The following is a 57,671-nucleotide window of genomic DNA, read 5'->3' as shown; positions in this document are numbered from 1 at the left end:
GCATGGCGCTTGTCATAGAAACCGAAACGTCATCGGCTATGCATACCCTTTGTCACCATTATAAGGGGATGGCGCTTGTTCTGTTGGGTGAATTTGACCGAGCGATTTCTCATTTTGATCTCGCCTTGAAATTTCACAAACAATCAGACCCCGAGGATCTGCACCGTTACTATCCGGCAAACTCAGCCGTCGTTGACACCGTGATGCGGTGTTGGGCCATCGCGCTGAAGGAATTGAAGCTCGAAGCAATTCAAGATGAGCTTGAGGCCGCGATTGCACTCACTAACGCGCAAACAAGCGAGTTTACCAGATGTTATGCACTTAGCATCATCGCAACGATCTATTGTACTGTAAACGACCCCGAGCGATCCCGTGAATTTGCCTCCGAAGCACATCGAACGAGCGAAAAGATCGAGTTCCAGTATTGGGAAGCGTGGTCAAGCATCATTCTTGGTTGGGCAGAAGCAAAATGCGGAAGCGCAGATGGCGGCATCGAAAGGATACGGTCGGGTCTAGAGAGATACAAAGCTACCGGGTCGGGTCAGATCGTAGCATTTTCTCACACATTGCTTGCCTCAGCATGCCTTTGCAAAGGCGAAGTAGAAGAGGCTGCCAGTCAGATCGCTAAAGCAAAGAAACTCTTAGAGGATTCCCCGATAAGATTTCACGATCTTCTGACGGACAAAATCGTTAGAGAAGTCGAAATTCAATTCGGTTCGCCAGGATCGAATAGCTGACCCAAATTACGGCTTATGATAGTACCAAGATTCATTTTTGCAAAATCACTGAGTTTTTGAAGCACTTTGTGGTATGTATATAACTTACTGTTTTGTCTGGAGGCGATTATGCGAAAGTACTTGTTGGGGACAGTATTGGCGACATCCATGGGTTTTGTTCTGACTGGCTGTACACAAGGGCCAATTAACTCGGAAACAGGAGAAATCTTTAATGTACAAAGCATCCCAGATCTAAAATTTGTAGCTGGAGGATCTAACGGTAACCGTAACGATCCTCCAAAAAAGATAGCAGATCTGGATGAGCAAGAGTTCGTAAATGTATTGCATGTACTTGCGCCGGATCAGTGCGAAAGAAATGGTTCATTGAACGCTTGTATTCAAAGACTAAAGAATGACACCAAGAAGTTTGGAAGTTTGTCGGGAATTACAGGTCAATCTTTGGTTCGAGTTGCAGAAGCGGGCAGGAAAGCAAACGGGAAAACGGAGGTCTTTGTTAAAGGCCAAATCCTAGAAAAATGCGCTCATGACCCGGCTTTGCAGGGCTACCATTACGAGAATGGCAACTTACGACTTTGCGTTCTAATGGTAACCGAAATCCCCAAAGCTAAGAACAAAAACAATAAGTTCCGTTATCAGTATTTCCACGTTGAAGCATCAAGCGCTCGCGTCGAAAAAAGAAACAACAACGATCCCAACAACATTTTTCCGGCCGCGGCTAATGCAACGGGTTTGAAAATCAAAGCTTCGCCGGACAATCAAAACTTGAATTATAAGTTGTATGCAAATGGGCGAAACATTCGCGTTGTAAACTACTGGGAGGCGAATGCTAAAAGCAAAAATAGCAACCCAGCATGGAAGATGTACACCAGCGCTACTGCGGGAATGCCACCGCGCATCGCTGCGTACTTTAAGGTGGACCCTGACGCGTGTGTTGACATGCTGTTTCCCACAACCCCACCACCGACACTACAACCCGGAGCCGCTGCTGGCGTTCATTACTGTTTAGGACGCTGCAAAAATCCACCAATCGTGAACACAAAATAAGTCGGCAACATTCTGCGGCGGACGAGCATCCCTTTGCAGGCTCCCGCCGCAAATAGTGCTTGCTTCGTCAGGATCAATTCTTGAGCGGGCGAGGCTATTTCTGTTGTTCTGCTGGCTCGGTCTCGGACTGACCAGTAGGATGATGGGATCATCATCATCCGGACAGCGGCGCGCATCGTTCAGCCAGAGAAGCGGGTCGCAGACTACAAGCAGTTCGGGTGCAGGTCTGAAAAGATTTGCCTCAATAAGTGTGGACTGGCGCCGGAAGGTATCGAGACGGCGTAGATCGCGATCCATGTCGAGGACAAAGCAAACGTCTGCCTGATCAAGCGCCAACCCAGCCCACGCGAAGCCAACCGGGGCTCGTTACCAAATTATCTGCCACTTATCGAGAATCCGCACTCCTAGCTCAACCAATCACTGTCCGACTTGAAACGGGTCAATATCAGCCGCCTCATGCCCTGGAGCTGCACCGCAGAAGTGTGATCGGCGCACCGCTTTCTCTTGAAACCCAGTTTCCATAAGCTCTACACAACGTGACGCAGTTTTTTGTAACTTCTTAAAATCAAGTATGAAACTTGATCGAAAATCCTCGTGGCGGTGGTTCGTTTCCGCCCCGGTACCTTTTTTGGCTGAACTTTTAAGTGCTTTCTAGATGGTCATTTCGACCTTGGGCTGCACGGCTTCGTGATGCTCAATTGATCTTAGGCCCATTAACCCTGTCCTGTACTGTCTTTGCCTTTAAGGAAATCGGCTAAGCGCGCGTTGTGCTGTTTTACAGCTACGGCTGCGGCCTTGGAGAAATCCGACCAGGGCCATTTCTGGGAGTCAACGGATTTGGACAGTTGCGCAAATAGCGGGTTATCCGCTTCGTCCTGGTTCTCGGCGATTTGGACCGAGACGCGATAGTCCGATGTGTCGTGGCCCTCGTTATACATGCGCAACGAGGCGAGATTGGCGTCCTCGTCAATCAATACGATTGCGCCTCCGATAAGCGGTTTGACTTCGGGGCTGTCGACAACCCAGCCGCCGCTGTTGTAGGCGGCGAAATTTGGCACAAAAAAATGTTCCAACGGCATGACCGATTCAAAAGGTTTGTGCGTGTGGCCAAATACAAGAGAAACTTGTGAAGGAACGCTCGGGCCGAACTCTGATTTTATTTGCTCTTGAACAGGGATCTGCATGAACCGTTTGACGCCTGCTCCGTCGTCGCTGAGTAGGGTATCGGTCTGCCCACGTTCAAAATTGTCGGTGACCAGCGCGCTGACCATTTCGCCGACGCCATTGGCAAGTGTCTTCCCGGTCGCGCCGCCCTTTTTCAGAACTAGATTTCGGGCAGCACTGCCCAGCAGTGATCCAATCGCTTTGGGGCTGTTTTCAGTATTATAGACGTTTTCTTCGTCGACCCCGATGTGCCCAGATCGGCCCAGAACCGACCAGACGAAATCGATCCAGGCAAAGTTCTGCGCCTCCCATGCCTCCATCGTCTCGGGCGGAGTAGTCTTTGGGTACAGAAGATCTGCGAACTCACTGACCATCAGATAGGCGTCTTCGATGAAGTGCCCATGGCTGACCACGATCAGCCTGTTCCCGGACGTGATGGCGAAGTTTGGATAAACGGTTTTGATCCGGGTTTCTGAAAGCCAGGGAAGGCTGTGTGTGATTGCATTCACGAAATAGCTTGGCACCCCTTGCGGGTCGCGCATCGGAGTGATGTGCGGTGGGCGGGGCAGGGGATTGCTCCAATCGGCGGAACTCAAAGACTCTGCATATTGGCGTTCTCGACAGGTTTCCCACAGGTGATGGTCGTGATTGCCGGGAATGAACACAATCTCGGGGTCGAAAAGCCGGGCGGCCGGGTCTTCCGGCATGGTCAGTTCAAGAAAGTGCCGAAACGCCATTGCAGCGACATTTTCGGTGCTGAAGGCCAGATCAAGAATGTCGCCATTCAGAATAAGCGTTGGCAGTCGGTCGCGTGAGTTTTCGTTGATCAGGTGCCTCAGGCAGTTCGCCAGGTGGATCAGAACATCGCTTGGGTGCATCGGGTCTACTAGCCCGTTGGTTGCGTCCAGACGGGTTAAAATACTGTTATCCGCCCCGAAATGCATATCCGAAAGACAGACATATCTGATGTCGCCCATAATCCACCCAATATATATGTTTTAATAACGTTTTGTTGCCTCGTGCTCGTCTTGAACACGAGGGCTGACTATTTCTGAGAGGTATCACAAAACTTGACCTAGTGACACCTTTGCGTGTTTGTTTGAACAATAGCTTGCTTTTAACTAGACTGTTTTTTCATTTTTGCGCGCAGGTGACCTTATGGCAAAGACCTCCGCTGGTACTCATAAAGACTCTGGACTCAGCGGTGAGAGGCGGCGGCTTGTTCTTGCTTTTGTCGATGTTGTGGGCTCTACCGAGCTAAGCACCAAGATGGATTCCGAAGATTTCGCCGATCTTATGTTGGCGTTTCAAAAGTTCGGAAGTGCGGCATTCGAAAAATTCGGTGGAAAAATCGCGCATTATCTGGGTGATGGGCTTCTTGTTTATTTCGGGTACCCACAAGCGCAGGAAAATGACGCAGAACGGGCCGTGCGCGCGGCTTTTGAGATGCTGGAGGGGTTGGGCCAAGTCGGTCAGTCCCGGCTTAAGGCGCCGCTGCAAGCGCGTGTCGGTATCCATGCCGGGCCAGTGGTCGTCGGTCAAAGTAGCGAAGGTCTGGGTGACATTCTATTGGGTGAGACCGTGAATGTTGCTGCGCGTATTCAATCAGCAGCATCGCCGGGCACGATCTTCACCAGTGAATCCGCACTGCAATTGCTGAAAGGAAAGTTCGCTTCACGACCCCAGCCACCGGTTCAGCTGAAGGGGATTGCAGACAAAGTAGTTCTTCATCAATTGCGCCGATCCGCGGCGGCAAAGCGATCTGCGGTGCGGCAAATGAATGCTCTGGTGGGTCGAAGTGAGGAGCTGTCCGCGCTAACCTCAGAATTTGGGGCGGTTCTAAATGGCTCTAGGTCCAGTGTGAGCATCGTTGCTGAGCCCGGATTGGGAAAAAGTTCGTTGATCGACAGGTTTCAGGCCGGTCTTAATGAAACGCCGCATACCTGGCTTGAGGCCAGGTGTGATGTATTGCAGACCGGCGCGGCCCTGCATCCGTTCATCGAATTGGCTTTGAAAAGTCTGGGGATTGCAGATCCACAGGAAACTGAGGACGCCGCGTCCCGGTTGCAAGACGGTTTGGCAGCTTGGGACGATAGGCCGGACAATGCGTTTCCCGTCATTGCCAACCTTCTAGGTATCCATGTGCCGGAATCCTCAGAGCTGGCGAACGAGAGCCCGGAAAGTCTGCGCAAGCTTACGTTGGAAACCTTGGTGCGCTGGATCGAGTTTCTCTCCAATCAGCGCCCTGTTGTTTTGGTTTGCGAAGATCTGCATTGGAGCGATGCGACGACGATAGACTTGCTGAACTTGATGTTGGAGAGGGAAACGCCTGCGAAGGTCCTGTGCGTCGTCACTTCGCGACATGCCAAAGACGGGGTGGCAAAGAAACTGCTTGGCCGCGTTATCGAACTGGCGACGCTGGAAGACACTGAGGCGCATGAGCTCATTCGCGTGATCGATGACGCTCAGCGCCTCAGCGCCGAAGACATACAGCAACTGATTGATCGGGCGCAGGGTGTGCCGTTGTTTCTGGAAGAACTGACGCGACAAGCGCTGCGTGATGAGGCCGGGCGTCATTCCCTCATACCAACATCACTTGATGGTCTGGTCATGCAACAGCTTGACCGTCTGTCGGGCAACGCGAAAGGTACCGCTCAGGTGGCTTCTGTTCTGGGGCAGGTGTTTGATCGGACGCTTCTGGCAGCGGTCTCTGAACTCGACGCCGATGGATTGGATGCGGCGCTTGACCAGCTACTGGAGGCTGATCTTATCCGGCGGCATGAAGGTCAACCAGACAGCTATTTCTTCCGCCACGCCCTGACCCGCGATGGAGCTTATGGCACTTTGCTGCGTCAGCGTCGCAAGGCGCTTCATGCAGTAACGGCAGATCAGTTGACGACCCAGTTCAGCCGGCAAGGAGGCATGGCTCCGTCTGTGGTGGCCTACCATTTGCTTGAGTCCGAGCAGTTCAACCCAGCTGCGGAGTGGTTCAAAAAAGCAGGTCGAAGCGCAGCAAAACAGGCTGCGGTCGAGGACGCCGCAACGCTGTACAGGCGCGCGCTAGAAGCGTTGGAAGGCGCACCGGAATCGCCCGAGCGCCACGTTTCTGAGCTGTCGCTACAGATATTGCTGGGTAACGCTTTGATGGGAGTGCGCGGGTTTGGATCAGATGAAATCGTTCCGGTATGGGAACGTGCGCTGAGCATAGCAGAAACGCTAAAGGACTATGATGAGCGGTCCTCGGCACTGAATGGGTTGGCCGCCTATTGGATTGGGAAGGGCGACTGCGGCAAAGCCTGTGACTTTGCGCTTCAGATATTGTCGTGGTCAGAACCTGCCAATCATCGCATTGGGTTGCTTCGGGCCCATTCTTCACTCGCAAATGCGAAGTTTCAGATCGGTGATGTACAAGACGCGCTGGACCATGCGGAAACGGCGGTCTCGCTATATCAACCCGAAGATTTTGCAAATGTGACCTACGGTGTCGGTACCGATCAGGGTGTTGTGGCCTATGGGGCTGCTGCGGCCTCGCATTGGTGGTTAGGGGCGGCGCAAACCGGTCTCAGACGGGCATGTCAGGGGGTTGCCCTTGCCGAAGGGCTTGAATCCGCCCTCAGCCTTGCCGCCGCACGCTCTTATCTGGCGCTCATTCATCATTACCGAGGGGATGAGGCGTTGGCTTATGAGGTCGCGGACGAAACAGTTATGTTCTGCGCCAATCTTGGGATACCGTTTTGGCAAGGGTTATGCCTGCTACTGCGCGCGGGTCAAAAGGTTGATCCGCCTGCACAACGCCTGCAAGACATCGAAGCGGGGCTTGGCATCCTGTCCGGCAGCGGCAGTCAGTCTGCTGTGGGTCTGGGCTTTGCCATTATGGCCAGCGCGCATACGGATCAAGGCAACCCCGAGATTGCGCTGGGCGTGTTGCAAACAGGCAGCCAGATGTCGGCGATGTTGGGTCAGCATTTCTGGGACGCTGAACTGAAACGTCTGTTGGGTGTGGTGCAGGCAACGATGGGTGACCGCACCGCAGCGGTCGAAAGCCTGTCCGAAGCTGTGGACCTGGCACGCGGCAACAATGCCCGCTCGTTGGAATTACGGGCTTTGCTAACGCTGGATGACGTACTTGGAACCGAGGATCGGACCACCCGAAATCGGTTGGCGACTGTTCTCAAGACACTCGAGCCCGGAACAGACACTCCGGATGCGCAAAGGGCATCCCGCGTTCTTACTGCCGTTAATACCTGAAGTTTATTTGTGGAGCTTTTTCAAATGTCAGAACAGATCGTTTATTGCTCGGGGCCGATGTTCAGCGTCGGGGATCTTTGGGAGCAGCAGAACATTGCCGCCGTGCTTGAGGCTGGGGGGTTCACAACCTATCTACCGCAGCGAGACGGGCTTGAAGTCGGCAAGCTGATGGCTTTGCTTCTTGATCCCCAGATTTCATCGCAAGAAGGGCAAATCGCGCTCTCGATCGTGCGCAAAGTCACTTATTCGCTGGATATCTATCAGTTGATCGGTCGGTGTACATGTTTGGTTTTCAACATGGATGGGCGTGTGCCTGACGGGGGCAGTCTGGTTGAATCCTCTATTGCCTATGCGGCCGGCAAACCGATCGTGATCTACAAAACCACACCGATCACAATGCTGGCCGGGACCGACAATCCCATGATCGAGGGGCTGTCCACCAGTTGGACCTATGTTCATGACACGATCGATATCGTTCCGGCCTTGCAAGCCCGTATTGCGGCGCAATCCGATGCGGACTATGTATATACCCCGCCTCCGGTAGTTGGCCTTGTGCTTGAGGTCGGGGCAAGCGTCGCGGACAAAAACTCAAAACTGCGACAAATCCTGGCGGCCATCTCTGCTGCGCCAACAGGACCTGACGCGCTGAAAGAGGCCAAGGCGCTGCTGGAATGGGCCAAGACGGACAAAGCCTTTCAGGCGGCGTTTGGGTCCGGCCAAACAAGCTTTCTGGGGTCTGACGGTCAGCACAAACTCGTCAACCTGTAGCGGTATGTCCCGCTAGCCAAAGACAGAAACCAAAAGAGAGCGCAAGGCTAGGTGACTTGTGCTCTTTGATCATCCATCCCCATTGAAACCAGAAATGGTGCGGTGCGTTGCGCGCTTTGGAAGGCGGCCTTGTCACCCAGCCCGTCCCAATTGCTGAGGATTAGGGATTGCGCCACAGCCCCGCCCAACGTGGTGCCGGGGCCGGTGACGATGAACAGATCCGGCGCGAACTCTCGAGCGGCCTGCGCAATCGCATGGGTAAAGTCGTAGGTTTCCGTGACCTGATGACCCAATGTGTAGTCCCACAGCGCGTGCGTGTCACAAGCTCCGGGCCACCAGATATGGCCACGCCCGTCGATCATTGGAAGACCGGGTTGTTGGAAAAGATCTACACCCAGTCGCGCGCGACCCTGTGCGGCGACGGGGGCTTGAAGGTGCGAATGAAAGCCCGCGTGATTGGCCAGGCCCAAAGGGAAACGCTCCTGCACCACCGGTACGGCTTGTTCGAACGCGGCTAGCCCGGCCTCATCCCCGGCCAGCACCAACATTCCTCCCAGATCAATCGACAGAGTCAGCGTTGCGCTCGTGCCGTCGATCTGGTCGATCAGAGCCATCAACTCGGCCTTGCGGGCTGGATCCGGGTGCCAATCCGCGTTCAGAAATGGATAAACCAGTTGCCCGCCAATCATGTTGTCCTGCATCAGCGTGCCCATTGTGTTGACGACCTCGAACCCACCTTCGGCAGTCAACGCACCCGCGCAGGCCAGGGCCGAATACCAACCCATCGAGTTACCCGTCACCGCAACCACGTCGATCTTGTTGCGGTCAATGGCACGGAAATCGCCCAGCGTCGCAGCATAGATCAGGGCCGAGGCGTTATCGCCGCGCGTATGTTTCGCAACTGAATACCGCGCTGCACCGTCCAGCTCAGTCAGAGTTTCCTGTCCCTGTGCGCTGCGCATCTGGTCGAACCGCGCCAACAAAGCCTTGTCCGAGAATTGCCGCCCCAACACCCCCAGTTCGGGTTTGTTATACGTGCCCCGACCGGGGCATATGACAACGGCGGTCTGTTTTTCTTGGCTCATACCTCGGTCTCCATCAGGTGCCGCGCTGCAGCCTCGATGCTGTCCTTTGACGGCATTGTGGCGGCATAGGCCGGGCCGGTTGCGATGAAGCTGTCTTCGGCCGTGATGCGGGCCAATGGCACATTAGCGGTTTCATGAAAATGCGCCATCAGGCCCTCGGCCACACCGCCGTGGTGTCGGGTTTCGTCAACGATCAGGATACGTTTGGCCCCGGCTACCGCTTGGGTCAGCGCATCCTTTGGTAAGGGTGACAGCCAACGCAGGTCAACGATCCGGGTTTTGATGCCATCCGCCTGCAACGCCTTTTGCGCTTGGTGGCTGAGATAGACGCCATTGCCAAAGGTCACGATGGCCAGATCACCCCCGTCTCCGTTCACGCCGACTTCTCCAAACCCGATGCGTTCGGACGGGTCGGGATAGGTTTGCATCCAGCCACCATCGCCCGTTTCATGCAGATCGCGCACCGGATAAAGCGCGATGGGCTCAAGGAACACGACTAGCCGTTGTTCTTCGCGCGCCAGCCGGACACATTCCCGCAGCATCCGCGCGGCATCTGCACCATTTGACGGGCAGGCCAGGGTCAGGCCCGGAATGTCGCGCAAAACGGCGACTGAGTTGTCATTATGGAAATGCCCACCAAAGCCCTTCTGGTATCCCAGCCCGGCGATGCGCACGACAATCGGGTTGGTGTATTGCCCGTTCGAGAAGAAGGAAAGGGTGGCCGCCTCGCCACGCAGTTGGTCTTCGGCATTGTGCAGATAGGCTAGGAATTGGATTTCCGGCATCGGAACAAAGCCATTTTGTGCCATGCCGATGGCCAGACCCAGGATCGATTGTTCGTCCAGCAAAGTGTCGATCATCCGATCAGGGCCAAAGCGCGCCTGCAATTTTTGCGTCACACCATAGACGCCGCCTTTGCGTCCGACGTCTTCGCCCATCATCACGATCTCATCGTGTTCGAGCATCAGGTCGGTTAGGGTCCAATTGATCAGGCGCGACATGATCTGAGGCTCGGATTGCGCCTTTAGATCGCTGCCGAAGATTTCGGCTCTGTGCTCTGGGCTTGGGCCATTGGTCGGTGCACAGGGGCGCGCAGGTGGGATCAGGCTGGCCATCACGTCACTTGCTGTTTTCAAGCGCGGGCGGGTTACGGCTTTGTCTGCGACACGGGCGACACGTGCGCAGGTGTCGGTGTAAATGTCCAAGGCGTCCTCGGTCGGCATAGCCCCGGATTGTTCCAGCAGTCGGGCAGAATGCAGCAGGGGATCGTTGGCCTCTTCTGCCTCGACTTCCGACTTCGGCAGATAGGTTGTCGGCATGTCCGCCCCGGCATGACCGTAAAGGCGCACCGTGCGTACATGCAGGAAGGCGGGTTTGCGGCGGCGGCGCACGTAGTCGGCCGCCTCTTGCGCGACTCGGAATGTGTCGAACAGATCAAGCCCGTTGCAGCTGAAGTATTTCAGCCCCGGCCGATTTTGGAAGGTCGCTGCGATCCAACCCTGCGGTGTTTTGGTCGAAATACCAATACCATTGTCTTCACAGCAAAACAGCAATGGCAGAGGCACAGATTGGTAAGACGTCCATTGCGCGGTGTTGAACGCCCCTTGCGAGGTTGAATGGTTGGCCGAGGCATCGCCAAAGGAACAATAGACAATCGCATCATCCGGCATGTCAGCATGTTCCGGGCGGTGGCGGCGAGCCGCGCCAATGGCATATGCCGCGCCCACCGCTTTGGGTAGGTGGCTGGCAATGGTTGAGGTCTGCGGCGGAATGCACAGTGCCTTGGACCCCAATACTTTATGCCGCCCACCGCTGATCGGGTCTTCAGAAGACGAAGCAAAAGACAGTAGAATATCCCAGGTTGGGCTTTGCCCTGGCACCTGATCAGAGCGGGCGATCTGAAAGGCAGCATCGCGATAGTGCAGAAAGGCGGGATCGGTCGGGCGCAGCGCGGCGGCAACAGCCGCCATACCTTCGTGCCCGGAAGAGCCGATGGTGTAAAAGCCCTGACCGGCTTTTTGCATCGCGCGGCTTTGCCGATCCAGCGCTCGGCTGAGGCATTGTGCGCGATACAGCCCAACGGCCTCGGTCTGGGTCAAGGGACCAGCAGGGGCGTCACCTGCGGGGAAATCCCGCGCCGCCACGCGACGCAGGAAGTTTTCGTGCACAATGGCTGCGCGATCCATATCGAATGTCCTTAGGCGAAGGCTTGCAGGCCCGTTTGCGCGCGCCCCAAAATCAGCGCGTGTACGTCGTGTGTGCCTTCATAGGTGTTCACCGTTTCCAGATTCACCATGTGCCGGATAACGTGAAAATCCTGACTGATACCGTTGCCGCCATGCATGTCACGGGCGTGGCGCGCGATCTCAAGTGCTTTACCGCAATTGTTGCGCTTGATCAGGCTGATCATTTCGGGCGCGGCGCGGGCTTCGTCCATCAGGCGACCCACGCGAAGGGCGGCCTGCAGGCCAAGGGCAATCTCGGTCTGCATGTTGGCAAGTTTCAATTGAAACAACTGGGTTTGCGCCAAAGGTCGCCCGAATTGCTTGCGATCCATCCCGTATTGATGGGCGGCGTGCCAGCAGGCTTCGGCCGCACCCATGGTGCCCCAGGCAATCCCATACCGCGCGCGGTTCAGACAGCCGAACGGACCTTTGAGGCCTTCGACATTGGGCAACAGTGCGTCTTCTGCGACCTCAACATTGTTCATCACGATCTCACCAGTGATCGAGGCGCGCAGCGACAGCTTGCCTTCGATCTTGGGCGCGGACAGCCCGGCCATACCCTTGTCCAGAACAAAGCCTTTGATCTTGCCGTCATGTGCCTCGGACTTGGCCCAGACCACAAACACATCCGCGATCGGTGCGTTCGAGATCCACATTTTCGAACCATTCAGCACATACCCGCCTTCGGTTTTTTTGGCGACGGTCTTCATCCCGCCAGGGTCCGAACCTGCGTCTGGTTCGGTCAGGCCAAAACACCCAATGAACTCGCCGCTGGCCAGTTTCGGCAGGTATTTCTGGCGTTGTTCGTCGGTGCCGTAGGCATAGATCGGATACATCACCAAGCTGGACTGGACCGACATCATCGAGCGGTAACCGCTGTCGACACGCTCAACTTCACGCGCCACAAGGCCATAAGTCACATAGCTGGACCCGATGCCGCCGAATTCTTCGGGGATGGTGGTCCCCAGTAGGCCCATCTCACCCATTTCCCGGAATATGCCAGGGTCGGTTTCTTCTTTGGCAAAGGCTTCGGTCACGCGTGGCAGCAGTTTGTCCTGCGCATAGGCGCGCGCAGCGTCGCGTACCATACGTTCGACTTCGGCAAGTTGATCTTCCAGCAGGAACGGGTCTTCCCATGTGAAGGGGCCAAGCTGCGGACGGGATTGTGGTTTCATCAGAGTTTCCTTTCTACAGCCGATTTAAGGCGTTCAAGGCCAGCTGCTATTGTATCTTGGGCGTAAGCGAAGCTCAGGCGGAAATGTCCGGGCAAGCCAAAAGCACGACCGGGGACAAGGGCGACACCGGCTTCTTCCAGCACCCAGCCGCAAAAGTCCGCATCATTCTTGAAGGGTCCGCCGTGATCTGCAAGCAATTCCGCGCATGAGGGGAAGGCATAAAAGGCCCCATCAGGCGCGTCACAACGCAGCCCAGGAACCGCGTTCAGCCCGGCAACCACAAGATCACGGCGTTGGGCGAACAGGTCGCGGCGTTCTTCCAGCAACTTCGGATCACAAGTGATAGCCGCCAAAGAGGCCCATTGTGAAATCGAACACGCGCCCGAGGTCACCTGACCCTGCACCGTCACCATCGCCTTGATCAGATCGGCGGGTCCAATACCCCAACCGATGCGCCAACCGGTCATGGACCAGGCCTTGGCTACGCCATTGACGACCAACATACGTTCGGTAAGTTCTGGTGCGGCTTCGGCTACCGAGGTGAACGGAACAAAGCTGAGGTGTTGATAAATCTCATCCGCCAGAACCCAGACATGCGGGTGCTGCGTCAAGACGGTGGCCAGGGCGGCGATCTCATCCTGCGTGTAGATGGCCCCGGACGGGTTCGACGGTGTGTTGAGCATCAGCCAGCGGGTACGCGGTGTGATCGCGGCCTCAAGCTGTTCAGGCAGCAGCTTGAAGCCCTGTTCCATCGGGCAAGGCAGGACAACCGGCGTTCCTCCCGCCATGCGAACAATATCGGAATAGCTGCTCCAATAGGGCGCGGGCATGATCACCTCGTCGCCGGGGTTCAGGCTGGATAGCATTGCGTTTGCGATCACCTGTTTTGCCCCGGTCGACACGATGACTTGCGCCATCTCGACCCCTGCCTGACGAGCGATCTCGGTGCGCAGATCGGGAATACCCGCTGTCGGCGGGTATTTTGTCTTACCGTCTTGCGCCGCGGCGTGGGCCGCCTCGACCACATGTGGCGGCGTGGGCAAGTCCGGCTCACCCGTTGACAGCGCCACAATATCGCGGCCATCCGCACGCAGACGGGCAGCAGCCTCGGAAATCTGCACGATCTCAGAGAGTTCGATCCCGTTTAGCCGCTCTGCACGTTGGAACAACATGTCATTTCCTTTGAAATTCAGCATGAAACTAATGCCTAAATTACTTGAGAAAAACACCTCAATAGGTATCTTTTCTGTGACTAAAGCTCATGGATGTCATGCCCAGGATCAACGCTCTTCCGTCTCTTGCCCTGATGCGCAGTTTTGAAGCCGCAGCGCGTCACGAAAGCTATACCATGGCGGCAGAGGAACTGGGCGTTACGCAGGGCGCGGTCAGTCGTCAGGTGCGCGAGTTGGAGGCGGCAATAGGTGTTACGCTGTTTCGCCGCGTTGGGCGGGCCGTTCGGCTGTCAAAAGCAGGGCGCGCTTTGCGCGAGGAACTGGCCGGCGATCTTGAACGACTGAGCGGTACAATCAACCGTGCCATTGCCGCTGGGGACGGCGCCACCCTTTTAACCATGGCAGTGTTGCCCACCTTCGCGACGCGATGGCTGGTGCCCCGCCTGGCCGATTTCAAAGCGTCACATCCAGAGATCGTACTGGACCTTCACTCCTATACGACGCCGTTTAGTTTGGAAGAGCGGCGCGTGGACGTTGCCATCCACTTTGGCCATGATGACTGGCCGGGTGCCGCGCTGCGCAAGCTGTTCCCGGAGCATCTGGTGGTCACGGCTGCGCCTGCACTGGTGGGCAGCGCTGGGCTTGACGAAAAACAAGATGTGTTCGATCTGCCGCTATTGCATCTCACCTCACGGTCCGAGCAATGGTCAGACTATCATGACAGCCTGGGATTGGGTGCGCGCGCTGTGTTTCCGGGGATGCGCTTTGATCAGTTTTCGATGCTGATCGAGGGGGCCGTTGCCGGGTTGGGGGCTGCGATCCTGCCGTCTTATCTGATCGAGGCCGAGTTGGCTTCGGGAGCCCTAGTCGAGATTGGTCAGGTCGCGAATGTGTCAGGCAGCGCGTATTACGTGGCTTTCCCGACCGGGCAAAAAAACGAAGCTGTTCAGGTCTTTTCGGATTGGTTGATAAAGCAGTCAAAGCACCGGCGATCAGCTGGCTAGCTGAATGGATCAAAATGGCCGCGCCGGGGTCTTCCTACCCGATGCGGCCAGTTCTTGTTTGCTTGAGAGGCTACTCTTTTACGAACAGCGCGGGCCTTAGATGTCGAACTTTACACCCTGCGCAAGCGGCAGTTCCGCTGAGTAGTTCACGGTATTCGTTTGACGGCGCATATACGCTTTCCACGCGTCCGAACCGCTTTCACGTCCGCCCCCGGTTTCCTTTTCACCGCCAAATGCCCCGCCGATTTCGGCCCCTGATGGCCCGATATTGACGTTGGCGATGCCGCAATCGGATCCGGCCGCGGTCAGGAACTGCTCGGCCTCGCGCATATTCAGGGTGAACACGCAAGAAGACAGCCCCTGCGGCACATCGTTTTGCAGTTCGATGGCCTCGTTGAAATCCTCATAGCCCAAGACATAAAGGATAGGCGCAAATGTTTCGGTCTTCACAGTATCGGACTGCCCGGGCATCTCGACGATCGCAGGTTCCATATAGACACCGCCGGGGACACCTTCGGTCACACAGTTGCCGCCGAACACCTTACCACCTTCGGCCTCTGCCGCCTTCAGCGCAGCTGTCATGGCTGCGCCCGAGGCTTCATCCACCAAAGGCCCAACCAGCGTGCCTTCGGCCATCGGGTCGCCGATGGGCAAACCAGAATACGCTTTCTTTAGGCGGGCCACCAATTCGTCCTTGATCGAGTTGTGAACGATCAGGCGGCGTAAGGTTGTGCAGCGCTGACCTGCGGTGCCAACTGCCGAAAACACAATGGCGCGCACGGCCATTTCCAGATCTGCCGAGGGGCCAACGATCATCGCGTTGTTACCACCCAGTTCCAGAATGCACTTGCCAAAGCGCGCCGCGACGATGGGCGCCACCGCACGACCCATACGCGTCGAACCGGTTGCCGAGATTACGGGTACATCTTCGCTTGAAACCAGAGCCTCGCCCAAAGCCGCGCCACCGATCACGGTCTGCAACAAACCGTCAGGGGCATCGCCAAAACGGGCCAGAGCACGTTCAAAGATCTTCTGGCACGCCATTGCAGTCAGCGGTGTCTTCTCGGACGGTTTCCAGATCACCGGATCGCCACAGACAATCGCCAGCGCCGCGTTCCACGACCAGACCGCAACCGGAAAGTTGAAGGCCGAGATCACACCTACCGGCCCGGCAGGGTGCCAGGTTTCCATCATCCTGTGCCCCGGACGCTCGGATGCGATGGTCAGTCCGTAAAGCTGCCGCGACAGGCCAACGGCAAAATCGCAGATGTCGATCATCTCTTGCACTTCGCCCAAACCTTCGGAGGTGATCTTACCAGCTTCCCAGCTCACAAGCGCGCCAAGATCGTCTTTGGCAGCGCGCAGTTCTTCACCCAGCAGCCGGATCAACTCGCCCCGCTGCGGTGCGGGCACCACGCGCCAGGCTTTGAACGCAGCTTGCGACCGGGCGATGATCGATTTCATCTCAGCGGCGGGCGTTTCATGCACGTCGGCCAATACACGACCATCTATCGGAGACGTCACCTGCAAGGTGCCGCCGGTCAATTCAGCCACAGTCAGGTCCAGTTTCGAAAGTGTGGTTTCTGCAGTCATTACAACGTCTTTCATGTCTCAGGCCGCTTTGTTTTGAGGGGTTGCATCACCAGCGCGATAGAGCGCGCCAAATTCAGTCTTCAGGAAGTCGGGCAGCTTCACCTGCTCTTGCCGGACAAAGCCTTTCGAAGGCAGCGCACCCGTGCGCATCAGGTCGACAACGCCCAGAACGCCTGCGGCTGTCGTGACCTGAATAGCGCTCCAGGTCTGGCCGCTGATGTCACGGGCAAAGCTTTTGTTGATCAGTGATTTTTCACGCAGCGCGCCGTCGATCATGCCCTTGGCTGTGCAGTAGACCAGAACAACGTCCTGATCTGTACGGGGCAGGGCGGATTCAAAAATCTCTTTCAGCAAATCGCGGCGACGTTCCAGGCCCAGATCATGCAGCAGCAGTTTCAGAATGTCACAATGGCCCGGGTAACGGATCGACCGATACGAGACTGACCGCGCCTTGCCTTCAAGCGTTTCGGGCAATGTACCCAGCCCGCCCGAAGTGTTGAAACATTCGTATTCCACGCCGTCATGCCCCAGAACCTCGTAGTCTTCCAGCGGCGCGGTTTTGACCCGTTGGCCGTTCACGATGGCATCGCAGGGGTTGCAATACTCGTTGATCAGCCCGTCAGTTGACCAGGTCAGATTGTATTTTAACGCGTTGGTTGGATAGAGCGGCAGCGCACCGACCCGCATATGCAGGCTGTCGATTTCGTCAAATTCGGCGGCCAGAGAAGCGCCCGCGATACCAACAAAGCCCGGCGCCAACCCGCATTGCGGCATGAATGCTGTCTGGCTGCCCTCGGCCAAGGCGCGCACAGCGTTCGTGGCGGCCACATCCTCGGTCAGATCAAAGTAATGCGCGCCTGCCTTTTGAGCCGCCTCAGCAATCTTTGGTGTCAAAAAGAAGGGAGCCGCCGAGATTACGGCATCAAAGCCCTTAAGACTTGCGGCCAGACTATGTGTGTCGCTGGCGTCGACTTGCTTGGTGGGCACACCAAGCTTTGCAACTTCTGCCAGTGATTTGAGGTCGTGATCCGCAACAGACACGGTGTAATTTGGCGATGCTTTCAGTAGGGTCGCGATCATCTGCCCGATTTTGCCTGCGCCTACGATACACACATTCCAGGACATTACTGTCTTAGCCTCCCAATTTATGCCTCACTTAACGATGGTTCGAAGGCTGTTCGGGTGGCAGGGTGAAATGTGACGAAACGTACAGGTATTCTGTCGTTATGACGGATAATTCGGAGTTATGACGGATCAGAGACGGGCATCTGGGGTGCTGCCTGAAACGGAGATCGAAGGCTAAAACACGCGAATATCTGACATGGTGCGGATGGCGGCCATGTCCTGCGCGTAAAGCTCTGTAAACGCGTCAAATATGTCCGTGTTCCACCCAGGCAAATCCAACTCTTCTTCAACCAGCTCGGGGCGCGCTTGATCCTCGAGGACTTGCGCCAATTCTTCGCGTTGGCCTTGTATATCCAAGGGTGTGCGCCGCCCAAGGATCTCCTGCACTTGTCCTTGTCCTGCGTCGGTCAAGAGCGACGTCAAAAAGGAGTACTCATCGGGAAGGGGTGTCTCGCTGGGCAGCCCTGTCATAGCCCGGACAATATCACCCCAGATCAGAGGTAGATTTTCGTTTTCCCATACGGTCAGTTTAAACTGAGGCGCAAGTTCGCGCAGGTCTTCAATCATGCTGAGCCAACTGAGACAACTGAGGTCAGTGCTGGCCAGAATATCCCGCCGATGGTCTTCGTGAATGGACATCAGTGTTTTGGGAATGAAAATTCCAGGGTTCACCAGCCCGACAAACAGCTCTAGCTGCGCACCTTCCAAGAGGGTTTCAGTAAATGCCGTCCGCCTTCCCGCAAAAGGATAAATCTGACCATGTTGCAGCGCAGTTCGTCGAGGCCCAAAGAACTTGTCGCTCGACAGAACTACACGCTCCAGGTTGACGTCTTGTGGAAAAAGAGGGGCCAGACTGTCCCGCGTTTCGTCGATCGATGTGCCCTGGGTCAGCGCGTCCGACATGATCTTGACGAATTGTCGGGACATCCGCGGGCCCATCGGAGCAGTCTTCATCTCTGCCAGCATCTGTCTGTTTGCAACAAGCGACGACAAAATGTGGCCTTCATCGGTAAAGGCTGCACCGGCATGAATGATTACCTGCATGTCGACTTCCGTACCCTCACATACAATACCCAACCTCGCACATGTCCTTCGCTGTACCAGACGTATGTGGGGTTTCTGCCTGAGTGGTTTTTGCACTTTCTCAGGAAAACCGACAATACCTTAGTTCAAGCTGAAAATGAGGCTTGCAGTCCCCCGCCAGAGGAAGTAATCGACTGCCAGTGCCCCTATAGCTCAGCTGGTAGAGCAACTGATTTGTAATCAGTAGGTCCGCGGTTCGAGTCCGTGTGGGGGCACCATTTCACACTCTTCGGTGCGCATTGCCTCTAAAGCCTTAAATGGAAAGGTAGTTTTCGGTGTTCGATACCCCTCATTTTTCTTGTACTTGATTGGCTCGGAAAAAACCAAGCGTAGCATAGCGCGTTGCCAGGAAAAGTTGGAATTTTTCCATATATTATAAGGGCTTCGCAGAACCTTCATGGAGTGTTCGAACACTTGGTCGAAGTGGGGGCGGCTCACAGTCAAATTGACCTCTTTTTGGGTCAAGATTTCCTTCTCATAAACCAGCTCTTCGATCTTCTTTTCGTATACGGCAGTTGTTACCGGGCTATTTGAGTTTGCTATCAAGCCGATGAGGCCGTCGATCTTCTTGTCCAGGTTCTTGATTTGTCTGCGGAAGGAGATCTTGTCAGCTTGAACGGATTTGCTTTTCTCTTCCCAGGCATCTCGAAACATTGCCTCGGCAGTGGTCATCAGAGCTTCAGACGGTTCGAGAGTTCGGAGAACATCAGAGAATTCATCTTCCAGAACTTTCTTTGGAATGGATTTCCCTTTACTTGGGCAACCTCGCTTTTGGCACAGGTAGTATGGGTACCTCTTTTGCCGACCTGTGGACCAGTTTGCAGTGAGTTTTGTACCGCAATCTTCGCAAGCGACGTATCCGCGCAGCGGGAAGTCTTCTCTCGTATCACGGCGGTTGAAGGTCATTGATTTGTTGGAAAGGCGCTCCTGGATCCTTTCAAACGTGCTGAGATCGATCAGCCCTTGGTGTTTCCCCTTCCGGAAGGGCACGTTCCAAACACGACCTGCTCGGCTCTTCATGTATTCTATGTACCCTGCATACAGAAGGCGAGTTAGAAGGTCCTTTACCATTTGAATGCGAACATAGTCCGGCGAAATACGCGACATGAAATCAGGTTTGCTCTCGAAGAACTGCGCAAGCTCTGATTGGCTCGCAAACCGCCCTGAGGCGTAGCCTTCCAATCCCTCCCTCAGAATGGAAGCCACAGGTTCATCTGGGACAAGAAGGGGTCCATTCTCCACGTACTTGTCATACCGATAACCGAGGGGAGCATTGAACGTCCAGTATCCATTGAGCATGCGTGAGCGCATCCGATTGTATGTTACTTCACCATTCTTTTGACTGAGGTGTTGAGAGACCGACGCCAGCATGTTCTCCACCAACTGGTCGTCTGGGCTTTCTCCAAATTCGATAGTGGGGCTTTCGAGTATCGCTCCAACATTTGTTAGTTCGTCACGTAGGTTCCAGTGTGTTCGTATGTCGCGTGCGAGCCGCGAAATGTCGTCAATCAAAACGACGGTCGAACCTTTCTGTTTTTTTACGAAGCGCAGCATGGCGTCCATTCCTGGGCGCTTGTCTACTCGCCCGGTCATATCGTCGGTAAAAACCGACACCACATCATACCCTCTGCGTGCCGCAAATTCTCGACATCGCGTTGTCTGACTGTCGATTCCGTGGCCCTCGGCCACTTGTTTTGCGTGAGAAACGCGAGCGTAGATCACGGCGGCTGGCCTTGCGGAGTCTTTCGGCATGCCCTTTCTCCTTATTTGTTTTGGTTGGCAGGGAGGTCTGCCATTTCATGGGGGTGAACTTTGTAGCCAAGGTCGATCAGCGTCATGATCATTGACCAGAGAGTTGTTAGTATTTCCGATCTGAGCTCTTCAGAAAGGTCCGGCATTTCGAGCAGTTCTTGATAGTGAAGAACATCTATCTTCAGGGATTTCACCGGGGCTGCCGGTTGATGATTGTGCACGAAGAAACCGCTTGAGCCTTCAGTTTTGGATAGTTGCATACCCACCTCCTTTAGATCTTCTTATGAAACAAAATTCAGATCGCCCCTGTAACTTGGGGCGTACAAGAAGGGAGAGGTTGCGGTTCCCCTGAGCCATCCTATTGGCTGGCTCGCAAGTCATATTGGTCTTTTTTTGAAGATCCGAAGTGCAGAGTTCAAATTTCCTTCGAAATTTCGTTGGTGCGAAGATTTTTCGAACATCCCCAGGCGATAGCCTCTCAACCTTCGCGTCGGTATTTTGCTCTTGGATGTGGGTTTTACCCATGGAACCTCCTTTTCCCGCCTTGAGGGCGAAGCACAAAAGCAGACAAAGTCTCAGGAAACGAAAGGCCTCGAACCGTTGTTCAAGCGCCATGTTTCGGACCAAGCCAGCGACCAAATTTTTGTGTTCGGAAAAGGGTGGGTCTTGTGGGTATTGTTCCTGTTCTATTGAGAACCTGGTTAGTGTATCGAAAAGAGATGGAGCATGGAAGAGGGCTTTCTCTTGTCGGCCTTAGAACATCAATATCATTGATGTTCGGCCATGAGTTGGTTGGTGCGTCTGGAAGAAATTTGTGTTTTACGAAAAATTGGTTCAGAAGGCCAAGCGAGGAAAAAGTTGTTGCTTTGCCGCGTGCGGCTAATTGGGAAATCCAGGATTTCAGAAGCTCATCAGAAAGGTGTGTTCGTCAAGTACGCTAATGAGAGCTGATCAGTCAAAATACTAAGACAATTTTCCTTTTTTGTTCATGCATGAACGGTGAAGGAGGCAGGAAAATTACGCTACATTGTCGATTTTGCTTTGCATCCAGCTGGCGCTTCAGCTTTGCTTACTTTGAATTAGGCGAATGAGCAACAATGAGAGCTGTCCACGAAAAGCGTTTCCCGACAATCGAAAAGGCGCTGGAGTACATTGAGAGCGCAAACTGGGACTATGTCGGTCGCCAGGGGATTCTTAGAAAATACGACCGGTACGAGGGCAGCACCTTCTACTCAAGAGCAGGTGATCTGTCCGGACGCGAATATGAAACCCGGTATGTCCTTAAACTCTTTCCGGATGGATATGTGTCGCTGCATGTAATGAAAGACACCAGCGGCAGCCCACCGACGATGACGGCCAATCTGCCAGATCTTCTCTGGAGTTCGGGTGATAGCAGAGCTTTCAGTATGAAGATGGTAGACAAGGTCAATGAGGTTCTGGATGAGGATGGGGCGGATTTATGGGTCGCGTTCAGGCATCATCCGAATGAATTTCCTCTTCATAAGAAGAGCGAGGTGGAGCCGATAGCAGTGCTGCGCAGTTCCCTGGAGGCAATCGACTACGACCCCAATAGAAAAGGATTAAGCCCCCGAGCTCAAACAATATTGCATCGCGCTGTGAACGGTCATTGGTAGAACTATAAAGTCAACTAACCGCCTGAATAGACTCTCGAATTCTTCACCGCTACGCTCCCACCAAAATGAATCGAGCGGAGCAGTTTTGATGGGGAATCTACCAAGAAAACTTGAGGACCGTGCGGTCCTGTGGCGGGAAGAACTGGGCGGCGAGTTCCCGACCGAAATGCAAGGCGTGACTAAGGCCCGGATCGCATCAGTCCTTGGGCAGCTGGCTCTGGGTGCCAATGCTGACCTGATTGATTGCGTTTTTGCTATGTTGGATACGCGACCAAGTTGGTTCTCAAAGCCTCCAGAGGGCGCCACCTTTGCTGATGGCGCAACCACGGCTCATCTGGCATGTCACATTGGCATCCTTCAGCGTGGAAAAACAAAGCTTGACCGAGAAGGCAGGGATTACTGGATAAAACCACTGCGCGACCTTGGAGGTTTCGAAGCGGTTACTCTTTACAAAGGTGAATACATTCCCGGGCACAACGTGGCAAAGTCGCCGAACTCCAGCTATCGGCTCGACCAGGCTTTCATCGACATCCTGAAAGCCCCGGAAGCTGATTGGCCAGCAATGCTTGAGGAATGGGCCAACGCCGATGCGGCCAGGGAGCGGATGGCGTTCCAAGCCACGATGGAAAAGGAGTCACTGAAACGCACTGACAGCGGACACAAAGACCTCATCAAAGCCAGCGTTGATCATTATGTTCCCAGGTTCCTACCTGGCTTCCATGTGTTGTATATCGACGATGCTGACGGCGATCGGATCTCTGACGAAGAGAAAGCAAAGATGGCTGAGGCTGGAGTCCAACTGACACTCGAAGACGCCATGCCGGACGTATTTCTCTGGAACCCAGACACTGATATGCTGTGGGTGATCGAAGCGGTCACAAGCGACGGCGAGGTTGACATGCACAAAGTCAATCAGATGAAGAAACTGTCCGATCGTTGCGGAAAAGCCGGTGTCGGGTTCACCACGACATATCAAACCTGGAAGGCAGCTGCTGTACGGCAAGGTCGCAATAAAAACCTTGCCGTGGATTCATATGTCTGGATCCAGGAAGACGGATCCAAGCAGCTTTACGTGGCCGGCTGAAGGATCGCTTCAACAGCTTCGTCAGGGCCGGAATTCGACATTCCGATCTGGCGGAGCTGCTCCAACGATGGGTAATGCAGATTGCGCAGGTCAGTTGCGTTGACTTGAGTATGCCCAGAGAAGATCCGGAAATACTGATCAACGGCTTCTGAACTGAGGAACGCCAGCAAACCTTTGGCCACATCCTTCGGTAAACCACCACCGTTCATGTGGAAGTAGTTGGTTTTGTTGTCGAACCCAGCTTTGCCGCCGTCGTAGAGCGCGCCGACCAGTCGGCGTTTTTCTTCCTTCGCCGAGAACCGCTTCACGATCACGTAGGTGCCAGCGGGAACCATCAGTTTTGCGGTCTCTTCACTGTCAGCCAGGTAGTTGCACTTTTTGAAGTCTTTGAGCGGCCAGTTTATCGCACCATCTTTGAAGTGCTGTGCATGGATCATCGGCACAGTCTTGCCCTCGGGCTCTTTCATGAGATGCTCGCGGGTCCGGAAGTCGACAACACGACCAGTGGAGGCTTTGATTCCGAGATCCGCCAGAGTGCAGGGGAGGGCCTGGATTTTCGCTGCCAGACTGTTCCCATCAATTGGCAGGCGAATGAAACGGTGTTTATCTTCTGGGCGCACAATCTCTTCGAACGGTACGGCCCGGGCATCTTGCTTGTCAGTCGAAAGTGCAATGTCGCCCTGATCGCCGCCTCTGGTGAGGTGGAAAATCATGTTCTCCTGGAGGACGTCGTCGTCTTTGAAGGTAGATCGACGAGATTCGTAAACATGTAACTTTTCGAGAGCGCAATCGTCCAGGATTTGCTTCCGGAAGGGCTCATAGTATGTGCCATTGCAGAATGAACGTGGGGTAATCGCAACGATCTGGCCGCCAGCCTCGATCTGCTGGTTAGCGAGAGCGACGAAGGCAGAATATAGGTTCACAGTCTCGATGCCACACTGCCGAAGTGCCAGCCGCCACTTAGAGTTTGAACGAATTTTTCCGTAGGGAGGATTGAGGAGGGCCACGTTGTGACTAACTTGATCACCTGCATGCGGCTCCGCCGAACGCAGGATGTAGTCGTCCCGGATAATTTCGGAAGAGAATTCGACGCCTGCCTCCCGACAGACATCGGCACAGGTGTCCAAGGTAGACGATAGGATGGAGGCCAAATCTTCGTCGACTTCATAGCAGGTCACAGAAATGGACTTGGGCGCATCGGCTCGGTTACAGGCTTCGACAACAAAAGCCGCGGTCAGAGCACCCATTCCAGCACCTGCATCGAGCAAGCGAACATGCTCGGGGAGATTATCAAACATCTGAGCCATGAACTTTGCGGTCGGACCCGGCGTCATAAACTGGCCGAGCTTAGCCCGTCGCTTCGGGTCAAGCGTCGGCGAAACTTCCAGGCGGGCGGCGTCCACTGTCTCGATGAGCATTTGTTCTCCTTTTGTTTTTCGAGATGATTGCATAAATTCGAGGCGTTCGCCAACCTCATTTTGTGGCTTCAAAGATCAAGAATCCAATTAGTTGTTGTGCGTTTGCGGGGTCACCCTCGACGAAGAAAACACAGTGGCGAACTGTGAGTTCTCATTTGGGGATCGAATTTTTTCTTCCAGGCTCTTTGGTTTTGCCAAAGTGGCCAATGTAGCTAGCCGTCAATGACGAAGATGCGCTGGACCTCATGGCAGAGGAAATTGTCGACGCATTGAATGAGCTCAAACCAGAGTATGGAGATTTGGCGATGCGCATCGATACATCGGAGCACCTGATCTTCGATCAGCCAAGAGAGCAGCTAAGGCGACTGGCTGAACGGTGGAAGTCCTTCCAGGGGCTTCGTCGTCACGCTCGAGATCTCCAGGCCGCCATCCGTCAAGTCAAGCTGGCGTATCGGCGTACATAAATCGCGCATTAGTCTATTCAGGAAAACTTTAGGTCCATAGCTCTGCTGGGGACCCAATGGATCTGTCGCGGTTTGGTTCCGGCCCAAGTGCTCGCTCAGGCCGGTTTTCGTTCGAAGGCGACGGGGCTTTTCTGTCTCAATGTCGAATGTCGACTAATTGGATTTTAGAAGCCGTTGATTTGCTCGAAGATTGCCATGCTACGGGGTCGATCAGCTGACCCCGTACACTTCTTTCAGGTGCTTCTGAGGCCTTTCAAGACGTCTTCCCATTCCAAGAGAACCTCGAACAGTGTGTTCGAACTTTCTCCTGCGAGGGGCACCACTTTAACATCCAGTTGCGTCCGATTTTGACTGATAGTAGCTTGTAGTTGCAGGGTTTCTACCGTCGGATTGTCCGATGTTGTCCTGCCACGTGCGCTGTAATCTACCCCCAAATGGGGTACCAAATTGGGGTACATGCCACCTGGTGACTGGAAGGTACCCAAGACGACGCTGTCTTCCCTGAGCTTGCACATCTGAAACAACACGGTTCAGAGATCAGCCCCGTAGCAGGACAAGTGTGATCAGAACTGGGGCATAAACGGGGGCATTTCTCGGGTAACGGTGACCCAAGTGCCTGTCGTTGTTCCATGTTCTGATGAGCTGGCTGGGGTGGTAGGATTTTTTGTCAACATATTGAAAATTAACAAAATAAAGGAAATGGGGTCAATGGGCAGTGTTCAAAAATCGGTTTGTGTTCAGTATTGTGCTTCACTTTTTCGCTTTTGACTATTTGGACGTTAGCGAGCTCGCCGGTGATACGACTTGCGCGGGATTGGGCGAAAAGCTGACTTTCGCTGCGTCTGCAAACAGTAGGAGCCATCGAGGCGAAGCAGAAATTCAGTCTGTGCCATGGCAGCCAAATTAGTTGGACTAACAGAAGGACATGCATGGTCGAGATTTCGTGACATCCGTTAGACTGTAAGCAGGCGGGTCCTGTGCATCGTCGACTCGCCGCTATTATGGCTGCCGACGTCGTTGGGTGTTCGTCGTTGATGGGCAGCGACGAAGCAAGGGTATTGTCCGCTCTCTAAACTCTGCGTTCAGAGATTTTGATCCCGAAATTGCAAGACATTAAGGGCGACTCGTCAAGTTGATGCGGGATGGTGCTCTTGTCGAATTTTCTTCGGTTGTCGCTGCCGTAACCAGTGGCGTCGAGATACAGCGGGCAATGGCTGAGTTTCCACTATCCCGCGATGACATCCTGTCGCTGGACGCCCAGCCCCTCAATCCCCAGTTCCATTTTATCGCCTGGCTTCAGATAAGTCTGAGGTTCTTGCCCCATACCCACGCCAGGCGGTGTTCCTGTCGAAATCACGTCCCCGGGTTGCAGCGACATAAACTGCGATAGATGCGCAATGACGGTTGCCACACCAAAATGCATCGTTTTGGTTGAACCATCCTGATACCGGTGCCCGTTCACCTCAAGATACATCGGCAGGTTTTGCGGGTCTGGCACCTCGTCTCTTGTCACCAGCCAGGGGCCGATTGGGCCAAACGTATCGGCGGACTTTCCCTTGACCCATTGACCCGAGCGATGGAGCTGAAAATCTCGTTCTGACAAGTCGTTGACCACGCAATACCCGGCTATGTGATCCACGGCTTCGGCCTCGGATACGTATTTGGCCTCTTTGCCGATGACCACGCCCAGCTCCACTTCCCAGTCGGTTTTGACCGAGCCGCGCGGGATTTCGACCGTATCGTTGGGGCCGATGATGGCCGAGGTGGCCTTGAAGAAAATCACTGGTTCAGCAGGGAGTTCCATGCCGCTTTCTGCCGCGTGATCGGCATAGTTCAGACCTATGCAGATGAATTTGCCGACATTGCCAACGCAAGGACCAATGCGTGGATCTCCATCTACCACCGGTAGGCTGTCCGCATCTGTTGCCCGCAATTTCTCAAGAACTGTGTCGCCAAGTGTGTCGCCCGAGATGTCATCGATAACGCCGGAAAGGTCACGCACTGAGCCGTCCGACCCCAAAATACCGGGTTTTTCAGCGCCCTTGGCACCATAACGTAGCAGTTTCATTGTGAGGTTCCTTCCTGCTCAGATCGTCCAGCCGCCATCAATGGCAAAAGGCTGACCCGACGTGTATTTGCTTGCATCACTGGCTAAATACAGAGCCAGTTCTGCGATCTCTTCCGCGGTGCCAATTCGGCCCATCGGCTGACGGGCAATGAAATCAGTCATTGCCTTTTCGTAGTCTCCCGTGTCGCGCAGCCTGTCATGCAGGCTTGGGCTGTCAACGGTGCCGGGGCAAATCGCATTGCATCGGATGCCTTGAGTTACGAAATCGGCGGCCACGGATTTGGTCAAGCCAATTACCGCTGCCTTTGATGCACAATAGGCAAATCGGTTAGGTACGCCCTTTATGGATGATGCGACTGAAGACATATTGATGATTGACCCACCGCCGACTTCAAGCATTCCCGGAAGGGTCAGGCGGATCAGTCTGAACATGGCTTTGACGTTGAGGTCAAAGCTGAAGTCCCAATCCTGTTCTTCACACTCAAGGATAGAGCCTCCCGCAACATAGCCTGCGCAGTTAAACAGAATGTCCAGATTCGGCAGGTCGGCCGCAGCGGCTGTCACAGCTTCATTGTCTGTTACGTCCAGGTTGAGCTGTTCGATACCCGCGATGCCGCCCAATTCGGTTAGAGAAGCATCGTTGATGTCGCTGGCGATCACGCGTGCGCCTTCGGCCGCAAACAATTCGGCGGTTGCGCGGCCAATGCCTTGCCCGGCAGCTGTGATTAGGGCGGTTTTGCCTGCAAGCCGGTTCGATGGTTCGAATGTCGTCATTGGTTGCCTCGCAGTTTCTCGGGTAGAAGATCCGTTGGGATGTCCTGATAACAGACCGGCCGCAGAAAGCGCCGGATCGACAATGTGCCAACGGATGTTGCGCCAAAGTTGGTTGAGGCAGGGTAGGGGCCGCCGTGAACCATGCTGTCGCACACTTCAACGCCGGTCGGGAAGCTGTTGGCCAGTAGGCGGCCCGCCTTTCGTTCCAGCAGCGGAAGCAGCGCCTGAGCGTCGGGTCTGTCGCCTGCGTCCAGATGCAGTGTGCAGGTCAGTTGCCCCTCGATGGTGCGCGCGATCTGTTGCATTTGAGAGGTGTCATTCACGTGCACGATAATGCCCAATGGTCCGAAAACCTCTTCCTGCAGCTTGTGGTCGGCCAGCCAGTCATCGCCGGAAACAGCGAACAAGTAAGGCGCGGCATCGCGTGTCTCGCAACTGGTGCCCATGATCTTGGAAACACCTGTTCCGGCGGCGATGCGCGAAACGCCGTCGCGATAGGCTGCCGCAATTCCATCGGTCAGCATTGTCTGGTCAGCCACCGAAGACAACCCGGTCTCAGCTGCGGACTGAAACGCCTCAGCATCAGGCCCATCAATGATAACGGCAATGCCGGGATTGGTGCAGAACTGACCGGCGCCCATCGTCAGCGAAGCGGCCCAACCTGTGCCGATCTCGGCCCCTCGCGCGGCCGCTGCTTGCGGCAAGATAAACATTGGATTGACCGAGCCCAGCTCGCCAAAGAACGGAATGGGTTCATCCCGCTGCGCGCACAAATCAAACAATGCGCGTCCACCTCCAAGGCTGCCAGTGAAACCTACGGCCCGGATCAGAGGATGTTGCACCAGGCGCGTGCCCACGTCCCGTTTGCCGCCTTGAACCAGTGAAAACACTCCGGGATGAACCCCGGTCGCCTTGATGGCGGCGTCGATGGCCTGCGCCACGATCTCGCCCGTGCCGGGATGGGCCGAATGACCTTTAACGACAATCGGACATCCTGCGGCCAGTGCCGCGGCGGTATCGCCCCCAGCAACCGAGAAGGCCAATGGGAAGTTCGACGCGCCGAATACCGCAACAGGCCCCAGCGGGCGCTGGATCATGCGCAAGTCGGGGCGGGGCAAGGGTGCGCGATCCGGCATCGCCGGGTCATGGCGCATGTCCAGATAATCACCCGCTTCGATGTGATCGGCGAAGAGGCGCAGCTGGCCGACGGTACGGCCACGTTCCCCCTGCAGACGCGCCTCGGGCAAGCCGGTTTCCTGAGTGCCAATCTCGGTAATGGCATCTCCACGCGCGTCAATCTCCTCCGCGATTTTGCGCAGAAATGCGGCGCGCTCGGCGCGCGAGGACCAGCCGAAAGTGGCAAACGCTGCCTCGGCCGCTTCTACTGCGTTATCGACCAATGTCGCTGTCCCCACAGAAAAGTCATGGCTTGGTCCATGCGCAGGTTCGGATGCAAAAGTCGCATCTGCGTCGACCCATTCGCCGGCGATCAGGTGTTTTCCAGATAACATATTCGTTCTCACTTACAGCAGGCCGCGATGGGCGAGGTTTCGCATCAGGTGTGACGCCCCAAACGTCCATTCCGGGCATTCCGTCGACAGGCGCACGGTGTTGGTCAGTGCCCCAAGTTGTGCATTGGCGATGGTGACGACGTCGCCAAGTTTGTGTGTGAATCCACCGCCTGGGGTATCCCGGTCCTGGGTTGGGGCGAAGAGTGTGCCAAGAAACAGCATCAGCCCGTCAGGATATTGGTGGTGGCGTCCGATTGTCTGCTTCACAAGATCGGCAGGATCGCGGCTGATCTGGGACATCGATGAGCTGCCGTTCAGGACAAACCCATCCGGCCCGGTGACGGTCAGCGTCAGCTCAGCTTGACGTACATCGTCCAGTGTGAACCCAATATCGAACAACCGGATCATCTGTCCGATCGCGCAGGAGGCGTTGTTGTCCTTGGCTTTGCTCAACAACAGAGCTGAACGTCCTTCGACATCGCGCAGGTTCACATCATTGCCCAGCGTTGCGCCTTTGATCTCGCCTTTTGAGGTAACGGCCAGTACAACTTCGGGTTCGGGATTGTTCCAGGTTGAAACGGGGTGCAGTCCAATATCTGCACCGAAGCCGACTGACGAAAGTACCTGCGCCTTTGAAAACACCTCGGCATCTGGGCCGATCCCGACTTCCAGATACTGGCTCCAGAGGCCTTCAGCTATCAGTGCTTCTTTTACATCTGCGGCGGCGTCCGATCCCGGTACGATGTTGGAAAGGCTGTCCCCGATCCGGTCTCCGATGCGCGCGCGGATGGCATCGGCTTTGGCAGGATCGCCTGCGGCCTGTTCTTCGATCACACGTTCGACCATGGAGCCCGCAAATGTGACACCGCAGGCTTTAACCGCCTGCAGGTCGCACGGCGCGAGCCATTGGTGGTCGGCGTCAAAAGGGCCGATTTCTTCACCTTGTGCATTGCGCACATAGTCTGTCGCGTCTTCGCGTTCCAGAATGTCCCGGACGGTTGGTGCCGTTTTTGACGTTATATCGACAACCTGCCCATTGCGCAGGGTTACCACGCTGGGCCCAACCCCTGCACGCTCAACACGGCCGAGCCACAGCCCGTTTGGTTCCAATGTAGGTATGGTCATTTTAATCCCTGAGGTTATAGGCGCGGGTGGCATTGCCACCCATGATCGCCTGGCGTTCGTCGTTGCTCAGCTGGTTCAGGAGCGTATCGGTGGTTTCACACCAGCGCTCGTAGCTGCTGGCCAAGGTGCAAACCGGCCAATCGCTGCCCCAGATTAGACGCGACGGGCCGAAAGTGTTCAGCAGGTGATCCACGTAGGGGCGCAGGTCTTCGATCGTCCAATCTGCGGCAGCCTCGGTCACGAGGCCGGACAGCTTGCACCATGCGTTTGTATCCCGGGCCAAGGCCGACATGTTGTCGGACCAATCATGCAAGATTGCGTCTTTGATCAACGGTTTCGACCCATGGTCGATGACCACACGCAAGTCGGGGTAGCGCTGAAGAAGTTGTCTGAGCGGGCCCAGATGTTGGGGCAAGGTCAATGCATCGAATGTCAGGTCATACCGTTGGACAGCCTCGAAAGCTGGAGGCAGTGTGTCGCCGAGCATCCACAAAGGATCAGCAATGTCCTGTATCATCGGGCGAAGGCCAACCAGTGCTGGGTGGGCGGCCAAAGCAGCAATTTGCACGCCAACATCAACGGCTTCAAAATCAACCCAGCCGACAACACCTTTGATAAACGCATTTTGGTCAGCCAGCGAGAGCATGAATTTGGTCTCTGCCACTGTGGGTGCCGCCTGGACAAGGACCGTGCTATTGATCCCGGCAGCTTTGAGCAGGGGCATTAGGTCGTCTGGCGTGAAATCTCGGTAGATCGTGTCCAGAGCAGGCGTCAGCCAGCCATAGTCGCCGCGCGCCAAAGCCCAGAAATGCTGATGCGCGTCGATTCTCATCCGATCACACCCTTTTTTAGGATGATGTTGCCATAAAGCCTGCGCTCGCCTGTCTGAACGATGGCAAAAGCGTTGGCTGCACGGTCGTAGAATGCAAACCGTTCCAAGCCCTGAACTTTGGCCGGGTTGTCGGCAGTCTTGTCGATGATACTTTGAAAGTCCGCGACTGCGTCGGGAACCGCCTCCGGGTCGCCGACAACCTGCATGGTCAACGCCGGATCAGGAACGAAGGTGTCCAGCGGCATCACGGACAAAACAGCTTGCAACACTTCACTGGCCGAAGATCCATCCGCCCGGATGCAGTTCGGGCCGCTACTGGAACCCGGGAAGTTCGCGTCTGCTATGACGATTTCATCCCCGTGACCCATGGCCCTGAGGGTGTACAGGAGCTCCGGCGACAGGATCGGGTCGATGTTACGCAGCATCGGCGGCCTCGCTTGGCAGAGGCGCGTCCGGTCGGATCAGACCTTCGGATCGTAGATCCGACCAAAGACCAGGAGGAATGTCGCGCTCCATCAAGGCCACATTGGACTGGACTTCGGATGCGTTGACGGCTCCAGGCACCACTGTTTTGACGCACGGATGACCCAGAACAAATTGCAACGCCGCAGCGATCAACGGTGTGTTGTGGGCCGCGCAAACTGCTTCGATCTTACGGACCCGGTTTAGAATGTCTTCGGGCGCGTCTGCATAATTGTATTTAGCGCCGGGCACAGCTCCAGTGGCGAGAACGCCTGAATTGTAAGGTCCCCCGAGGATGATCCCGACATCGCGCTGCTCACATAATGGCAGGAAACTGTCGAGCGCTTCCTGCTCCAGCAGGGTATAGCGCCCGGCCAGCAGGAACCCGTCAAAATCCCCCAGTCCAAGCAGCCTTTCGCAGACCTGCCATTCGTTTACGCCCGCGCCGATTGCAGCGATCTCGCCTGCGTCGCGCAGTTCGGTTAGCGCTTTATAACCCCCGCCATCAAAAAGCTCGCGCACCTTGGCGTCCGACATTTCCTGGCTGCCCTGGCTGAAGACACAGACATCATGCACCAAAAGAATGTCAGAGTTGGCTACACCGATCCTGTCGCGGCTGGCCTCGTAAGACCGCATGACTCCGTCATAGGTATAGTCGAACACGATCCGTTTCTGTGGCACATCGACGAAGGCTTCGGGTGTCACCTCATGCGGTTCGCAATCCAGTAACAAGCGACCAATCTTGGTTGAGAGTTGAATGTTCTCGCGACCGAACCGGTCGATCGCCTGCCCAAACCGATGTTCTGACCGGCCAAGCCCATATTGCGGCGCGGTGTCAAAAAATCGGATGCCTGCATCATAGGCGGCCTGCAACGCCGCCTGCGCGTCCTCATCCGAGACTTTGCGATACAGGTTCCCCAACGGCGCCCCGCCAAAACCCATGCGGGTCAGGGGAACAGGCCGTGTGGTACGGTTGTTCAGTAATTCTGTCTGGGAAACGATCATCCTGCCTCGCTATTCGACTGTGGAGTAAGGTTGAACAAATCGGGATTTTGCTTTTCCAGTTGTTCGATGCGCGGCATCAACTGCCCAAGATGGGTACGCATAGCGTCCTGCGCAGCCTGTTCGTCGCGATTGCTTATTGCTTCGAAAATCGCCCGGTGTTCTGCCAATGTCTCAGCTATTCGGCCGGGTGTCGGCAGCAGCAACATACGGGCGCGGCTGACCTGCAACGATACGGTTTGCGCAACGTCCGCAAGACGGCGGAATCCGGTGAACTCCATCAGTAAGCCGTGGAACTCTTCGTCTGCCTGATAAAAGCCAGGGATGTCCTCATCCTCGATCAGCAGTTCCTGCAGACGCATGTTGCGGCTCAACCGTTTGCGCTGATCGTCGGTCAGATCGCGTGCGACCTTCGCGACGGTTGCAAGCTCAAGCGCCTCGCGCAGGAAAGCGCCTTCGCGAATTTCATCCATCGAGAAATAGGACACGCGGGTGCCGGATTGCGGCACCACATCCACCAGCCCTTCGGAGGCCAGACGCGCGATCGCGTCGGCAACAGGTGCTCGAGATACGCCCAATCTCTCGCACACTGGCGCCTTCCGGAGATTCGCCCCGGGAGGGAAATCAAGCGAGAGAATCGCCTGTTTCAAAGAGTGGTGAACCCGTTGAGTCAGTGGCCCTTCGATAGTCGTGATCTCGGGCAGCAGCGCAGCATCAATATCTTGGTGTTTGTTCATGCTGAGCAATTTAGCATTCTAACATGTTAGTTGACAAGTAGTGATTTTGGATTTAGCAACATTGGCCAAGCAAGCGGGGAAGAGATGCAAGCACACGGCGGCATAGATGTTTTGGAAGAGGCGACGCGCGACGTCGTGAAGCTTAATCCGCAGGACAATATCGTCATTGCTTTGCGCGACCTGCAGGCGGGTGAACAACCAGCGCATGTTCCAGTGCCCTTGACCGCGTCTGTCACCCGCGGTCACAAGATTGCGGTGTCATCAATCCAGGCTGGCGAAAACGTTGTTCGCTATGGCCAGATTATCGGGCAGGCTAAATGTGATATCGCACCGGGTGAACATATCCACGTGCACAACCTTGGCATGGGGGCGCATCAGCAAGACTACGCACATGCCAGCGCGAACGCGCCACTGCCTGCTCTGACTGAAGAGCGGACATTCGACGGATACCATCGCACCGACGGTAAGGTGGGAACCCGAAACTACATCGGTATTCTGACCACCGTGAATTGTTCGGGGTCCGTGGCGCGCTTCATCGCTGAGGCGGCGGAAAAATCCGGGCTGCTGGACAGCTTCCCAAATGTGGATGGCGTGGTGCCTATTGTGCATGGGACCGGCTGCGGAATGTCCGGCAAGGATGAGGGTTATGCCACCCTGTTCCGAACCCTGTCCGGGTACGCCCAGCATCCGAATTTCGGGGGTATCCTGCTGATTGGTCTGGGGTGTGAGGTCATGCAGGTCGCAGACCTGGTTGGCGGTCGTCCAATCCGCGCTAACGGTGCCCTGCGCTACATGACTATTCAGAATGAGGGCGGAACGCGGCGCACAATCGAGCGGGGGCTCGAAGAACTGCGAGGCATCGCCGAACTGGCCAATCAAGCCGAACGCGCCCCCGCTCCGATCAGTGCCATTACGGTCGGCATGCAATGTGGCGGCTCGGACGGATATTCGGGGATCACTGCGAATCCCGCGCTGGGGTATGCCTCGGATCTGCTGGTGCGCCACGGGGGCACGACGATCCTGTCGGAAACCTCGGAAATCTACGGGGCAGAGCATCTGCTGACGCGGCGGGCCGAAACGGTCGAAGTTGGTGAAAAGCTGATCGAACGTATCCACTGGTGGGAGGACTACACCGCCCGCAACTGCGGTGAGATGGACAACAACCCGAGCCCCGGCAACAAGCGCGGTGGCCTGACAACCATTCTTGAAAAATCGCTGGGAGCCGTTGCCAAAGGAGGCACAGCTCCTCTGCGCGACGTCTACAAATTCGGTGAGATGGTAGACAAGCACGGGTTTGTCTTCATGGACAGCCCCGGTTTTGATCCGTGTTCGGTGACCGGACAAGTGGCCTCGGGCGCGAACCTGATCGTGTTCACCACTGGGCGCGGGTCGGTGTCCGGATATCAGCCGACGCCTTGTATCAAACTGGCCACCAATTCCGAGATGTATGCCCGAATGGCCGACGATATGGACCTGAACTGCGGTGACATCGTGACCAACGGGATCAGCATCGAGGCAAAAGGCGAAGAGCTGTTTGAAATGCTCATCCGCGTCGCCTCGGGAGAAAAGACCAAAAGCGAGGAACTTGGCTTTGGGGGCGTTGAATTCGTCCCCTGGCAAATCGGCGCGGTGATGTAAACCGCGTTGGGCCCAAGGGAGAGGGGCACATGGGAGGGAAAATGAATAAATTGGTCGAAATGACGGGGATTGATAAGTTCTTCCCCGGCGTGCACGCGCTGAAATCCGTGCAGTTCGATCTTGAACCGGGCGAAGTTCACGCGCTGATGGGGGAGAACGGGGCCGGGAAAAGTACGCTGATGAAGATCCTGTCGGGTATCTATCAGCGCGATGGTGGGACGCTGAAGATCGAAGGGCGCGAAGTTAGTCCGACAACCCCGCGTGAAGCACAGGATCTGGGCGTCGGGATCATCCATCAGGAACTGAGCCTGATGAATGACCTGACTGTCGCTCAGAACATTTTCATCGGGCGAGAACCGCGCAAGAGTTTTGGTCGTTTGGATGAGGCTGCGCTGAATGCGCAGACAGCCGAAATCTTTGCTTCGATGAATCTCAGCCTCGATCCCAGGGCGCCGGTGGGCAACCTGACCATCGCAAAACAGCAGATGGTCGAGATCGCCAAGGCACTGTCCTTTCGGTCCAAAGTGCTCATCATGGACGAGCCTACGGCGGCCCTGAATGACGCCGAAATTGCCGAGCTGTTCGTCATCATTCGCCGCCTCAAGGCCGAGGGCGTTGGTATCGTTTACATCAGCCACAAGATGGACGAGCTCAAGCAGATCTCGGATCGCGTGACGGTCATGCGTGATGGGGAATATGTCGGAACAGTTGGTGCTGCCGAAACCCCCATCAGCCAGATCATTGCCATGATGGTCGGCCGTGAGGTCAAAGAAGAACCGCTGGACGTGCCCGATCTGGGTGATGCTGAGATGTCTCTGCAGGTCACCGGGCTGAGCCGGAGCAACGAAATTCAGGACGTCAGTTTCTCGGTCCAAAAGGGTGAAATTCTGGGCTTTGCCGGTCTGATGGGCGCAGGTCGTACCGAGGTTGCACGGGCTATCTTCGGGGCCGACCCCAAGGATAGCGGAGAAATCCGGGTACATGGTCAGGTGGTGTCGATCAAATCACCCACCGACGCCGTCAAAGCGGGGATCGGATACCTTTCCGAAGACCGAAAGCACTTCGGCCTCGCCACTGGTATGAACGTGCGCGACAACATCGCGCTTGCCTCGATGGACCTGTTCACCGGCGCAGGCGGAGTTCTGCATGATGGAGACATCAGCGACACCGCAAAAAGCTACATCCAGCAATTGGGCATTCGAACACCATCGGATGTGCAGGAGGTTCGCCTGCTGTCAGGCGGCAACCAGCAGAAAGTTGTCATCGCCAAATGGCTGCTGCGTGACTGCGATATTCTGATCTTTGACGAACCCACCCGCGGCATCGACGTCGGCGCAAAATCCGAGATTTACAAGCTGCTGGAAGAACTGGCGGGACAGGGCAAGACGATCATCGTGATCTCATCCGAACTGCCCGAAATCATGCGCCTCAGCCATCGCATCGCCGTGATGTGTGAAGGGCGACTGACCGGCATTCTGCCCGGCGGAAAAGACACCACACAAGAAGACATCATGCATCTGGCCACGCAACGTGCGGCGGCGATGCAGGTAACAGGGACAGTCCAATGACCACAGCAACCGACATCGAAAAGAAAAAGCCACTCTCGGGCCTTGCGGACAGTGGCGCGTATCAAAAGCTGTTGGCCTTTGCCAGTTTGATCGTTCTGCTGATCGGCTTTTCCATTGCATCACCCAACTTCATGCAGACCTCGAACATGATCGCCATTCTGCAGGCAACGTCGGTCAACGGCGTTCTGGCCGTCGCAGCAACGCTGGTCATTATCACGGGTGGGATTGATCTGTCCGTTGGTACGCTGATGACCTTCTGCGCCGTGATCGCGGGCGTGGTGTTAACGTATCTCGGCATGCCCTTGCTGTTGGGCGTTGCCGCAGCCATTGCGGCGGGCGCATTTTGCGGACTTTGCTCAGGCACTTTCGTCGCGAAAATGAAAATTCCGCCTTTCATCGCCACGCTTGGGATGATGCTGATCCTTAAAGGCCTGTCGCTGGTGATCTCGGGGACGCGGCCAATATATTTCAACGACACGCCGGGCTTCGACCTGATTTCGCGCGGGTCACTGATCGGAGAGGTTTTCCCTTCGCTGCCCATCCCCAACGGTGTGCTGATCCTGTTCCTTGTGGCCATCGCGGCATCGTACATTCTGGGGCGCACGGTTCTGGGCCGTTATACATTTGCGCTTGGCTCAAATGAGGAAGCGGTGCGTCTGTCCGGCGTGAACACCGACATGTGGAAGATGCGCATTTATGCGCTGGCCGGAGCGATCTGCGGCATCGCCGGAATCTTGATCGCCTCGCGCCTGAACTCGGCGCAACCGGCATTGGGGCTGGGTTACGAGCTGGAAGCGATCGCCGCCGTGGTGATCGGCGGCACGTCCCTGTCCGGCGGGCGCGGCACCATTCTGGGCACGCTGATTGGCGCCCTGATCATGGCGGTGCTGACCAACGGATTGCGTGTGCTGTCCGTCGCGCAGGAATGGCAGACCGTTGTGACCGGCGCAATCATCATCCTGGCCGTCTATGCCGATATGGCACGGCGCAAGAAATCGGGATGACCAAGCAGCTAATTCAAAGACCAAAACGACCAACTGGAGGAGAAAACATGTTATCACGTCGTTTCATTCTGGGTGCGCTGAGTGCAGCCACCCTGGCAGGACCCGCCTCGATGGCGGCGGCCGAAGAGATCTACATCCCGCTGGTATCCAAAGGCTTCCAGCATCAGTTCTGGCAGGCCGTGAAGTCGGGTGCGGAGCAGGCGGCTGACGAATTTGATGTCACCATCACGTTCGAAGGCCCGGACAATGAGACCATGGTGGACCGTCAGATCGACATGCTGGCTGCCGCTCTGGCCAACAACCCCAAAGCCATTGGTTTTGCCGCTCTGGATAGCCAAGCTGCAATCCCGCTTTTGAAGCAGGCCAACGAAAAGGGCATTCCGATCATTGCTTTCGACAGCGGCGTTGACAGTGACATTCCGCTTTCAACCGCGACAACGGACAACCTGGCAGCAGCCGGACTCGCAGCCGACAAGATGGCAGAGAAAATTGGTGGCAAGGGCAAAGTCGCAGTTGTCGCGCATGACCAGACCAGCCGCACCGGCATCGATCGTCGCGACGGCTTCGTGAACCGAATGGCCGAGAAATACCCGGATATCGAAGTTGTCACGGTTCAGTACGGCCAGGGCGACCACCTGAAATCGACCGAAGTCACCAAGGCGATCCTGACGGCGAACCCTGATCTGAATGGCATCTTCGGCACCAACGAAGGTTCGGCCATCGGTGTTGTGAACGGCGTTCAGGAACTGGGCACCGAGGGTTTGATCATCATCGGCTATGACAGCGGTAAAGCCCAGAAAGACGCAATCAAGAGCGGTCTGATGGCCGGCGCGATCACGCAAAACCCGGTCGGCATCGGCTACGAGACGGTGAAGGCAGCGGTGGCGGCTCTGAACGGGGAAGAGGTTTCAGGTCTGATCGACACAGGCTTCTACTACTACGATGCCTCGAACATTGACGACCCGAAGATCTCGGCCGTTCTGTACGACTAAGTACCACCACTCACGCTGTCCGGCCTGTCTTTTGGGCGGGCCGGATGGTTTCATCTGCAGATTTTCAGGTGAATTGATACCAAGGCGTGCGGGGCAGGGGCATTCGGGTCGCTACGCTGGCTTGCAATTGAGCCGCCGTCGTTTTTAGCGCATCAATGACAAATTCGCGGCGGTTGTCGATCAGGGCGGAAGCGAAATGCGGAATCGTCAGTGAAGCGATCACGGATTGTCCCATACCATGACGGATAGGTGTCGAAATCTCGCTTATGGCGTTGCTCTCGGGGCTGCCGAGCGAAATGTAGTTCTGATCGGCGCAGACTGCCGCTTGATCAGAAAACTCTTGCAGAGAGTCTGGGTTTTCCTCCGATGAAATTTTGCGAAGATAGGCTAAGCGATCTTCGCGTGAGGAAATTTCCGAAAGAAAACACGCCCCGGCCGATGTCTGAAACACGGGCGTTGTGTAACCGACTTGCACCGTGACACCGTAGTTCTGGGACGATGAGACACTGTTGATCACAATCAGCTCGTCTTTTCCATTGGGCACCCAAAGGTGGTTTGACAGTTCGATCTCTTCGGCCAAACGGTTCATATAGGGCTCAGCCAATTCCGCGAGTTTGCTGTTGTCTGTGCGGTCTCCACCCAGCAAAGCAAGCTTTCCAGTTAGTTTGAACAGGTCACCTTCCTGGCGGTCGATGTACCCGCGTTCCTCCAGCACGATCATCATGCGAAAGATTTCGTTCTTCGATCGGCCAATACCCTGCGCAAGCTGAGAAAGGGTAGGGGCAGTGTCCGACAAAGAAAGAAACTCAAGAATATCCAATCCCTTCTCCAAAGCGGGAGCCGAGTACTTTTGGAGTTTCGTTTTTTGCTCGGACATTCGCGGCACCTTTTTTCGAAGCTTTCTCAAAAAAGACAGCAGGGGCGCAAGCCCCTGCGTGTCCGACCGGCCACCCCGACAGGGAGGAGAAAGGAAACCGGCCTGATTGGTCCTTACAGGCCGTTTTTCTTCAGGATTTCTCCTGCGTTATCGGCAGTGATTGCCTCGGTGCCCATGACGACCGACTTTGGCACCTCTTCGCCTTTCAGGTGTTTCAGTGCCTGACGAAGACCTTCGGCACCGGGAGTTGGATACAGGAATGTGGCCGACAGTTCGCCATTGGCGACCCAGGTCACGCCTTCACCTGGCAAAGCGTCAACACCGATGAAGATGATGTCATCCGCGCGGCCAGCGTCCTTGGCGGCCAGATATGCACCATAAGCCATCGGATCGTTGTGGCCGTAAACCATTGTGATGTCTTCGTAGTTGCGGAGGGCGGTCGACATGATGTCGTACGCCTGATCCTGTTTCCAATCGCCCGACTGCTGATCAAGCAGGAAGGTCACGCCTTCTTCGCCTTCAAACGCCTCATGGAAACCATTTGCGCGGTCATGGGCAGCTTGTGTTCCCAGGCCTCCCCAGATCTCAATGATGGTGCCTTTTGCTGCACCCGCACCGCCCAGCTGGTCCAGCGCAAACTTACCGGCTTCGCGGCCGATCAGTTCGTTGTCGCCGCCGACCCATTGAACGAACTTTTCGGTGTCCACGTTGCGGTCCAGAACAAAGACAGGGATGCCAGCGTCTGTTGCCTGCTCGACCACACCGGTCAGACCAGCGGATTCCTTGGGCGAGATCAGGATCGCGTCAACTTCCTGACGGATAAAGTTCTCAACATCGGCCACCTGCTTTTCGGTGCGGTCGTTGGCGTCCGCAATGATCAGCTCGACATTGTCGTGCTGGTCCGCTTCGGCACGCAGATCCTTGTTGAATTGGACACGCCAGGGCTCAACTGTGGTTACCTGCGAAAAACCGATCACATAGTTGTCAGCCGCAAGTACCATCGAGGCCGAAAACGAGGTTACGAGCGCGGTGGCGGCCATCAGGCCCTTGCCAAATACTCTTCTTTTCATAGTCTACTCCTTAGTCATGATGCGGGTTTCTCCAAATTCCCGCGTTCTGATTGCTCTAACCTTGGTCCGCCAAGATCTGAGGTTAGAGCCTCCTCCCTCTGCCGAGGCGCTCTTTCGCCATGACAAAGATCTCTTCAAATCGCCCTTCCTGAAGCAGGACGGCGACCACGATGATGATGGCTGTGCTTGCAGTTTGCAGCTAGCTAGTCTGCACAAGTTTCCCTGTTAACAGGGAAAATACAGGGAAAACTAGCGACTTCACCGATTTTTGGGGCTTAGCACCTAGATTACTTCTGATAAAACAAAGGGTTGGGTACGATTTCCCTAAGACTGGTAACAGGGAAAATATAAGTAGCTATTAGCGAAATTTTTCCAAGGAACAGGGACGCGAACAACTAATTCGAATGAAGCAAATGGCGTCTGATTTGAAGAAGGGAGAATGTTTCACGCTGTTGTCGGCAGCTGCGCCCCGATTAGCCCCTCACATCAGTTATCCTGGTCAAATTTATCGTCGACGCCAAGTTGGCGCACTGCATCAAGCAGATCCAATATAGCCTCCTCTGCCACAGCGAGCTTGACTGCCACCATCAGATCATCGCGGCCTGCCATCGCCAGAAAAGTCCCCAGTACTTCATCAGAGTGCCGCGCCAATGAGATTAAATGGGTTCCGCTCGGGCATAGTTTCCCGAGAACCAGTTCTTTACAGTCTTCTCATTGGCTCCCGTCCAAACCGCCACGGTCTTCACACCAGCCCGGCTGTCGCCAAGCGACCGCTTCAGTGCCGAGGCGACTTCATCGGCAAAGCAGCCACTCGTCTGTTGCCTCCCAACTTCATTATATTTATTTTCCTTTGGAAAGAACTTGCCCTTTTTCGGAAACGACATTCCACACTCCTTCGCTTTAAATGAATGCGAAGAATTCAGCCGTTGATTCTGACGGTAGCGATAGATTTGACCGAATAGTAAGGAGATGGTTTGTGAAAGGTCGATGGGCGCCGCATTCTAACAATAGTAACGAGCTGCCCGAATCCGACGTGCCGGCTGTCGCCTATATACGGATGTCGACCGACCACCAGAAATATTCTACCGAAAACCAGCTGGACATCATACGGAACTACGCCACAGCACGGGGCCTGCAGATCTTGCGCGTTTTTGAGGACTCCGGTCGATCCGGGTTGCGGTTGGACGGTCGCGAGGCTTTGCAGAACCTGATGGCAGAGGTCCGAACCGGTCACGCGGATTTCAAGGCCATTCTGGTCTATGACGTTAGTCGCTGGGGTCGGTTTCAGGATGCTGATGAAGGGGCGTATCACGAGCATGTTTGCTCCCGCGCGGGGATCCGTGTTCACTATTGCGGCGAGCAGTTTGAAAACGACGGCAGTATCGGTTCAAACCTGCTGAAAACTGTCAAGCGGGTGATGGCGGGCGAGTACAGCCGTGAGCTTTCTGTGAAAGTGTTCGCCGGGCAGTGCAGGCTGGTCGAGCTTGGCTATCGCCAGGGCGGTGCGGCCGGATACGGCCTGCGTCGGTTGCTCATCGACGAACAGGGCAATCCGAAGGGTGAATTATCCCGCGGCGAACAGAAGAGCCTTCAGACCGACCGTGTTACTCTTGTGCTGGGCCCTCGTCACGAACAGGACCTCGTGCGACGCATGTACCGGATGTTTGTCGAGGATGGCCAATCGGAGCGTGAGATTGCGGAAACCCTGAATGCCGAAGGGCATCGGACAGATCTTGAGCGACCATGGTCCCGGGCATCGGTGCACCAGATCCTGACCAACGAAAAATACATCGGCAACAACGTTTACAATAAGGTGTCCTTCAAGTTGAAGCAGCGCCGCGTTGTGAATCCCCGGGAGATGTGGATTCGCGCTGAGGGTGTCTATCCGGCTATTGTGGATGAAGTGCTGTTCCTGCGTGCACGCGAAATCGTTGACGCGCGCAGTCAGCATTTCACGGACGAAGAATTGCTCGAAGCTCTGCGCAGTGTTCTGCAAAAGAAAGGCGTTTTGTCCGGACTGATCATCGATGAACAGGACAACCTGCCGTCGTCCAGCACATTCCGTAGCCGGTTTGGCAGTCTGCTGCGCGCCTACCAGATGATAGGTTACGAGCCGGAGCGCGATTATCGCTACATCGAGGTCAACAGGGCCTTGCGGCAGGCTCATCCGGGGATTGTAGCGCAGATCGTTGAAGGTGTCGCAATGGGTGGCGGAATGGCCGTGCAGGATCCGAACACAGGCTTGATCCGCATCAACGATGAATTCACTGCATCGGTGGTGCTTTCCCGCTGCTTTGAAACTCAGGGCGGGTCCCTGCGATGGCGAATTCGTCTTGATACTGGCCTCGTTCCCGACATTACGATTGCCGTGAGGATGGATGAATTGAACGAATTACCGCGGGATTACTACCTGTTGCCGAGCATCGACATGACCATGGCCAGACTTCGGTTGGCCGAACAAAACGGACTATCGCTCGATGCCTATCGCTTTGACACGTTGGATTATTTCTACGCGCTCGCTGGCCGGGTCCAGATCACGGAGGCCGCCTGATGACCGACAACGCTCACGTTATTGCCCAAAAGCACGTCACGCTTATCCCCATTGACCGAATTCGCATTCTCAATCCCCGTGTACGCAACCGACGCACCTTTGAAGAAATGGTGGAAAACATAGCAAAGATTGGTCTGAAACGACCGATTACCGTGGCGCTACGCGCCGGAGCAGAACCTGCGGAATATGATCTCGTCTGTGGACAGGGTCGGCTCGAGGCGTTCATGGAGCTTAAACAGGATGTTATCCCTGCTATCATTATCGAAGCCGATGAGAGCGACTGTCTTGTCATGAGTCTCGTGGAGAACTGTGCGCGCCGCCAGCACAACCCGATCGACCTGATGCGCGAGATCGGCAATCTTCGGAAGCGCGGATACAACGACCGCCAGATCGCAAACAAGATAGGTGTCACCTCGGATTACGTCGGCATGATCGCGGGGCTTCTGGAACGTGGAGAAGAACGACTGGTCTCAGCTGTGGAAACTGGACTTCTGCCGCTGAATCTCGCCATCGACATTTCGAAGACAGATGCCGAGGGCGGTCAACGGGCTCTAATGGACGCCTACACCCAGAAGAAACTGCGCGGAAAGAAGCTGGCCGCTGTGCGCCGTCTCATCCAGCAACGTGATGTACGGGGCCCGCACCTTCATAGAAACCGCTATGGCCGAAGCGACGGCGCCAAACGGCGTCTGACAAGCGACGCGCTCGTTCGTGCTTATCAACAGGAAGCGGAGCGCCAGAAGATACTTATTAAAAAGGCCGAGCTGACGCAGGGCCGCCTGATGTTCGTCGTGGAGGCGTTTCGTGCGTTGCGCGATGATGATCACTTCGTGACGCTTCTGCGCGCGGAAGGGTTGGACACCCTGCCCACATATCTCAGTCAATCGCTGGACGCAGGAGCGGCCGAATGAGCCGAGGCAAGCGCAAAACCCCGGGCGCGGTTGCTCTCGGTTTTGAGAGTGATTGCGTTACTTTACCGGTAGAGGCTGTCTTGCCCGTTAAGGCGTTAAGCGCATCGGTCAAATCCAGCCGCAAGTACCGCCAGATCACCGCGTCGATCAAAGAGGTTGGCTTGGTCGAACCGCCGGTGGTCACGCGATCTATGGGTGAGCATGATACCTACATGCTGCTCGATGGACACATCCGGATCGAGGTGCTGAAAGAACTCGGCATAAAGCGGGTCGAATGCCTAATTTCCACGGACGACGAGGCTTTCACCTACAATAAGCGGATCAGCCGACTTGCACCGATCCAGGAGCATAAGATGATCCGCAAGGCTATCGAGCGCGGGGTCTCCGAGGAAAAGATCGCCCTTGCGCTGGATCTCAATCCTCGCAGCATTGTGCGCAAGGCAAGGTTGCTGGACGGTATCTGCGAAGAGGCAGTGGGCCTTCTGAAGGACAAACACTGCGCGACGGCTGTGTTCGAGACACTGCGCAAGATGAAGGCAGTGCGCCAGATCGAGGCGGCCGAGCTGATGATCAACGTGAACAACTACACTCCGGCATACATCTCGGCAATCCTTGTGGGAACGCCTCAGGCTCAGTTGGTGGACACGAAAAAGCCTAAGAAGAAGGGAATTACTCCCGAGGCTATGGAGCGCATGGAAGAGGAACTGGCCCGACTGCAGGAAGGTATCACCTCGATTCAGGACTCTTATGGGAAGGATCATCTGCAGCTGACTGTCGTAAAAGGGTATTTGGGAAAGCTGCTCCAGAACGCCCGTATCGTCCGGTACCTCATGCAGCACCGACCGGAATTTCTCGCGGAATTCCAAGCTATCACCGAGATGGCTTCCACCCCGCCACCCGAGGCGCAATAGGCGAAGTAATCAGAACTGAAGGGGACCCGGACCCGATAAGCGCGGGGACCGCAGGAGACGCCGGACGGCGGGTCGGATCGAGCGCGGGGGTGGGGATGGCGGCGAACCCGTTCGGAGCCCACCAGGTCGGCCGAGTTTTCGCCGACTGCGCAACCGATCATGTGGTTGCGAAATCTGCAGGCGTGCTGAGAGGTAGCAGGGCTCAGCACGCCTGTTCGAGAACCAGGGCGGCGGCCTGTCCTATATAAAAAGCGCCATTATGTTAAATTTTAAGTTTGGCGAAACCCAAATCTTCAAAAGTGGTAGCGTCATCCGGCTTTATTGTGAATAGTGACCCGTCTGCAAGGAAGCCGGCGAGTATATCCAATCAGTTCTACGATAGCATCCCGTCCGCCAAGACGTGGGCGACGAGTATATCTGAGCCGAATGCACGAGAGCCGGTAGATGACATCGGTTATTCCTGTTTCCTACGTCGCCGTATCACTTAACGCTTGATCAAGACTCGTTGTGACTCGGTTCACATCCTCCATCGACAGGCAAAGTGGCGGCACCATGCGGAGGCATTGCTGGAATGGTCCGGATTTCGACAGGATAATTCCCTGCGCACGGCAGGCCTCAAATACCTCTGTCGTCATGGCCTTGTCAGGCGATTTGCTATCGCGGTCTCTTACAAATTCCAAGGCCAGCATCAAACCGTGACCCCGCACATCGCCGATGGTCTTATACTTGTCTTTTAGATCACTCAAACGTTCCAACAGCTTTGCGCCAACTGTCTTGGCGTTTTCCTGCAGGCCCTCGTCGCGCATGACAGCTAGAACAGCGCGCGCGGCCGCGGCTGATGTTGGGTTTGCACCATAGGTGTGGAACATGAACTTCTCAGCCATTGGCTCGGCTACATGTTTCTTGGCGACTACCGCGCCAATGGGGAAGCCATTCCCCAGACCTTTAGCCATAACAATGATGTCGGGTACGACGTCGTCCGCCTCAAAACCCCAGAAGTGATCACCAGTACGACCAAAACCGGACTGAACCTCGTCTGCGATGTAGAGCCCGCCAGCCGCGCGAACCCGCTCCGCCGCGCCCGACATATAGCCCGGCGGCATCTGATGTATACCTCCATATCCTTGAACGCTTTCGACAAGGATCCCGGCCACCTGACCCGAGGTGGCGGCGTTGATCGTGTGGGTGATCTCATCCAGATAAGGTGCAGTGCCTGGGCCAAAGATGCCGCGATACTGGTTCGGATCGGCAACAAAGGCGACGTTGCCGGGCATGCCGGGGTGCCGCCATCCAGAGATGCCCGTGACCGACTGCGCGGCGGCGGTTGGCCCATGATAAGCTGTGCGCAAAGCAAGCAGATCAAGATTACCGGTGAAGGTTCGCGCCATTGTCATGGCAAGATCAATGGCCTCGGAGCCCGAATTGGTCAGATGCACTACCCAGTCGTGACCCTTGGGCATCGTCGCGGCTAGTTCCTCGGCCAAATGCGCAGGTGTCGGGTGATAGAACATGGTCGTACAATGTGTGAGCTCCTGCGCCTGTTCCATCGCTGCGGCGACAACCCGGGGATGCGAATGTCCGACTGAGATGCAGACGTTCATGCCCAGAAGGTCGGTGTATTTCCGTCCTTCTGTGTCCCATAGGTATTGACCACGTCCCTTTTGGAAAACGATGGGTTCGCGGAAAGGTGTGAAACGGGTCAACGATGCGGCGTAGTACTGGTCGCGCCGCGCGGCGGTGCTGTCAAAGTTCCAATCAGTGTGAAGGGGATGTTCGGTCATTTGGCGACTCCGGCTTTCATACGGGTGTTGTCAGGGTCATACGGTGGGCGAGGCAGAATGGTGGCCTGCCTGCGTTGGCCAAGGATAGAAACGGTCAAGTTCTCGCGCGCATTTGAGTCACGCAAATACGCCAGAGCGAGCACCTTACCGGTGCGGTGGCCGTGGGCGCCGGATGTGACAATCCCGACCGGGGTCGCTTCCTGCCAAAGAGTGTGGGCATAGAACGGATCGACTTCGCCCGCCTCAATCTCCAGCAGAACCATGTCCCATTCCTCAGGCAGGGCGTCGCGCAGATCTTTGCGGACGAAGGGCGCAAGACCTACCTCCAGCGGGCTGCGTTCCGTCGTCAGGTCGCTGCCCCAGCTGCGATAGCCCTTTTCCAGTCGCATTGCGTTTGCGGCATAGGCGCCATAGAACCCGAGCCCATAAGGTTTGGCGCGTTCCTCCATGGTCGCAAACAAACGGACCGCTTGATCGCGCGGGACGTGCAATTCCCACCCGCATTCACCGATATAGGACACGCGAAGAGCGCGCAGCGGGGTGCCTTGGATCTCGGTCTGAGCCACAGACAGCCAAGGCAAATCCGCAAGCTCTGGCAAAGCGTCCGGCGATCTTGGCCCCATGAGGCCAATAACGGCAATTTCTTCGGTGCAATTCTGAATGGTGACGTCAAAGCCGGACGCCACCTGCCTGAGCAGGTCGAAATCAATCTCTTCTGCAGCGGCGGCGGAAGTGAGATAGGCATGGGTTTCGCTTAGCCGCGAGACTGTGAATTCCGAAAGTACCCCACCCGACGGGGTCAGCGCATGAGTCAGTCCAATGCGACCAGTTTTGGGGGTACGATTGCCACCGAGTTTCTCCAGAAATTCCGTTACGTTTTGGCCAGTTACGTCGAACTTCGAAAAGACCGATAAATCAGCCAAGGCGATCCGCGTTGAGGCTGCATCGACCTCGCGCGCAACGGGTTCGAACCAATTGGCACGACGGAACGTCTCGCCGGCTTCAGCGCCGGGCGTATCAGCAAACCAGTTCGGACGCTCCCAGCCATGTGCTGCGCCCATCACAGCGCCGCGATCTACCATCAGGTTATGCAAAGGCGACAGGCGCAGGCCGCGCCCCGCAGGGCGCTCCTCGTGCGGGTAATGCACCCCAAATTGCAGGCCGAAGCATTCGATGGCTTTGGCAACGCGGTAATCGCGATCTGCCCAGGACCCGAAGCGACGGCTGTCTACCGCCAGCGCATCCATGGGTGGGGCACCATGTGTCATCCAATGGGCCAGGAACCAGCCTGCGCCACCGCCCTCCATCACGCCCATGGACGAGCCGGTCAGCAACCAGGCATTCTGCAGCCCATGAGCAGGGCCAATCAGAGGATTGGCATCCGGCGTAAAAGTGATCGGTCCGTTGATCACGGATTTGACGCCGCCCGTTTCCAACGCCGGGATACGCGCCATAGCGGCCTCGATGATATGCTCTACCCGGTCAATATCAGGCGGCATCAGGTCCGCGCCAAACTCGGGCGGGACGCCGTCCACGGACCAGACCTGCGCCTCTTTCTCGTAGGGGCCAAGGATCAGCCCATCGCGTTCTTGCCGGACATACCAGCTTTCCTCTGGGTCGCGGATGATTGGCAATTCGGGAAGGCCTGCTGCCATGCGCTCCGCCACGGCGCCCACGGTGTCGGTGACCAGGTATTGATGCAAAACGGGAACCGACGGAATGTTAAGCCCCATCATCGCCCCGATCTCCCAGCCCCATGTGCCAGCCGCATTAACGACATGCACCGCCTCAACCGTGCCTTTGGGCGTGTCGATCAACCATACGCCTTCGTGCCGGATCGACAGGACAGGGCAGTTGCGCCATATCTGCGCGCCACCTCTGCGGGCGACCTCGGCCATGGCCTGGGTCGCCAGCGACGGGTCCACGTGGCCATCATCTGGCTCGTAGATCCCGCCGATCAAACCATCGAGCCGCGCAAGCGGGTGAAGCTCGGCGATGCGCTCCGGCGTCAGAACCTCAAGAGGGTAGCCAGTGAAATCCGACAGGCCCGCGACGTGACGGAACTCGTCCATCCGATCTGGGTTCCGAGTGATCCGCATTGCGCCGGAGGTATGAAACCCACAATCTCGGCCCGTTTCTTGTGGCAGAATTTCGCGATAGAGCCGCACGGACGTGGCGCGCAGTTCCTGAATTGTCGGATTGTGGGCGAAATGGGTGCAAAGCCCCGCCGCGTGCCAAGTCGAGCCATGGGTCAGGTCGTTTTTCTCTAAGAGCAGCACATCTGACCAACCCTCCTTGACCAGATGATACATCAGCGAGACGCCCATCGCGCCGCCGCCGATAATGACAACCTGGGCCTTGGTCACAGCGCTCATTTTCCACGCATCCTTTCGTTTTTTGGGTCAAAGGGCGGACGCTGCAACGGCGTGGCAGCGTAGTCTTTGCCTGCGACCTTCACCGCAAAGCATCGTGCGCAGCTCTGAGCTTTCGTCTCACCCGGGTCTGTGGACACCAATGCAAAGCACAGGTTCAGCCCGGTGCGCGGTCCACGCGCGCCGGAGGTTGTGAACCCGACATGCTGACCACCTTCAAAGACGGGCTCGTCATGCAGCATCAACGCGTCGCCTTCGACCTGCATCAGGATCAGACGTTTGCGGACGCCCTGTTCTTTCTGCTCGAGCAAAGCGTCTTTGCCCACGAAGTCCTTGCTCCAGTCAATGGTAAAGCCGAGTCCTGCTTCCAAGGGTGTGACCGTCGGACCAATGTCATGGCCCCAGTGTTTGAAGCCCTTTTCGATCCGGCACCCATCGAGCGCATAATGACCCAGAGGCGCTGCGCCTGCGGCGATGAGCGCGTCGAAAACCGGTGAAGTCACGCCGTTGGGAAGCGTTAATTCCCAGCCATATTCGCCGACAAAGCTGACGCGTGTGGCGCGCGCGCGCTGGCCTTCGATCATCAATTCGCGCACCTGTCCAATCGGCGCGTTTGCCCATGGGAAACCGGCGTCCAGCTGCTGAAGCACCGCGACACTGCCCGCGCCCATGACACCAAGTGTGCAAAAATCCTCGGTCACATCCGTTAATATCACCTCATCGGGTAAACTGCGGCGCAGGAAGGCGAGGTCGCGCGCGCGGGTCGCGGCACCAGAGGTGATGTGAAAATGGGTGTCTCTGAGACGCGAGACCGTCACGTCCATCTCGATCCCGCCACGGTCGTTCAAGATTTGGGTGTAAACAGCCCGGCCAGCCTCGACGTCCATATCCGCCGTACAAAGCTGGTTCAAAGCCTCAAGAGCACCGGTCCCGTTGATGTCGATCTCGGTAAAGGGGCTGAGGTCGATCAGGGCCGTGCCATTGGCCATAACCGCGGCTTCGTCCTGGGCAATTGGCCACCACCCCTGCGTTCCAACCGAGTAGGGTTGCGCCTCACCATACCAAAACCCACGCTCCCAACCAGCGGTTTGCCCAAACTGAGCTCCAAGTGCGGCCCATCGGTTGTGTAGCGCCGACTGGCGCATCCCGCGCCCCGCCTTTGGTTGTTTGTAGGGCCAGTGCAGTGCGAAAAGGTCCGCAACCGCCTCCTCCATCCTTAACTCCATGTGGTCGGGCGCAGCCGTAAGTGGATCAACCCGAGCGACATCGACCTCCCACATGTTCATCGGTGGGTGGCCATCGACCATCCAATCGGCCAAGGCACGGCCAATCCCAGCGGACGACATGACCCCCACTGAGTTCATTCCAGCGGCGACGAACAGCCCATCGACAACTGTTTTCCCGACAAGCGGTTTCGTATCGGCGGTAAAGCTCTCAGGGCCGTTCATGAAATGCTGAATGCCCACGTGCTCCAGCGCCGGACACAGATCCAACGCGGCCTCCATGAAAGGGGCAAACTGATCCCAGTCTTCAGCCATTTCAAGGAAAGGCCGGTTGCCTTCCGGACCGTAAGGGTTCCAGCATTTGGCGTGCGGTTCGAAACCGCCAATCACGAGTTTTCCCGCATCGCCCTTGATGTAGATGCCACGATCCAGATCGCGGATTACGGGGAATGGGTCTGGTAGATCGGGGATGGGTTCTGTCACGACATACATGTGCTCAACCGCTTGAAGCGGCAGGGCAACCCCGGCTGTTGCAGCCAGCTCTCGCGACCAGGCTCCAGTGGCGATTACCACCTTTTCGGCATTCAGGGTGGTGCCGTCTGCAAGCGCCACGCCCTTTGCTGTCCCGTTTTTTGTCATCAGACTTTTCACCTCTGCGCCTTCGCGGATGGTCACGCCGAAGGCCTTTGCGGCACGGGCATAGGCCATACAGAGGTCCACGGGGTTCACATTGGCGTCTTCGGGCACGTGCAAAGCTCCGACATGCTCTGAAAGATCGAGCAGGGGCATGGGTATGTCGCCTGCAGCAATTACCGCTGGCGTCAGCCCTTGCGTCGCGCCGAGGTCAGCAATCCGGTGAAGTTCGTCCATGCGCGCCGCTTCGCGCGCCAGCCAATATCCCCCGGTGCGTCGATATCCGGTGGACATGCCGGTTTCAGCTTCCAGCGCGGGAAAGACCTCCAGCGCCGCCGAGGCGAGCGTGGTCATATTGGGCGTTGCGCGCAGGGGCCCTACAATCCCGGCCGCATGCCAAGAGGTGCCCGACGTAAGCTGGTTGCGTTCCAGCAGAGTCACGTCCTGAGCGCCGCGTTTTGCAAGATGATAAGCCACGCTGAGACCGATCGCTCCGCCGCCGATGATCAGAATGCGGCTCATACAAGCCTCCGTTGACGCAAGCTTACAGTCGTCATTAGGCTAAACGGGTGATGATACATGCTTTGCGGTGCCACCCGCGCTCGGTTTCGACGGCGTTTGAACGGATCATGCGCGAGCGTGGCGATCTGTCGGTCCTGCACGAACCGTTCATGTATCACCATTACCTGACCACAACAGATAGGCTTTTTCCGGGCTTTTCGCCGGAGCCGGGACATCCTGTTACCTATGATGATATCCGGGCGATGATCCGCGAGGCGGCAGAGAGCGCCCCGGTTTTTTTTAAGGATATGGCTTATTACGTAGCGGACCGGTTGCCGCGCGACGCAGGGTTTGCGGGCGAAATGACCCATGCTTTTCTGGTACGTGACCCTATCGAAGCAGCGCTGTCTTATGCCAAACGCGACCCGAAATTTACGCGATTGGAGTTGGGGCATGAGGCGCAATACCGACTTTACAACGCATTGACCGAGTTGGGACAAAACCCGTTGGTGATCACTGCAGATCAGTTGCGGACGAAACCGCAGACAACGTTGCGCCGCTACTGGGCGTATGCCGGGCTTGCGTTCCTGGACCACGCGTTCACCTGGAACGACGTTGTGCCTGATGGATGGGGCTCGGTTCAAAGCTGGCACACCGAAGTGCTCCAAAGCGGTGCGATCAAAGCGCCTGAAGCCATCGACTTCCAAGGGGAACTTGACCGGCTGGGTGAGCCTTATACCGACGCTGCTGCGCATCACGTGCCGTTCTATGAGCGGATGCGCGATATTGCAGAAAGTCAGGCACATCAGAAATAGTCCTGGTCTAGTTTCTCGGCCTTACGGGCTGCGATGTAGTCTTTCAGGGCCGCGTCTATATCGGGTTCAAGACCGGGGTCTTCATACCCCGCTAATCGTTCTTTCCAGATAACGTTGGCCCGCGCGGCGGCATCCTGTTCACCAGCTGCGTGCCATTGTTCGAACGAATTGTCATCAGGTGTCCACGGCCGAAAAAGCGCGGTCATGAAATTGGCTTGCGTATGTTTCGACCCAAGGAAGTGCTGCCCTGGTCCAGTGCTTGCTATCGCCTCCATCGCCTGAGCATTCTCGCTCATGTCGATCCCATCAAAAAAGCGCCCGATCTTGCCGCAAAGATCATGATCAATCACGGTTTTCTCAAACGAAGTTACCAATCCCCCTTCGAGCCAGCCAGTTGCATGGTTGATCAGATTGGCACCGGCAAACATCGACATCATCAGGCCCCAGGCAGCCTCTTGCTGGCTTTGTGCGTCGGGAAGTTTGGACGAGCTGAGAGTGCCCACCGTGTGCAGGGGCACCCCCAACCTGCGTGCAAGTTGTCCGGCGGCCAAAACCATCAACCCTGCCTCTGGCGTTCCAAAGGTCGGCGCGCCGGACTTCATCGACATGGTCGATGCAAAGCTGCCCATCAGACAGGGCGCCCCAGGGTTCACTAATTGGGTCAGCGTCATCGTCGCCATGGTTTCGGCCAGCACTTGCGCGAGTGTCCCGGCGACCGTCGCGGGCGACATCGCCCCTGTCAGCACCCAGGGTGTGCAGGCAACGGGCTGGCCTGCGCGCGCATAGGTTTTCAGGGCGCCGGACATATGGCTGTCCATCACCAAAGGCGCGTTTGTGTTAGAAACGCAATAGAGCACCGGGTTCTCGGCCACGAATTCGTCGCCAAAAACGATCCGCGCCATGTCGATGGCGTGGCCCGCACGCTCGGCCCCGATAAAGGCGCCCATGAACGCGCGGTCAGAGTTCCTGATGTGGGCGTAGAGCATATCCAGATGACGCTTGTTCGCGGGCAGATCGACGGGTTCACAAACTACGCCGCCCGAATGATGCAGCCATGGCAGAGTGTGGTGCAACTTAACCAAATCGGTGAAGTCTTTGTAATTCGCATAGCGCCGACCGCGATCCAGATCATGTACGAAAGGCGGCCCCCAGGACGGGCACAGAACCGTTGCATCCCCGCCAAGCTGCACATTGTTCTTGGGGTTGCGGGCGTGCTGCGTGAACCGGCCCGGCGCGGTGGCGGTAATCGTCCTGCGGCAGAAACCCGAAGGAAACCGAATTCGGGTGCCATCCACATCACAACCTGCATTCGCGAAAATCTGGAGGATTTCGGGGTCGTCCTGAAACTCCATCCCGGTTTCGGCAAGGATGGTATCCGCATTTGACTCGATCTGTTCCAGCCCGGCGTCGCTGAGTACATTGAAAGTCGAAAGCTTGCGAAGAATGAAAGGCGCACGAACCGCATCTTGCGTGCGTTTGGCAGCAGCTTTGCGGCGACGAGATGTACGAGGGTGTGACATATACCCAGGGTGCCGCAGCGATTGACGGAACCCAAGAAAAACCAAATAGTATCAGAAATTCTTATACTAAGGATGAGTCATGCTCGATCGCCACAAGATTTCGCCGAGCCTCATGCGCTCGTTAGAGGTTTTCGTTGCCGTGGCAGAAACAGGTCAAATGCGAGCCGGTGCGAAACTGCTCGGTCTCTCACAGCCCGCAGCATCCCAACACATTACCGCGTTGGAGCGAGCGTTTGGCACGGCTCTGCTCGATCGCAGTACGCGACCTGCTCAGCTAACATATGCTGGTGCGCGACTGCATGGCAAAGCGCAGAAGATACTGGATGCACTGTCCGATATGGAAACCGAATTGCGGCATGTTGGCGAACAATCACTGACGCTGCTGAGGGTGGGTATCCAAGCCTCCATTGCGACAACCCTGACGCCATCATTGATCGATCTTGCACAACGGGTGTTCAACGTCGAAGACATCACTCTGCATGCCGGGCAAAGCGGTAATCATGAGCATCTGCTGCGCACCAAACAGGCGGATTTGGCGATTACGTCGAACCCATTTTTAGACATGGACGGATTGGAGCGTCATCATCTTCTGACTGAGAGATACCTTTTGGTCCTCCCTGAAAAATACGACGGCCCGACCGAAAGCCTGGAAGCTATCCAGACAAGGCTTCCGTTGGTCCGTTTTGGGGATACGACAAATGCGGGACGGCAGATTGCCCAGCATCTGCGTCGACTGCGGTTTGAGCCCGACACAGTCATACAAGCAGATCGCTCCAGTATGGTGACCTCCTGTGTTTCGACAGGACAGGGATTTAGCCTTTTGACACCGACACTATTGATCGATGGTCTCGTGGAAAACATGAGCCTGCAACTGCAAGAACTGCCAGTTTCAGGGTTGTCACGAACATTGACGGTTGTTGCTAGGAAAGAGGAGTTGCGGGGCCTGCCAGCGGCCGTTGCGGAACTGAGCAAACAGATACTGGCTCAGAAAATTGCGCGTCATATGGGGAAAATCGGGATCCGTAGTGTGGAGCTGGAGCAATCCAAAGATCTGACCTCTGGCTAAAGAGTGTCCGCTCATATTCTTTGGTTATCTTTACTATCGAAAACAAAAAGCAGACGTCTCCGCATTGCTGTTCGTAGTTTGGTTTGTGGAGTTGTTGCGCAGCGCTTAAGCCGGCACTTCTGATCTGCAAAGGTGAAGCTGAATCGCCTCCGCATTGCTTTTTCGGTATCTTCCTGACGTACCGAGCAACATTCGGCTGGCCGTTTTATCGGTCGCTCGAGCCAAGACCAGACGTTGCTTTGATCCAGGAGGAGGCGAGATGAAGATCCAAAGTATGCACCACCTCGTCGCCATCGCTTGTCTGATTGGACTCGTCCAGTCGGCAATAGCACAAACGCCCCCGGACGCTCGTGAAGTCTCCGGATACGATGGGCTCTTCAGAGCAGCGCATGACGGCGATGTCGCTGAGATCCGGCGGCTGGCGTCGAGCGGGGCTGACGTCAACGCTCGCGACCCAAAGGGGCGAACACCGGTGCACGTGGCAGCTTTTGCGTCTGAAGATGAAGCTCTGATCGCCTTGGCTGAAGCAGGCGCAGACATGAATGCACTGGAGGGACGCGCCTATGACGTGGTTACCATCGCGGCAGTCGCTAATGATCCTGAGCTTTTGTTGCTCGCGATTAAATTGGGAAATGATCCAGGACTGGTAACCAGCCCTTATGACGGTACAGCGCTTATTGCGGCAGCGCACCTCGGTCATGTGGAAATTGTTCGCCGACTGATAGCGGCAGGGGCACCGCTCGATCACATAAATAATCTGCACTGGACGGCTGTAATGGAAAGCGTGGTTCTGGGCGATGGAGGAGCAAACCATCAAGATGTGCTCGATGCACTACTCCAGGCCGGGGCCGATCGGACACTTGCCGATCGCGATGGCGTGACACCGCTGCAACACGCGGAGAGGCGGGGCTTCTCGGAAATGGCAGCCCGGCTAAGGCAAATGGATTGACGGACCCCAAGGTTTTACTAGCCTGATTATTCGCTTGTCAGCGAGGTGCAACAAGGCTTGGGCACAGTGCATCTTATTCGACTCCTACGACGCGCTTGGACTAGTTGTCGCTTACCGCCATAGTAGGACCGAGTTTATCAGTTCTTCGGAAAGGCGGATTTATGCGGGCACTGGTTGTCACTCTATTCCCGATCCTTCTGGGCGTATTCCCAGCATACGCAGTGTCTCCAGACTCTCAGAGACTTATCGATCGGGCGGCTGCCGACTGCCAGTCACTCGAAAATGGAGAATTTGACGCGGGCGATGCTGTAACTAAAATAGAGCTCCGTTCGCAGTTCGACACCGTCCAGGCCGAGCTTGTCGACGAATCTGATTACGCGTGTTCGTCGGCAGCTTCACTCTACTGCGGCACCGGTGGCTGCATGCTTTATCTGATCGTGGAAGGTACCGTTCACGCATGGCAAGCGACCGGGTGGCGGCTGATCGAATGGGGTCCTGACCGCATGTTGCTTATCGGTCGGGATGGTGGCTGGTGTGGCGGTGCCGGCGCTGAGGTCTGCTATGAAGCCCTTGTTTGGAGCAATGGAAGAATCCTTACCGTGGGGCCGCCTCCAGAAACCCGGTAAGGGCCGTTATGTTAAATTCTGGTTGTGTGTGCTGCAGTAGGTCCAATCAGGCCCTGCAGAGCCGATGCGCGCGCTGTTTTCTAGATAGCAAGATCGTCGACCCATGCTGAAACAGCTGCGCCCATGGACTTGATGTGATCAGCATGCGTGAAACCTGAAACGCGTTTGCGTGGTTTGAGGTCATGATCTCCGTCTTCAAACCAACTCATCTGGATTGCCGAGGAAAGCTCATACTGGCTGACTTCATCCATCGAGCCGAACTGGTCGCGCGTTCCCTGGCAGATCAGTGTCGGGGTCCGCAGGTGCTTTAGGTGCTCAGTTCGAAGCTTTTCTGGTTTACCAATCGGGTGGAATGGATATCTTGTGTGACGCGACCGCAGATGAAACCGCTGGGATCGGAGCACGCCTGTCCGAACTTTTTGAAAGCGACGCTGCCGCAGTCAAGGATGCAATACGCCACTGCCTTAAACTGGTCGACCGCATCGATATCGCGCCCGGCGAAATGCGCATCACCCTGTCAGGAGCGCATCTCGCAGATCATCTTAATTTGGATGCGACGCGCATTGTGGAAGACCTGCTGACCATCACCTCAGCGTTTCAGCATCGCAAGCGGGGTGTCGAAACCAAACTGATCATTGGTGACGCGCAGCCGGAGATTGATGCAACTTTACTGCGCAACATCGCTCGCGCGCATCGGTATTTTGATCTGGTCCGATCGGGCAAAACCTTTGCTGAGATCGCGGAAACCGAAGGTGTCTCAAAACGCCGGGTTCAGCAGTTGATTGAACTGGCGTTCCTGGCGCCGGACGTGATCAGAGCCGTTCGCGAAGGCCGGCAATCCGTCGGCATGACATCCGACTGGCTCAAACGACATGCCTTCTCTCCGATCTGGACAGAGCAGCGACAAGTCTTCGAGGCGCTGTAATTCTTCTCATAATCAATCGGTTATTTTAATCAGTATCCGGCCAACGGATACTTGGGCGTTGAGCGCCCCGTGTCGCATTTGTTAGCCGATGAGGGGCGATGCTATCTCCATCACATGTGCCCAAACTGCTACCGCGGAAATGGCGATTCCAGACTTTCGAGGCAAACGGGCAGGATATCGCAGATCTGTCGGTCTGGGGTATATTTATACCTCAGAAAGTGCCCGAAACTACGCGATGAAGTGCAAAAATATGCATTATATCAATGGCTTAAGTGGTGGTGGCTGGGGTGGTAGGAATCCTTGCCGACCGATGAAACCTATCAACTTTTCCAACTAGCCCGAGAAACTGGGGCGGTTTCGGGGGCATTCGCTAAGCTCTGCGACGGGCATTTTGACCGCTAGACCGACCGTTGAAGGGACAGCTTACGAGACCGCTGACGACCCGCTGACGA

At 56.0% G+C, this 57,671-nt stretch carries 46 protein-coding genes and 1 tRNA gene (1 of these 47 running past the window's edge); 21 read left to right on the top strand and 26 right to left on the bottom strand.

Translation table 11 applies throughout. The annotated features are described in order from the left end of the window. Positions 1-737 carry the 3' end of an adenylate/guanylate cyclase domain-containing protein gene (locus I9187_RS20715; protein ID WP_171727338.1) on the top strand. The gene continues 2,410 nt to the left of window position 1, outside the view, so the window shows 737 of its 3,147 coding nt (coding positions 2,411-3,147); the start codon falls outside the window, past its left edge; it ends in the stop codon at positions 735-737. Between the two features lie 108 nt (positions 738-845). Beyond that, the gene (locus I9187_RS20710; protein WP_171175790.1) at positions 846-1,781 is read left to right on the top strand and encodes a hypothetical protein; all 936 of its coding nucleotides are present in this window, start codon (positions 846-848) and stop codon (positions 1,779-1,781) included. Between the two features lie 713 nt (positions 1,782-2,494). Here the strand turns inward: I9187_RS20710 and I9187_RS20705 are convergent. Next, positions 2,495-3,922 (bottom strand): metallophosphoesterase, encoded by a 1,428-nt coding sequence (locus I9187_RS20705; protein ID WP_171175788.1) that lies wholly within the window; start codon positions 3,920-3,922, stop codon positions 2,495-2,497. A gap of 181 nt (positions 3,923-4,103) precedes the next feature. Between I9187_RS20705 and I9187_RS20700 the strand changes: the two genes are divergently transcribed. Both I9187_RS20700 and I9187_RS20695 read left to right on the top strand, forming a co-directional pair. Continuing rightward, positions 4,104-7,193, top strand: a complete 3,090-nt coding sequence (locus I9187_RS20700) for an adenylate/guanylate cyclase domain-containing protein (protein WP_171175786.1) — start codon at positions 4,104-4,106, stop codon at positions 7,191-7,193. Between the two features lie 24 nt (positions 7,194-7,217). Next, positions 7,218-7,961, top strand: coding sequence for a nucleoside 2-deoxyribosyltransferase (locus tag I9187_RS20695; protein ID WP_171175784.1), 744 nt, complete (start codon positions 7,218-7,220; stop codon positions 7,959-7,961). Between the two features lie 47 nt (positions 7,962-8,008). Here I9187_RS20695 and I9187_RS20690 read toward each other — a convergent pair whose 3' ends face one another. From I9187_RS20690 to I9187_RS20675, 4 genes are read right to left on the bottom strand one after another with little or no spacing between them, the layout of a single operon-like run. Continuing rightward, the gene (locus tag I9187_RS20690; RefSeq protein ID WP_171175782.1) at positions 8,009-9,046 is read right to left on the bottom strand and encodes an ACP S-malonyltransferase; all 1,038 of its coding nucleotides are present in this window, start codon (positions 9,044-9,046) and stop codon (positions 8,009-8,011) included. Beyond that, positions 9,043-11,232, bottom strand: a complete 2,190-nt coding sequence (locus tag I9187_RS20685; protein ID WP_209509463.1) for an alpha-ketoacid dehydrogenase subunit alpha/beta — start codon at positions 11,230-11,232, stop codon at positions 9,043-9,045. Before I9187_RS20685 ends, I9187_RS20690 begins: the two co-directional genes overlap by 4 nt. Positions 11,233-11,243: 11 nt before the next feature. Continuing rightward, a complete protein-coding gene (locus I9187_RS20680; protein ID WP_171175778.1) occupies positions 11,244-12,446 on the bottom strand; it encodes an acyl-CoA dehydrogenase in 1,203 nt (400 codons plus the stop codon). Further along, the gene (locus tag I9187_RS20675) at positions 12,446-13,618 is read right to left on the bottom strand and encodes a pyridoxal phosphate-dependent aminotransferase (RefSeq protein WP_245223342.1); all 1,173 of its coding nucleotides are present in this window, start codon (positions 13,616-13,618) and stop codon (positions 12,446-12,448) included. Before I9187_RS20675 ends, I9187_RS20680 begins: the two co-directional genes overlap by 1 nt. A gap of 98 nt (positions 13,619-13,716) precedes the next feature. Between I9187_RS20675 and I9187_RS20670 the strand changes: the two genes are divergently transcribed. After that, positions 13,717-14,622 carry a LysR substrate-binding domain-containing protein gene (locus I9187_RS20670; RefSeq protein WP_209940322.1) on the top strand — a complete coding sequence of 302 codons (906 nt, stop codon included), beginning with the start codon at positions 13,717-13,719 and terminating at the stop codon, positions 14,620-14,622. A 96-nt stretch (positions 14,623-14,718) separates the two neighbouring features. Here I9187_RS20670 and I9187_RS20665 read toward each other — a convergent pair whose 3' ends face one another. From I9187_RS20665 to I9187_RS20655, 3 genes are all read right to left on the bottom strand, one after another. After that, entirely contained in the window at positions 14,719-16,230 is a 1,512-nt protein-coding gene (locus I9187_RS20665; RefSeq protein ID WP_171175771.1) for an aldehyde dehydrogenase family protein, read from the bottom strand. A gap of 3 nt (positions 16,231-16,233) precedes the next feature. Continuing rightward, positions 16,234-17,340, bottom strand: coding sequence for a saccharopine dehydrogenase NADP-binding domain-containing protein (locus I9187_RS20660; protein WP_171238650.1), 1,107 nt, complete (start codon positions 17,338-17,340; stop codon positions 16,234-16,236). Between the two features lie 174 nt (positions 17,341-17,514). Continuing rightward, positions 17,515-18,384, bottom strand: coding sequence for a hypothetical protein (locus I9187_RS20655; RefSeq protein ID WP_171175767.1), 870 nt, complete (start codon positions 18,382-18,384; stop codon positions 17,515-17,517). Positions 18,385-18,565: 181 nt separating this feature from the next. Between I9187_RS20655 and I9187_RS20650 the strand changes: the two genes are divergently transcribed. Next, positions 18,566-18,641: transfer RNA gene (locus I9187_RS20650), tRNA-Thr, on the top strand. 1,545 nt (positions 18,642-20,186) lie between these two features. On the opposite strand, the gene I9187_RS20640 is transcribed toward I9187_RS20650, so the two are convergent. Further along, positions 20,187-20,435 carry a hypothetical protein gene (locus I9187_RS20640; protein ID WP_209940321.1) on the bottom strand — a complete coding sequence of 83 codons (249 nt, stop codon included), beginning with the start codon at positions 20,433-20,435 and terminating at the stop codon, positions 20,187-20,189. Between the two features lie 837 nt (positions 20,436-21,272). On the opposite strand from I9187_RS20640, the gene I9187_RS20635 reads away from it, so the two are divergent. Further along, positions 21,273-21,809, top strand: coding sequence for a hypothetical protein (locus I9187_RS20635; protein ID WP_209940320.1), 537 nt, complete (start codon positions 21,273-21,275; stop codon positions 21,807-21,809). An 88-nt stretch (positions 21,810-21,897) separates the two neighbouring features. After that, positions 21,898-22,893, top strand: coding sequence for a BsuBI/PstI family type II restriction endonuclease (locus I9187_RS20630; protein ID WP_209940319.1), 996 nt, complete (start codon positions 21,898-21,900; stop codon positions 22,891-22,893). Here I9187_RS20630 and I9187_RS20625 read toward each other — a convergent pair. After that, on the bottom strand, positions 22,878-24,311 hold the full coding sequence (locus I9187_RS20625; RefSeq protein ID WP_209940318.1) for an Eco57I restriction-modification methylase domain-containing protein: 1,434 nt from the start codon (positions 24,309-24,311) through the stop codon (positions 22,878-22,880). The two genes, I9187_RS20630 and I9187_RS20625, sit on opposite strands and share 16 nt — an antisense overlap. A 245-nt stretch (positions 24,312-24,556) precedes the next feature. On the opposite strand from I9187_RS20625, the gene I9187_RS20620 reads away from it, so the two are divergent. Next, positions 24,557-24,775 (top strand): hypothetical protein, encoded by a 219-nt coding sequence (locus I9187_RS20620; protein ID WP_209940317.1) that lies wholly within the window; start codon positions 24,557-24,559, stop codon positions 24,773-24,775. Positions 24,776-26,000: 1,225 nt separating this feature from the next. On the opposite strand, the gene I9187_RS20615 is transcribed toward I9187_RS20620, so the two are convergent. From I9187_RS20615 to I9187_RS20580, 8 genes are read right to left on the bottom strand one after another with little or no spacing between them, the layout of a single operon-like run. Then, a complete protein-coding gene (locus I9187_RS20615) occupies positions 26,001-26,843 on the bottom strand; it encodes a fumarylacetoacetate hydrolase family protein (protein ID WP_171239102.1) in 843 nt (280 codons plus the stop codon). Positions 26,844-26,861: 18 nt separating this feature from the next. Beyond that, a complete protein-coding gene (locus tag I9187_RS20610) occupies positions 26,862-27,617 on the bottom strand; it encodes an SDR family oxidoreductase (protein ID WP_171175759.1) in 756 nt (251 codons plus the stop codon). Further along, positions 27,614-29,128: an aldehyde dehydrogenase (NADP(+)) gene (locus I9187_RS20605; protein WP_209509460.1), complete on the bottom strand. Its 1,515-nt coding sequence runs from the start codon at positions 29,126-29,128 to the stop codon at positions 27,614-27,616. The genes I9187_RS20610 and I9187_RS20605 overlap by 4 nt, the downstream gene beginning before the upstream one ends. Before the next feature lie 12 nt (positions 29,129-29,140). Continuing rightward, complete coding sequence (locus I9187_RS20600; RefSeq protein ID WP_171175755.1) at positions 29,141-30,253, bottom strand: fumarylacetoacetate hydrolase family protein; 1,113 nt, start codon at positions 30,251-30,253, stop codon at positions 29,141-29,143. 1 nt (position 30,254) lies between these two features. Further along, positions 30,255-31,085 (bottom strand): amidohydrolase family protein, encoded by an 831-nt coding sequence (locus I9187_RS20595; protein ID WP_171175753.1) that lies wholly within the window; start codon positions 31,083-31,085, stop codon positions 30,255-30,257. Then, on the bottom strand, positions 31,082-31,510 hold the full coding sequence (locus I9187_RS20590; protein ID WP_171175751.1) for an RbsD/FucU family protein: 429 nt from the start codon (positions 31,508-31,510) through the stop codon (positions 31,082-31,084). The genes I9187_RS20595 and I9187_RS20590 overlap by 4 nt, the downstream gene beginning before the upstream one ends. Next, positions 31,500-32,552, bottom strand: coding sequence for an aldo/keto reductase (locus I9187_RS20585; protein ID WP_171175749.1), 1,053 nt, complete (start codon positions 32,550-32,552; stop codon positions 31,500-31,502). The genes I9187_RS20590 and I9187_RS20585 overlap by 11 nt, the downstream gene beginning before the upstream one ends. After that, the gene (locus tag I9187_RS20580; RefSeq protein ID WP_171175747.1) at positions 32,549-33,286 is read right to left on the bottom strand and encodes a GntR family transcriptional regulator; all 738 of its coding nucleotides are present in this window, start codon (positions 33,284-33,286) and stop codon (positions 32,549-32,551) included. Before I9187_RS20580 ends, I9187_RS20585 begins: the two co-directional genes overlap by 4 nt. 84 nt (positions 33,287-33,370) lie before the next feature. Here I9187_RS20580 and I9187_RS20575 point away from each other — a divergent pair, with 84 nt between their 5' ends. Genes I9187_RS20575 through I9187_RS20560 form a run of 4 tightly spaced genes read left to right on the top strand, consistent with a single transcriptional unit; the run spans position 33,371 to position 38,488 of the window. After that, positions 33,371-34,924 (top strand): altronate dehydratase family protein, encoded by a 1,554-nt coding sequence (locus tag I9187_RS20575; protein WP_171175745.1) that lies wholly within the window; start codon positions 33,371-33,373, stop codon positions 34,922-34,924. A 41-nt stretch (positions 34,925-34,965) separates the two neighbouring features. Next, on the top strand, positions 34,966-36,492 hold the full coding sequence (locus tag I9187_RS20570) for a sugar ABC transporter ATP-binding protein (protein ID WP_171175743.1): 1,527 nt from the start codon (positions 34,966-34,968) through the stop codon (positions 36,490-36,492). After that, positions 36,489-37,496 (top strand): ABC transporter permease, encoded by a 1,008-nt coding sequence (locus tag I9187_RS20565; RefSeq protein WP_170423121.1) that lies wholly within the window; start codon positions 36,489-36,491, stop codon positions 37,494-37,496. Before I9187_RS20570 ends, I9187_RS20565 begins: the two co-directional genes overlap by 4 nt. 47 nt (positions 37,497-37,543) lie before the next feature. After that, the gene (locus I9187_RS20560) at positions 37,544-38,488 is read left to right on the top strand and encodes an ABC transporter substrate-binding protein (RefSeq protein ID WP_209509458.1); all 945 of its coding nucleotides are present in this window, start codon (positions 37,544-37,546) and stop codon (positions 38,486-38,488) included. A 64-nt stretch (positions 38,489-38,552) separates the two neighbouring features. Here the strand turns inward: I9187_RS20560 and I9187_RS20555 are convergent, their stop codons facing one another. The 3 genes from I9187_RS20555 to I9187_RS22030 form a co-directional block, all read right to left on the bottom strand. Further along, positions 38,553-39,365, bottom strand: coding sequence for a helix-turn-helix domain-containing protein (locus tag I9187_RS20555; protein WP_171722360.1), 813 nt, complete (start codon positions 39,363-39,365; stop codon positions 38,553-38,555). A gap of 113 nt (positions 39,366-39,478) precedes the next feature. Then, positions 39,479-40,435 (bottom strand): substrate-binding domain-containing protein, encoded by a 957-nt coding sequence (locus I9187_RS20550; protein ID WP_171175737.1) that lies wholly within the window; start codon positions 40,433-40,435, stop codon positions 39,479-39,481. Positions 40,436-41,091: 656 nt separating this feature from the next. Next, the gene (locus tag I9187_RS22030) at positions 41,092-41,319 is read right to left on the bottom strand and encodes a hypothetical protein (protein ID WP_245223341.1); all 228 of its coding nucleotides are present in this window, start codon (positions 41,317-41,319) and stop codon (positions 41,092-41,094) included. A gap of 92 nt (positions 41,320-41,411) precedes the next feature. Here I9187_RS22030 and I9187_RS20540 point away from each other — a divergent pair, with 92 nt between their 5' ends. The 3 genes from I9187_RS20540 to I9187_RS20530 are packed head-to-tail and all read left to right on the top strand — an operon-like array spanning position 41,412 to position 44,808. Beyond that, positions 41,412-42,986, top strand: coding sequence for a recombinase family protein (locus I9187_RS20540; RefSeq protein ID WP_348540167.1), 1,575 nt, complete (start codon positions 41,412-41,414; stop codon positions 42,984-42,986). Then, on the top strand, positions 42,986-43,897 hold the full coding sequence (locus tag I9187_RS20535; RefSeq protein WP_171175727.1) for a plasmid partitioning protein RepB C-terminal domain-containing protein: 912 nt from the start codon (positions 42,986-42,988) through the stop codon (positions 43,895-43,897). The genes I9187_RS20540 and I9187_RS20535 overlap by 1 nt, the downstream gene beginning before the upstream one ends. Beyond that, positions 43,894-44,808 carry a plasmid partitioning protein RepB C-terminal domain-containing protein gene (locus I9187_RS20530; protein WP_171175724.1) on the top strand — a complete coding sequence of 305 codons (915 nt, stop codon included), beginning with the start codon at positions 43,894-43,896 and terminating at the stop codon, positions 44,806-44,808. The genes I9187_RS20535 and I9187_RS20530 overlap by 4 nt, the downstream gene beginning before the upstream one ends. A 467-nt stretch (positions 44,809-45,275) precedes the next feature. Here the strand turns inward: I9187_RS20530 and I9187_RS20525 are convergent, their stop codons facing one another. The 3 genes from I9187_RS20525 to I9187_RS20515 are packed head-to-tail and all read right to left on the bottom strand — an operon-like array spanning position 45,276 to position 51,339. After that, positions 45,276-46,589 carry an aspartate aminotransferase family protein gene (locus I9187_RS20525; protein WP_171175722.1) on the bottom strand — a complete coding sequence of 438 codons (1,314 nt, stop codon included), beginning with the start codon at positions 46,587-46,589 and terminating at the stop codon, positions 45,276-45,278. After that, positions 46,586-48,964, bottom strand: a complete 2,379-nt coding sequence (locus tag I9187_RS20520; protein ID WP_216601862.1) for an FAD-dependent oxidoreductase — start codon at positions 48,962-48,964, stop codon at positions 46,586-46,588. The genes I9187_RS20525 and I9187_RS20520 overlap by 4 nt, the downstream gene beginning before the upstream one ends. Further along, a complete protein-coding gene (locus tag I9187_RS20515; RefSeq protein ID WP_171722357.1) occupies positions 48,961-51,339 on the bottom strand; it encodes an FAD-dependent oxidoreductase in 2,379 nt (792 codons plus the stop codon). Before I9187_RS20515 ends, I9187_RS20520 begins: the two co-directional genes overlap by 4 nt. A gap of 50 nt (positions 51,340-51,389) precedes the next feature. Here I9187_RS20515 and I9187_RS20510 point away from each other — a divergent pair, with 50 nt between their 5' ends. After that, positions 51,390-52,133, top strand: coding sequence for a hypothetical protein (locus tag I9187_RS20510; protein ID WP_171175718.1), 744 nt, complete (start codon positions 51,390-51,392; stop codon positions 52,131-52,133). On the opposite strand, the gene I9187_RS20505 is transcribed toward I9187_RS20510, so the two are convergent. Beyond that, positions 52,124-53,653, bottom strand: coding sequence for a trimethylamine methyltransferase family protein (locus I9187_RS20505; RefSeq protein WP_171175716.1), 1,530 nt, complete (start codon positions 53,651-53,653; stop codon positions 52,124-52,126). The genes I9187_RS20510 and I9187_RS20505 overlap by 10 nt on opposite strands. Before the next feature lie 79 nt (positions 53,654-53,732). Between I9187_RS20505 and I9187_RS20500 the strand changes: the two genes are divergently transcribed. The 3 genes from I9187_RS20500 to I9187_RS20490 all read left to right on the top strand — a co-directional run bounded on the left by I9187_RS20500 (position 53,733) and on the right by I9187_RS20490 (position 56,294). Beyond that, positions 53,733-54,719: a LysR family transcriptional regulator gene (locus I9187_RS20500; protein WP_209509456.1), complete on the top strand. Its 987-nt coding sequence runs from the start codon at positions 53,733-53,735 to the stop codon at positions 54,717-54,719. A gap of 259 nt (positions 54,720-54,978) precedes the next feature. After that, positions 54,979-55,668 carry an ankyrin repeat domain-containing protein gene (locus I9187_RS20495; RefSeq protein WP_245223340.1) on the top strand — a complete coding sequence of 230 codons (690 nt, stop codon included), beginning with the start codon at positions 54,979-54,981 and terminating at the stop codon, positions 55,666-55,668. Between the two features lie 422 nt (positions 55,669-56,090). Further along, a complete protein-coding gene (locus I9187_RS20490) occupies positions 56,091-56,294 on the top strand; it encodes a hypothetical protein (protein ID WP_209940316.1) in 204 nt (67 codons plus the stop codon). 80 nt (positions 56,295-56,374) lie between these two features. On the opposite strand, the gene I9187_RS22235 is transcribed toward I9187_RS20490, so the two are convergent. Then, positions 56,375-56,698 carry an alpha/beta family hydrolase gene (locus I9187_RS22235; protein WP_348540165.1) on the bottom strand — a complete coding sequence of 108 codons (324 nt, stop codon included), beginning with the start codon at positions 56,696-56,698 and terminating at the stop codon, positions 56,375-56,377. On the opposite strand from I9187_RS22235, the gene I9187_RS20485 reads away from it, so the two are divergent. Further along, positions 56,581-57,219: a hypothetical protein gene (locus I9187_RS20485; RefSeq protein WP_209509454.1), complete on the top strand. Its 639-nt coding sequence runs from the start codon at positions 56,581-56,583 to the stop codon at positions 57,217-57,219. The genes I9187_RS22235 and I9187_RS20485 overlap by 118 nt on opposite strands. The last annotated feature ends 452 nt before the right edge of the window (positions 57,220-57,671 follow it).

Source organism: Ruegeria sp. HKCCE4148, from assembly GCF_017872495.1.
In the GTDB taxonomy this organism is placed as follows: Bacteria; Pseudomonadota; Alphaproteobacteria; order Rhodobacterales; family Rhodobacteraceae; genus Ruegeria.
The sequence above is the reverse complement of the archived record's forward strand: the minus strand, read 5'-3'. Positions and strand labels throughout refer to the sequence as shown.

Excerpts from the sequence above, each read along its gene's own strand:
- I9187_RS20525 (WP_171175722.1), bottom strand. The coding sequence starts at position 46,589 with ATGACCGAACATCCCCTTCACACTGATTGGAACTTTGACAGCACCGCC.
- I9187_RS20695 (WP_171175784.1), top strand. The coding sequence starts at position 7,218 with ATGTCAGAACAGATCGTTTATTGCTCGGGGCCGATGTTCAGCGTCGGG.
- I9187_RS20505 (WP_171175716.1), bottom strand. The coding sequence starts at position 53,653 with ATGTCACACCCTCGTACATCTCGTCGCCGCAAAGCTGCTGCCAAACGC.
- I9187_RS20690 (WP_171175782.1), bottom strand. The coding sequence starts at position 9,046 with ATGAGCCAAGAAAAACAGACCGCCGTTGTCATATGCCCCGGTCGGGGC.
- I9187_RS20610 (WP_171175759.1), bottom strand. The coding sequence starts at position 27,617 with ATGACGACATTCGAACCATCGAACCGGCTTGCAGGCAAAACCGCCCTA.
- I9187_RS20685 (WP_209509463.1), bottom strand. The coding sequence starts at position 11,232 with ATGGATCGCGCAGCCATTGTGCACGAAAACTTCCTGCGTCGCGTGGCG.
- I9187_RS20570 (WP_171175743.1), top strand. The coding sequence starts at position 34,966 with ATGAATAAATTGGTCGAAATGACGGGGATTGATAAGTTCTTCCCCGGC.
- I9187_RS20700 (WP_171175786.1), top strand. The coding sequence starts at position 4,104 with ATGGCAAAGACCTCCGCTGGTACTCATAAAGACTCTGGACTCAGCGGT.
- I9187_RS20665 (WP_171175771.1), bottom strand. The coding sequence starts at position 16,230 with ATGAAAGACGTTGTAATGACTGCAGAAACCACACTTTCGAAACTGGAC.
- I9187_RS20680 (WP_171175778.1), bottom strand. The coding sequence starts at position 12,446 with ATGAAACCACAATCCCGTCCGCAGCTTGGCCCCTTCACATGGGAAGAC.
- I9187_RS20675 (WP_245223342.1), bottom strand. The coding sequence starts at position 13,618 with ATGTTGTTCCAACGTGCAGAGCGGCTAAACGGGATCGAACTCTCTGAG.
- I9187_RS20635 (WP_209940320.1), top strand. The coding sequence starts at position 21,273 with ATGAGAGCTGTCCACGAAAAGCGTTTCCCGACAATCGAAAAGGCGCTG.
- I9187_RS20600 (WP_171175755.1), bottom strand. The coding sequence starts at position 30,253 with ATGACCATACCTACATTGGAACCAAACGGGCTGTGGCTCGGCCGTGTT.
- I9187_RS20575 (WP_171175745.1), top strand. The coding sequence starts at position 33,371 with ATGCAAGCACACGGCGGCATAGATGTTTTGGAAGAGGCGACGCGCGAC.
- I9187_RS20515 (WP_171722357.1), bottom strand. The coding sequence starts at position 51,339 with ATGAGCCGCATTCTGATCATCGGCGGCGGAGCGATCGGTCTCAGCGTG.
- I9187_RS20640 (WP_209940321.1), bottom strand. The coding sequence starts at position 20,435 with ATGCAACTATCCAAAACTGAAGGCTCAAGCGGTTTCTTCGTGCACAAT.
- I9187_RS20560 (WP_209509458.1), top strand. The coding sequence starts at position 37,544 with ATGTTATCACGTCGTTTCATTCTGGGTGCGCTGAGTGCAGCCACCCTG.
- I9187_RS20705 (WP_171175788.1), bottom strand. The coding sequence starts at position 3,922 with ATGGGCGACATCAGATATGTCTGTCTTTCGGATATGCATTTCGGGGCG.
- I9187_RS20625 (WP_209940318.1), bottom strand. The coding sequence starts at position 24,311 with ATGCTCATCGAGACAGTGGACGCCGCCCGCCTGGAAGTTTCGCCGACG.
- I9187_RS20495 (WP_245223340.1), top strand. The coding sequence starts at position 54,979 with ATGAAGATCCAAAGTATGCACCACCTCGTCGCCATCGCTTGTCTGATT.
- I9187_RS20555 (WP_171722360.1), bottom strand. The coding sequence starts at position 39,365 with ATGTCCGAGCAAAAAACGAAACTCCAAAAGTACTCGGCTCCCGCTTTG.
- I9187_RS20590 (WP_171175751.1), bottom strand. The coding sequence starts at position 31,510 with ATGCTGCGTAACATCGACCCGATCCTGTCGCCGGAGCTCCTGTACACC.
- I9187_RS20565 (WP_170423121.1), top strand. The coding sequence starts at position 36,489 with ATGACCACAGCAACCGACATCGAAAAGAAAAAGCCACTCTCGGGCCTT.
- I9187_RS20520 (WP_216601862.1), bottom strand. The coding sequence starts at position 48,964 with ATGAGCGCTGTGACCAAGGCCCAGGTTGTCATTATCGGCGGCGGCGCG.
- I9187_RS20580 (WP_171175747.1), bottom strand. The coding sequence starts at position 33,286 with ATGAACAAACACCAAGATATTGATGCTGCGCTGCTGCCCGAGATCACG.
- I9187_RS20630 (WP_209940319.1), top strand. The coding sequence starts at position 21,898 with ATGGGGAATCTACCAAGAAAACTTGAGGACCGTGCGGTCCTGTGGCGG.
- I9187_RS20500 (WP_209509456.1), top strand. The coding sequence starts at position 53,733 with ATGCTCGATCGCCACAAGATTTCGCCGAGCCTCATGCGCTCGTTAGAG.
- I9187_RS20605 (WP_209509460.1), bottom strand. The coding sequence starts at position 29,128 with ATGTTATCTGGAAAACACCTGATCGCCGGCGAATGGGTCGACGCAGAT.
- I9187_RS20535 (WP_171175727.1), top strand. The coding sequence starts at position 42,986 with ATGACCGACAACGCTCACGTTATTGCCCAAAAGCACGTCACGCTTATC.
- I9187_RS22030 (WP_245223341.1), bottom strand. The coding sequence starts at position 41,319 with ATGTCGTTTCCGAAAAAGGGCAAGTTCTTTCCAAAGGAAAATAAATAT.
- I9187_RS20615 (WP_171239102.1), bottom strand. The coding sequence starts at position 26,843 with ATGAAACTGCTACGTTATGGTGCCAAGGGCGCTGAAAAACCCGGTATT.
- I9187_RS20655 (WP_171175767.1), bottom strand. The coding sequence starts at position 18,384 with ATGCAGGTAATCATTCATGCCGGTGCAGCCTTTACCGATGAAGGCCAC.
- I9187_RS20595 (WP_171175753.1), bottom strand. The coding sequence starts at position 31,085 with ATGAGAATCGACGCGCATCAGCATTTCTGGGCTTTGGCGCGCGGCGAC.
- I9187_RS20490 (WP_209940316.1), top strand. The coding sequence starts at position 56,091 with ATGCTTTATCTGATCGTGGAAGGTACCGTTCACGCATGGCAAGCGACC.
- I9187_RS20620 (WP_209940317.1), top strand. The coding sequence starts at position 24,557 with ATGGCAGAGGAAATTGTCGACGCATTGAATGAGCTCAAACCAGAGTAT.
- I9187_RS20550 (WP_171175737.1), bottom strand. The coding sequence starts at position 40,435 with ATGAAAAGAAGAGTATTTGGCAAGGGCCTGATGGCCGCCACCGCGCTC.
- I9187_RS20585 (WP_171175749.1), bottom strand. The coding sequence starts at position 32,552 with ATGATCGTTTCCCAGACAGAATTACTGAACAACCGTACCACACGGCCT.
- I9187_RS20510 (WP_171175718.1), top strand. The coding sequence starts at position 51,390 with ATGATACATGCTTTGCGGTGCCACCCGCGCTCGGTTTCGACGGCGTTT.
- I9187_RS20710 (WP_171175790.1), top strand. The coding sequence starts at position 846 with ATGCGAAAGTACTTGTTGGGGACAGTATTGGCGACATCCATGGGTTTT.
- I9187_RS20670 (WP_209940322.1), top strand. The coding sequence starts at position 13,717 with ATGCCCAGGATCAACGCTCTTCCGTCTCTTGCCCTGATGCGCAGTTTT.
- I9187_RS20530 (WP_171175724.1), top strand. The coding sequence starts at position 43,894 with ATGAGCCGAGGCAAGCGCAAAACCCCGGGCGCGGTTGCTCTCGGTTTT.
- I9187_RS20660 (WP_171238650.1), bottom strand. The coding sequence starts at position 17,340 with ATGTCCTGGAATGTGTGTATCGTAGGCGCAGGCAAAATCGGGCAGATG.